We start from the raw sequence: 56,088 nt of genomic DNA on the forward strand, positions 1-56,088 counted from the left end.
CGCCCCGCCCTCGGCGATCGGCTTCGCGAGGGCATCCGCGACGGACGCGCCCCAGGGACGCGTCAGGACGTAGGCGGCCCAGAACGCCGGCACCGCGGGCCAACGGCCCCACCGGTGGCCCGCGGCGATCACCGCGATCGCGACCGTGAACAGGGCGATCGAGCCGACGTAGCCGATGCCGAGTCCCACGGCCGTGAAGTCTCCCACCGCGGTCCCGAGCGCGAAGGTGCCGACCACCGCGGCCCAGTAGAACAACTCGCGGCGGGTGGTCGTGATCTGATGCACCGACACGGTTCCTTCGACACGTCGCCACAGCACGAACACGATCGCGAGGGCGACGGCGTAGGCCGTCGCGGCGACGGGGTAGGGCACCCCCAGGGCCACGTGCATGACGTCGGCGGCCATCGTGCCGAAAACGCCGACCGCGGCGACGGCGAGCCAGTAGGCACGCGGACGGTACCGGTGGCGCGTGAGCTGGAAACCGACGGCGCCCACGAAGAACGCGAAGCCGAGGAGCACGGCGACCTCGGGCGGCATGATGCGGATGGAGTAGTCGGAGACCGCCTCCCCCAGCGCCGTCGATGCCGCTTTGGCGGCCCAGAAGGCGGCGGTCGGTACGGGAACCCGCGACCGCGGCGGAACGGGGTCAGACGTCTGATCGGTCTGGGCTTGCGTGGGGGGCACGACCCGAGTTTGACGACATCGCACCAAGACGGCACCAAGAAATCATCGGCGGAGCGCGACGGCGCCACGCCGGATCCCAAAGCGTCGTCTGTGATCGCGTGTGGTTACGGTGAGGAGGTGAACGGTCTGGGGACCATCACAATCGCAGCACCATCTCCCGAGATGGACTGCGCAAGGCGGGACGTCAGATGCAAACGTCCCGCCTTTTTCGTCTGCGGTGGGAGAGGCAACTCCCCGTCACTGCTTCTTGCGCTTGAGGGCCTTTGGGATCGCTCCTTGTGGGGCCGCCCTTATGGCCCCAGGTGTGCTCACTATCGGCGGGATCTCGCGCATACCGAGGTTGTCGCCCTTGTCGCACAGCAGCTTCGCGGCACGACGTTCCTACGGACTTGCGGGTACATTGCGACCCTCGACGAATCCACCTCAGCCGGACGCGACAACACGGCCCTCCTCGTCGCCCTCGCCGAGTAAGCGCAGGATGCCGCCGACGCGCAGTTTGCCCTCGACGGCAACACCGACGGTTACCGTGCGACGCTCGAGAACAGTTAGAACGCCCTCGTCTCGGCTACAACGCCGACGCCGCCCAAGCCCTCGCCGACCAGATCTCGGCATCCCCTCCGACATCCAGTAGAAGATGATCGCCGGAACCGCCGCCGCCCGCACCACCATCGACACGTTCATCCGCGCCTACGACGGCCGCACCATCACTCTCAAACTCACCACCGACCAGGTCGTCGTCGGCGACCGCGTCTACGGAGGGCTGCGAGACGGACGCGTAGCCGGCGGAATCATCCCCGGCGCACCCTCCAACGTCGACGACCGCATCTACCCCGTCGCAACCGGAGAGTTCATCACCCGCGCATCCGGAGGGGCCGGTGCGTGATCTTCTGCTTGAGATCGCCGGGCTGCAGGATGGAGGAGTGCTCGACGGGTTCGAGCTGTCCGTCATCTCGCGGGTTCATCAGCAGATGACAGATTCGATCCGGGAAGTGTATCGGCCGCGGTCGTCGCTAGAGGCTCAACTCGAGCACGAGAAGGCGCGTAAGGATCTCGAATCACAAGGCATCACGATCCCCGCGTGGACGGAGGATGACACCGCTTTCGTCGTAGAGCGATGGGAGCGATGGCGAGATCGCTGAATGGCCTTGCTTCATTAATCAGATCGAGTCGCGGACTGAGCGGGTGCGGTGCCTTAGGTCAGAGCGACGACACCGGCTGACGCTGTTCTAAGCCGTGATGCGGTCCCTGACGACCTTGAACGCCTCGTAGATCGCACTGTCCTCGACCAAAGGCGACTGCCGGGGATAGGCGGAGCCGCCGATCTGAATCCGCTGTCCGCCAAGCACGACACTGAACACGAAGCCCTTGTGGCGTGGATGCTCTTCGGTTCCGTCGTAGTACGAGTGCTTGGTTTCGATGACGATGGCAGATGCGCTCGCCACCGGGCACAACTTTGTGACGTGACTCGCGCTATCGGATTTAAGACGAAGCGCATCTACCATGACAAGAAAATTCGGGTAGACGACCAGGAGCGTTCCGGAGAAGCTGTCATCCAGGGAACCGGTCACGGCAACGGGAGATACCTCTTCACCGCTTGCAAGAAGGACGGAGGACACGACGGTCCCCACGTTCCGTCTGAAGCCGGGCATCATGCTGTTCTCAGCGCCCTGGAGGACTTCGTACCACCCGCGCAAGCTCTTGATGGCGAAGTAGAGGGTGCTGCTGGCATCCGTGTTCGGCATGTGGACAGTCTGCATGCCACTCCCGATACCGCCCTACGGTGCAGGCATGGAGGATTGTCTGACCTGAAGGACCGGCCCCCGGATGGGACGACCACAGGTGTTGTGCGACGCGGGACGGAGCGGACCAGACGACCGAGCCCCGATGGATTCACTGGGTGGACAGTCTCGATCAGTGGGCCACCGTGGCCGGCCTCGTAGCAACCGCGACGAGCCTCGCAGCTCTCGCGAACGTGCTCGCCGCGGCCGCGGCCGCGGTCGTGACTCTGGTGCGCCGGGAGCGTCGCGACGGGCCGGTGTTCCCGACGCCGTTCCTCAAGCGCAGGGATCGTCGCAACACGGCGAACGAGTGGCGGGCGGCGCGGGAGCGGCTCGAGCTGGGTGAGTATACCTTCCACTCGTTCCGCAAGACCGTCGCGACCGCGCTCGATCAGGCCGGTCTTTCGGCTCGCGCGATCGCTGAGTATCTCGGCCACGCGGACCCGTCGTTGACGATGAACGTCTACATGAGCAAGCCGGTGGGCGGCACGGCGGCGGCGAGAGCACTCGATGAGGTATTGCGCAAGATGGCGAATAAGTGACACCTACTCACGCTCGCGCGTGCTGAGGGAAGACTCGTTTCACTTGGTAATCAGAAGCGATAGCGGCGGGGACCCCGATCGCAGCAAGAACAGCGAGGCCGATCCACATGGCCGTTGTGTGATCAGGGGGCATCCCGTACGCGAGTAAGCCGAATGCTCCTAGAACGACGCCACCGAGTCCGAGAAGGCCTAAGCCGTACATCAGGACCACGCACGCCACGCCGGTGATCTTGATCGCCGTCGTATTGCGGCTCGCCATCGCGCCATCGAACGCGAGAGCCAAGCCGACTGACAACCAAAGAATCGTGAACGCCGCCTTCTGCGCTGCGGGGTCGCCGAGCACCTGGTCGACGAGTTCCTCGAAGGTCGGTCTCCCCGAAGTGGAGCGGGGGCCCATCGCCGTGAGCCAGGCGACAGCGCCGTAGATGCACGCTACGGCGGCGCTTTGCAGAGCGACCAAAATGCTGACACGGAAGGCGGCGCGCGCGTTGAGGGCGTCGAAGCCACGCCGCGTCGAAGACGCGACCATTGCCGCGCCGGATGTGACGCGGCGTGCTGTGTGAATCCAGTCGAGTATCCACAGCACGAGCATCGCGGGCACCAGTACCAAGAACGGTACTCCGGCCAACTGCAGGAACGACCACACGACGTCCTCGAAGGATGGGAACGGATTCTCCACGGGCTCGTTCATGCTCGCAGTGCCTTCATGGCGCGATCATAGCGATCCTGGCAGTCGAGCGAGATCCGCGGGATCGAAGGATAGACTCCGGGCTGGCTCCTCGAACGGTGGGAGAGTAGAGATAAATGTGCGGGGTGACATACCCTCGTATTCCGTAGACACCCCGATTTGGCCCGGATTTCCGGGCCTTTCCGGCTTGGCGCAATTGGTAGCGCACCGTACTTGTAATTGCGCACCGTGCATGATCAGGGGTATCTGCGGGGTTTCGGCTTGCGCGCAAGCGCCAGAGGAACGTGGCCGAGGGGTATCCGCCCTTTCCCGCCGATACCAGCATATGTGCGGGGTAAATGCGGGGTCGATGAGTGCACTTTCCGCCAGCCTGAGCCTCTGATGAGCCTGTGCACCACGCCCGGTAGCGGCGCGGATCACCCCTCCTTCTGCTCCGCGATCCACGCCTCCACGACCTCGGGCTTCCAGCGCAGGTATTTGCCGACCCTGAACGGCTGCGGTCCGTAGACGGGTCACATCGTCCGCCACGGGTAGGTCGTCTGGACCGCGACGCCGAGCTTGTCCGCGACGTCAGGAGCGCACCTGGCGCCCGCTGCGTGGGCGGTGGCGGCGTCGGTGCCGCCACGGGCTCGGATGGCGCCTTGGGGGGGCTTCTAGCGCGATCAGGAGGGCTTCAGCGATGTGGTGAGCGATCATCGCGACGGCGTGTTCGCGTGGTGTGGCAGGGCTTGGCATGGTCTTCACGATCGCATCGCGGCGCGCGTCTAGCTGACTGTCAGCGGTGGATGCTACATTGCGAGTACGACGAGCCGGATCCCGGAGCGTTGTTCGCCGAGAGCCCCACGCATGTGGGGCTTTCGTGCGTCAGGGGTCCCATCGGCGGTGCTTCGCGACGATAGGGCGGAGAGCCCACCACAACATGTCGACGAGCTTCACCGCGCGCGCGTCCTGGGTCTGGTGGGCGTCCCGCCGCCGGTAGAGGTAGACGGCCAGGTCGATGAACTGCAATCCGGGTGACGCAGATGAGTCGGCGAACATCATCTGCTCGATCCGGGCGAGCTTGCTGGGTCGGTAGCCCGGTGTGCCGATCTTCTGGTAGATGCCGAAGCGGCGCGAGTGTGCTTCCTGGTCGGTGACCTGGTCGCAGATCACGATGACCTCCTCGCCCTTGCTCGCGGCGTACGTGTTGACGTCTTCGAGCACATGTCTGAGGCAGACAAGGTGCGGCGGGTCGGGGTATGCGTATCGGGCATTGAGTCGTGCGACATCCACCCCTTGGATGTAGACGACCGCGGGGAGTGTGGCGAGCCTGGTGAGAGCGTGCCGGTAGATCTGGCCGGCGGCGCGGTGCTTGTTCCTGATGGGCTCCCAGCCATCGCGACCAGCCATGATGCGGTGCCCGTGGAACTCGGTGCCCTTCTCGATTCGGAAGCCTGCGGCGTACGCGGCGGCCTCCTTGAGGGCGTCGCCCATCTGCCCGATGTCGTCGACGCTGATGACGAGGGCGGCGACGTAGTAGCGGTCCTGAGTGTAGGACTCGTCTATGAAGGCGAAGAGCACGCGCCCACCCTAAACGATGCCTCCCCCCACCGACCTTTCACAGCGTGATGGCGCCCGCGCCAACTGCCACCGTGCCCGAGGATCGGAACAGCGCTCTCACGTGGCGGGTGCGATTAGTCGAGACCCATGTCTCGCTCCGCGATCCGGTCTTGCAGGATCTCGGTGAGCGTCGTACCGATCGTCATCACGGCCTTGTTGAGAGTGACGATCTGCATACGCGCGGACAGGATGGCCACAGCGTCTGGCGAGATGGGCGTCGGCCCACCGCCCGGGTTGACTTGCCGGTGCAGCTCCAGCTCCTCGGCAGCGATCTTCTCGAGCTGTGCGGTCATGTCCTTGAGAGATGTGATGAGCGCCTTGGCCTGCTCAGCTTCGAACACTGTGTTCCCTTCGGTTGGATGGCGGCGTGCTCAGGCTATGGGCTTTCGCCGACATTGGTCAGCGGAGGAACAGGATCGAGCCGGACACGCTCACAGACGGCACCGTGTAGGCCTCCGGGAACGACGCGAACGCGCTGACGTCGATCGAAGCGCCCGGGGTGGGCCCGAGAGCACCGCCGACGCTGCGGTCGCCACGGAGCCGTAGAGCCCCGCGGGGATACTGTTCCGCATCGTGTTCCGCGCGGTGCCGCTGACATGGGTGCTCGTAAGCGTCGACGAGGTCTCTCCGCTAGCGCGGCACGGGAACGGGTGCGATTCCGGACTGCGGAGAACCGATCTGGAGCTTGAGGAGGTTCTCTCCCCCGCGGTACGCGTTCCATGTGCGGAACAGGTAGAACAGCGCCTGCCCCGGCAGGATGCGTCGGGAAGCGCCGGCCTAAGTCGGACGCCACGCGGCGGGAAAGTGTCAGGAAGGGGTCTCCAGGGCCCGTCTGGATGCCGTCGCGGATGCGGTTGAAGAACTCTGCGGTGTCGTCCATGTCGATCGCGGAGAACTCGAGGAACGCGACCCCGAGTGCGCTGACGGGCAGGCGTATGTACCGGTAGACGTTGCGCGCGAACCGTGCGGCGAAGTCGATGTCCGGGATGCCCATGACCGCTTCGGCCATCTCCGTCTTCGTCAGCTGCGCGCTCCCACCGATGTGGGATGCCGCGTGCTTCACGTCGCCCTTCTTCCACGCGACATGCAAGCGAGCGATCGCACCGACGTCCTTCGCATCCGCACGCTCCGACAGGCCGGTGATGACGAGCATGTCCCCCGTGTTCCGAGCAGACCCAGAGTCCAACACGACAAGAGCCTCCTGGCTGATCCCCCGTACGACGAGTACCCATGCGCCGCAGCCGGCGGACACGATCGCGTGACATCGGTTCTGCCCGTCGATGAGCCGACCGTCGGTGTCGAACTTGATCGCCTCGCCCGTGAGCACCCAGTTTCCGGACTGGATGTCACGTACGTATCCGTTGATGCGGCTCTTCTTCACGTTGCGGTTGCGGTCGATGTTGCGTGCTAGCCACTGCGCCGCTAGCTCGGGCGTGACGAACACGTACTCAGCCGTCTCTCCCCCGGGCCCGAGGGCGATCGAGGAAGTTTCTGCGGAGCGTGCGAGATCCTGTGTTGTTTCGGCCGGGGCCGTGGACTTTTCCCTGGTCATACTGTGGTTCTAGTCACACAGCGGAGCAGTTGCACTATTGCCCGGGCTCGCCGATCGATGTTGCCCAGATGTTGCCCGGCCCGCATCCGGGCACAAAAAAACCCCGGCTGACCGGGGTTGTTCTTGTGCGCGATACTGGGATCGAACCAGTGACCTCTTCCGTGTCAGGGAAGCGCGCTACCGCTGCGCCAATCGCGCCTGTACAGGCATGTTCAGTTATGAGGCGAGGTGGCGACGGGATTCGAACCCGTGTAAACGGCTTTGCAGGCCGGTGCCTAGCCGCTCGGCCACGCCACCGTGTGGATTAACCGTGTGGTTTGACCCCACGTGCCGTGATCACTTCGAAAAGAGATCCCTGCACTCGAGCGGATGACGAGACTCGAACTCGCGACCCTCACCTTGGCAAGGTGATGCGCTACCAACTGCGCTACATCCGCGTGCTCCCTGGTTGCCCCGGGAACTTGATCGACTTTAGCCCACTAATCCGCCATCGCAAAACCGGGCGCAGCCCGCGCGTGTCTCGGCATCCGGGCGCTGACGGATTCGTGCCTGGGGCCCGCATCCGGTAACATCGGATCTCGGCCCGCACGGGCCATGGGCGATTGGCGCAGTTGGTAGCGCGCTTCCTTCACACGGAAGAGGTCATCAGTTCGAGTCTGGTATCGCCCACCATCCACCTCCCTCTCCCTCGGGTCATTTCACGGCCATGCGCGGATGCTCGGTCGCCGGTGTGCCGGTAGGGTCGCGCCCATGAGGGTTCCCCGCGCGATCCGGCTGTCCCTGCTCATCGTGGCCTGGTTCAACCTGGTGTCCGCCGTCATCGGGCTTCTTCTGCTCACGGTCGTGGGCGGCGACAGCGTCGGGATGCCGCCGGAGTGGCTCGAGCGCACCCCGTTCACCTCGTGGGTCTGGCCCGCCCTCATCCTCGGATTCGTCGTCGGCGGGGCGCAGGCGCTCGCCCTGGCCGCGCAGCGACGGCATCTCTCCGTCACGTGGGGACTGCACGCAGCATCCGGCCTCGTGATGATGATCTGGATCTTCGTGGAGATCGCGATGCTGCTCGTCTGGTCGCCCCTCCACGGCATCTATTTCACGACCGGCCTCGTCCAGACGGTGCTCGCGGTGCTCGCGCTCGGTGCCTGGCCACGGCCGTTCCTGGCACCGGAACCGCGACGAGTGGGCTCCGGCGGCGGGAAACACCCCCGACATCGGGCGCTGGCAGACTGACGCCATGACCACGGCGCGCATCATCGTCCTCTTCCTGCTCGCCGCGGTCGCGGAGATCGGCGGCGCCTGGCTCATCTGGCAGTCGGTGCGGGAGAACAAGGGCTGGCTTTTCGCGCTGCTCGGTGTGCTCGCGCTCGGGGCCTACGGTTTCGTCGCGGCCTTCCAACCCGACGCGCACTTCGGACGCGTGCTGGCGGCGTACGGCGGTGTGTTCGTGGCGGGCTCGCTCGCCTGGGGCATCGTCATCGACGGCTTCAAGCCGACCATCTGGGACTACGTCGGCTCGGGGGTGGCGCTGCTGGGGGCGGCCATCATCATCTTCGCGCCGGTCGTGCAGCGCACCGTCTCGGAGTGATCGCGGGCGATCGCCTCCGCTACAGGTCGCTGCTCCAGCCGTACCGCTGCTGCAGCGCCGCGGCCACCCCGGCGAAGCGGCGACGGTCGAGTGTCGCCGCTTCACGTCGCATGCCGCGCACGTGCACGCTGTACAGCTGCTCGATGTCGACCCACGAGGGTCGGCCCTGCGCGTCCCACGCGCCCGGCCCGATCGACAGGTAGTCGCGGTCGCCGTCGTGCGACTTGCTGGTGAGCCGCACGGCGTAGACGCGGTCGGCGCCGTGGCGACCGATCACGAGCACAGGGCGGTCCTTGCCCCGACCGTCGTTCTCCTCATAGGGCACCCAGGTCCAGACGACCTCCCCCGCATCCGGCGCACCGTCGCGCCGCGGGCTGTAGGTGATGCGCAGCCCGCCACGGGCGGGAGGGCGCACCTCGCGCGTCGCGGTCTCCCCCTCGCGTCCCGGCGAGGACGGCGGGGTGGGTGCTCCCGCCGACCGGGACGAGGGCGCCGCCCGCCGCGACCCATTGCGGCTGAAGAGGCCGACGACGCCGCGCAGCAGTGCCGTCAGGGATCCGTTCCGCTGGCGCTCCGTCATGGACACACGCTACCAACCACGCTCCCCTCCCCCACCCCGCTGATCTCCGAACCGCTATCCCGCGTGCGAGCCGCTACCCCGCGGGCGGTCCGTCCCGTGGCGGCTGGTACAACGCGTAGCGGCTGGCGCACCGCGAGTGTGCGTGCACGCCGAAGGGGCGCCGGACCGGGAGATCCGACGCCCCTTCGGGCTGGTGACGCGGGAGCGTCAGTCGACGAGCGCGTAGCCCTCTTCACCGTGGACGGCGGTGTCGATGCCGGCGACCTCGTCCTCGTTCTTGACGCGGAAGCCGATCGTCTTCTCGATGATGAAGCCGAGCACGTAGGCGACGACGAAGGAGAAGATCAGCACGGTGACCGCGGCGATCGCCTGCAGGATGAGCTGCTCGGCGTTGCCGCCGAGGAACAGGCCCGTGCCGGTCGCGAAGAAGCCGAGGAACAGGGTTCCGATCAGACCGCCGACCAGGTGGACGCCGACCACGTCGAGCGAGTCGTCGAACCCGAGGCGCCACTTGAGCTCGACGGCCAGGGCGCAGACGGCACCGGCGATGATACCGAGCAGCAGGGCCCAACCGGGAGCGAGGTTGGCGCAGGAGGGGGTGATCGCGACGAGACCCGCGACGGCACCGGAGGCGGCGCCGACAGCCGTGGGCTTGCCGTCCTTGAGCTTCTCGACGATCGCCCAGCCGAGGATGGCGGCAGCGGTCGCGCCGAGCGTGTTGAGGACGATGAGGCCCGCGGGCGAGCCGACACCGGCGATACCGCTCAGGATGTCACCCGTGGTGCCCTCGGGAGCGGCGTAGAAGGCGGCCGCGCCGGCGTTGAAGCCGAACCAGCCGAACCACAGGATCGCGGCTCCCAGCATCACGAGCGGCACGTTGTGGGGCTTGTGGATGCCCTTCTGGAAGCCGACGCGCTTGCCGAGGACCAGGGCGAGGGCGAGGGCGGCCGCGCCGGCGTTGATGTGGACAGCGGTGCCACCGGCGTAGTCGATCACCTCGGTCGAGAAGCCCAGCGTCGTGCCCAGGTTGAAGATCCAGCCGTTGGTGTTCCACACCCAGCCGGCGACGGCGAAGTAGTCGATGGTCGCGAAGAAGAACGCGAAGATCATCCACGAGCCGAAACGGGCGCGGTCGGCGATGGCGCCGGAGATAAGGGCCACGGTGATGATCGCGAAGGTGGCGCCATAGGCGACGGCCGTGAGGTTCACGGTCGCGTCCTCACCGGTCGCCATCGTGCCGAGGCCGAAGTCGGAGAAGGGGTTGCCCAGGATGCCGCCCCACCAGTCGGCGGTCTGCATGTTGAATCCGTAGAGGATCCAGAGCACGGCGACCAGTCCCATCGCGCCGAAGCTCATCATCATCATGCTGATGACGCTCTTGGCCTTGACGAGCCCGCCGTAGAACAAGGCCACTCCGGGCGTCATAAAGAGCACGAGCGCCGTTGCGGCGATATACCAAGCGAGATTTCCGCTGTCCATGAAGGTCCTCACTGATGTGTTGTGTAACTCGGACCGGGTCGTCGCGGTTTCGGGGTCGGGACGTCCCAGCGCAATCAGTGTCGCGGCGTGCCGTTTCCGACGGCATGCGTCTCGTGTTTCGCGTCGGTTACACGGGCGCCGCTCACGTAAACATCACGTTTCGTCCGGGCGGTCGGCGCCGGTGAATCCCCTCAGGAATGCGTGAGCGCGTTGAGGCGCGAGATCGCGCGGAGGTACTTCTTCCGGTATCCGCCGGCGAGCATGTCGTCGCCGAAGACCTCGTCGAGGGGGCGGCCGGTCGCGCGGACGGGGATCTGCGCGTCGTAAGCGCGGTCGACGAAGGCGACCAGGCGCAGGGCCGCGGACTGATCCTGCAGTGTGACCACATCGCGCAGACCGATGGCCGACAGCCCGTCGAGCAGGCGCACGTAGCGGGACGGGTGCACGGTGGCGAGGTGGGCGATCAGGTCGCCGAAACGGTCGTCGGAGACCACGCCGGATGCGGCGGCCTCGTCGATCGCGGCGCGATAGCCGTCGTCGTCCCACACCTCGGCGTGGCCGTCGATGGCACGCTGGCGGTAGTCGGTGCCGTCGATGCGGATCGTCTCGAAGCTCGCGGCCATCGCGTGGATCTCGCGGAGGAAGTCCTGGGCGGCGAAGCGGCCCTCCCCCAGTGCGTTCGGCGGGGTGTTGGAGGTGGCGGCCAGCCGCGTGCCGGTGGGCACCAGCTCTCCCAGCAGCCGCGTCATCACCATCGTGTCGCCGGGGTCGTCGAGCTCGAACTCGTCGATGCAGAGCAGATCGGCGCCGCGGAACAGCTCGACGGTCTTCTGGTAGCCGATCGCTCCGACGAGGGCGGTGTACTCGATGAACGAGCCGAAGTACTTCCGGCGTGCGGGCACCGCGTGGTAGATCGCCGCGAGCAGGTGGGTCTTGCCGACGCCGAAACCGCCGTCGAGATAGACGCCGGGCTTCATCTCGGGTGCCTTCTTCGCCCGACGGAACAGTCCGCCGCGCTCGGCCGGGCCGCTCCCCCGGCTGAACGCGATGAGGCGGTCCTTCGCCTCCTGCTGCGACGGGTAGGCGGGATCGGCGCGATAGGTCTCGAACGTCGCGTCGTCGAACTGCGGCGGCGGCACGAGTGCGGCCACCATCTCGGCGCCCGACACGGCGGGCTGGCGCTCCGCGAGCCGGACGATCCCGGTGGTCGTCGACGTCATCGTTCTCCCTCGTCGGTGGGGTGCGTCGCCGGCACCGGCAGCAGATCGCGGTCGCGGAGCCAGTCGCCGATCGCATCGGTCCACCGCTGCTGGTCGTAGTTCCACAGCTTGGTGTGGCGGGCCGTGCGGAACACCTGGAGGTCGACCAGATCGGGCCGCGCGGCGGCGAGTCGGTGGGAGGCGCTCGAGGGCACGAAGCCGTCGTCGTCGCTGTGCAGGATGAGCACGGGATGCCGCAGCTCGCCCGCCCGGGCCACGATGTCGAGCCGGTCGAACGGGATCGCCCCGTCCGCACCGGTGGCCGGCGCGGTCCAGTCGGAGCGCAGCGCGCCGATGGCCAGACCGGTGACCGGAGACGGAACGTGCAGGGCCTTCGCCTGGTAGGCGAGCACGGTGCGCCAGTCCACGACGGGTGAGTCGAGGATCACGCCCGAGATCTGTTCGCGATGCGCCGAGCCGAGCGAGGTCTGCAGGGCGATGGCCCCGCCCATCGACCACCCCATCAGGAGCACGCGGCGCGCTCCGTGTCGGAGGGCCCAGCCGACGGCGGCATCCACGTCGCGCCATTCGGTGGCGCCGAGCGCGTAGGCGCCCGCACGGCTGCGCGGGGCGTCGCCGTCGTTGCGGTACGACACGACGAGGGAGGTGATGCCGAGCGCGTGGAAGACGGGGACCGCGCGGAGGCATTCGGCCCGTGTGGTGCCGCGCCCGTGGATCTGGATGACCCAGGTCTCGTCGTCGAGGTCGCGGGTGGGCTCGGCGGGGAACAGCCAGGCCGGGCAGGGTCCGATCGCCGCGTGGACGTGCTCCGTCGTGAACGGAAGGTGCAGTTCCTCGGGCCGCTGGTAGTACCAGCCGCTGAACGCGGCCGCCGGGGCGAGCGTCGACTGCCCGCTCACCTGGGTGAGCAACTTGCGCTTGACGGTGGTCTCGTCGCTCGAGAGGACCGACCCGACCTTCAGGTAGTCGGCCGATCCTGTGGTGAACAGGCCGTAGCGGCCGGGCAGCACGGTATCGGCGGTGCGCGCCAGCGTGATCGTCTGCGCGGGGACGTCGATGTCGACGATGCGCGTGTCGGGCACACGTCCCGAGGGGGTCACGACGCGGCGGGCCATCCGGAGGGCGACTCCCGCGGCCATCGCCACCACCGCGAACAGGGCAGCGGCGAGAGCGAGAGCCAGCATCCGCAGAGTCGCCGCAGGGCCGATTCGTGAGGCGCCGAAGGCGGCGCGCCTGGGTGCCTTCATCGTGGGGCCATCCTAGTCTGTGAGCGTGGATGACACCCGTCCCGCCGCTGAGACGCCCGCCTTCGCGCGTGCCGCGCAGCAGCTGCGCGCCCTCACGTTCCGATCCGACTTCTCCGTGCGCGAGATCGCCGCGCCGACGAGTCTCGCCCCGGAGGCGATCGCGTTCGCCGGCGACGTGCGACCGGATGCCGAGGGCATCGACTCCGAGCACGGCACCGGGCGCTTCGTGCTCATGCACGACCCCTCCGAGCCGGACGCCTGGGGCGGCGCGTGGCGTATCGTGTGTTTTGCGCAAGCTCCGCTCGAACCTGAAATCGGCGTCGACCCGCTGCTCGCGGACGTCGCCTGGTCCTGGCTCGTCGACGCGCTCGACACGCGCGGCGCGGCCTTTCATGCGGAGTCCGGAACGGCGACGAAGACCCTGTCGAAGGGATTCGGATCGCTGGCCGACGAAGGTGACGGGGCGCAGATCGAGTTGAGGTCGTCCTGGACGCCCGACGGCGATCTGTCCGCTCATGTCGAGGCCTGGGCGGAGCTGGTGTGCATGCTGGCGGGACTTCCGCCGGGATCAGAGGGCATCGCCGTGTTCGGCTCGCAGCGGGGTGCAACGGGAAGGGGAACGCGTGGCTGAGTACGACGTCATCACGGATGCCGCCGGTCTCGCCACCGCCGTCGACGCGCTCGTCGCCGGCACGGGCCCGGTCGCGGTCGACGTCGAGCGGGCCTCCGGCTTCCGGTACTCGCAGCGGGCGTACCTCATCCAGGTCTTCCGGCGGGAGGCGGGTGTCTTCCTCATCGACCCCCCGGCCGTCGGCGACCTCAGCGCGCTTCAGGACGCGATCGGCGACATCCCCTGGATCCTGCACGCCGCGAGTCAGGACCTGCCGTCGCTGCGCGACGAGCGTCTCGAGCCGCCGTCCCTCTTCGACACCGAGCTGGCCGCCCGCCTGCTCGGGCACGAGCGCGTGGGGCTGGGCGCCGTCGTCGAGGACACGCTGGGCATCAGTCTCGCCAAGGCCCACTCCGCGGCCGACTGGTCGACCCGTCCGCTGCCGCAGCCGTGGCTGGAGTATGCGGCGCTCGACGTTCTCCATCTCGTGGACGTCCACGACGTGCTGGTGGCCGAGCTCGAGGAGCAGGGCAAGACGGAGATCGCGGCGCAGGAGTTCGAGACGGTGCGCACGCGACCGGTGAAACCCGCCCGCGAAGAGCCGTGGCGTCGCCTCAGCGGCCTGCACACCGTCCGCGGACGTCGCGCGCTGGCGGTCGCCCGTGCGCTGTGGCTCGCGCGCGAGGAGTTCGCGCGCGAGCAGGACACCTCCCCCGGCCGCCTGGTTCCCGATCGTGCGCTGGTCGCAGCGGTGCTGGCCGACCCGGCCAGCAAGCAGGACTTGGCACGCGTGAAGGACTTCACGGGGCGAGCCAGTCGTAGCCAGCTCGACCGCTGGTGGGCCGCGATCGAGGCGGGCCGCGCCGATCCCGTGCTGCCGGCGGAGCGCGCGACGGGCGACGGGATGCCGCCGCCTCGCGCCTGGGCGGATCGCAATCCCGCCGCCGACCTGCGCCTGAAGGCCGCGCGACCGCTGCTCGAGCAGCTCGCGGTCGAGCTGCGGATGCCCACCGAGAACCTCCTGACCCCCGACACTCTGCGTCGCATCGCCTGGACTCCCCCGGCTGAGATCGACGCGGCATCCATCGGCGACGCGCTCGCGTCGCACGGCGCGCGCCCGTGGCAGATCGCGCTCACCGCCCCCGTCATCGCCGGCGCTTTTGTCGAATCCGTCCAGACACCCGAGGCTGCGTCCGACCTGGCGTCGTAGAATCGTCCCAAGCGTTTCGGTGAGACTGAGTTTCACCGTACGCTGGACTGAATCTCAACCCTTGGAGGCAGTGTGGCCGAGCTCTCGGACGTCTACTTCGTCGATGGAATGCGCACCCCGTTCGGGCGCGCCGGCGAGAAGGGCATGTACTGGAACACCCGCGCGGACGACCTCGCGGTCAAGGCGACGATCGGTCTCATGGCGCGCAACGCCGCGGTGCCCGCCGAGCGCGTCGACGACGTCGCGATCGCCGCCACGAGCCAGACGGGCGAGCAGGGACTCACCCTCGGGCGCTCCGTCGCCATCCTCGCGGGCCTCCCGCAGACCGTGCCCGGATTCGCGATCGACCGCATGTGCGCCGGTGCCATGACGAGCGTGGCCATGATGGGCGCGTCGATCAGCGCCGGCATGTACGACGTCGCCCTCGCCGGCGGCGTCGAGCACATGGGGCACTACCCCATCGGCGGAAACGCCGACCCCAACCCGCGCTTCGTGGCCGAGAAGATGGTCGACCCGGGCGCGCTGAACATGGGTGTGACGGCCGAGCGCATCTTCGACCGCTTCCCGCAGCTGACCAAGGAGCGCTCCGACCGGTTCGGCATGCTCAGCCAGCACAAGGCGCAGGCCGCGTACGAGGCCGGCAGGTTCCAGCCCGACCTCGTGCCCGTCGCGATCAAGGATGCCGAGGGCACCTGGGGCCTGGCGACCGAGGACGAGGGCCGCCGCCCGCAGACCACGATGGAAGACCTCGCGGCGCTGAAGACGCCGTTCCGCCCCCACGGTCGGGTGACGGCCGGCACGTCGTCGCCCCTGACCGACGGCGCGACGATGTCGCTGCTGGCCGGCGGCGGCGCGGTCAAGGAGCTCGGGCTGACGCCGAAGATGCGCATGGTCTCGTTCGCCTTCGCCGGTGTGCAGCCGGAGATCATGGGCATCGGCCCCATCCCGTCGACGGAGAAGGCGCTGAAGAAGGCCGGGCTCACGATCGACGACATCGGCCTCTTCGAGCTGAACGAGGCCTTCGCGGTGCAGGTGCTGTCGCTGCTCGACCACTTCGGCATCGCCGACGACGACCCGCGCGTCAATCAGTGGGGCGGCGCGATCGCCCTGGGTCATCCGCTGGCCGCCTCCGGTGTGCGCCTGATGATCCAGCTCGCCGCGCAGTTCGCCGAGCGGCCCGACGTCCGCTACGGCCTGACCGCGATGTGCGTCGGGCTCGGGCAGGGCGGATCGGTGATCTGGGAGAACCCGCACTACAACGGCAAGAAGCGCTGAGAGGTACGGACATGACCAACTACGAAGAGATCGACTTCTCGCCCTTGACCGCTCTCGCCGACGGCGAGGTCGTCACGCACTCGCGCGTGCGCGACATCACCCTCCCGTCCGGGAAGGTGCTCGCCCTCATCACGCTCGACAACGGCCGCGACCACACCCGCCCCAACACCCTGGGTCCGGCGACGCTCACGGAGCTGGGCGAGACGCTCGCGACGCTGAAGGCGCGCGCCGCCGCCGGCGAGATCCAGGCCGTCGGCATCACCGGCAAGCAGTACATCCTCGCCGCCGGTGCGGACCTCTCCGACATCACCCGCGTGGGGTCGAAGGACAACGCCCGCCTGGTGGCGCAGCTCGGTCACAAGGTGATCGGCGCGCTCGGCGGCCTGGGTGTGCCGTCCTTCGCCTTCGTCAACGGCCTCGCCCTCGGCGGCGGCCTGGAGATCGCGCTCAACTCCACCTACCGCACGGTGGACGCCTCGGCGGCCGCGATCGCGCTGCCCGAGGTCTTCCTGGGGATCATCCCCGGGTGGGGCGGCGCCTACCTGCTGCCCAACCTCATCGGCATCGAGAACGCGCTCGAGGTCGTCATCAGCAACCCGCTGAAGCAGAACCGCATGCTGAAGCCCCAGCAGGCGTTCGAGTACGGCATCTTCGACGCGATCTTCCCCGCGGCGACCTACCTGGAGAGCTCCCTCGCCTGGGCCGACGGCGTCCTCACGGGTGCCGTGAAGGTCGACCGCAAGAACGAGCCGGGCAAGATCGAGCGTCTCACCAAGTGGCCGATCGCCATCAAGATGGCACGCGGCATGCTCGAATCGAAGATCGGCACCGTCCCCCGCTCCCCCTATGCCGCGCTCGAACTGCTCGACAAGGCGAAGAGCGGCACGAAGGCCGAGGGCTTCGCGCGGGAGGACGAGGCGCTGGCCGACCTCGTCACGGGCGATCAGTTCGCGGCATCCATGTATGCCTTCGACCTCGTGCAGAAGCGCGCGAAGCGTCCCGTCGGCGCGCCGGACAAGACCCTCGCCAAGAAGGTCACCAAGGTCGGCATCATCGGCGCCGGTCTCATGGCGAGCCAGTTCGCGCTGCTGTTCGTGCGCAAGCTCCAGGTGCCGGTGCTCATCACCGACCTCGACCAGGCGCGCGTCGACAAGGGCGTCGCGTACATCCACGACGAGATCGGCACGCTCGAGGCCAAGGGACGCCTCGACGCCGACTCGGCGAACAAGCTGCGCGCGCTGGTCACCGGGACGACCGACAAGAGCCTGTACGCCGACTGCGACTTCGTCATCGAGGCCGTCTTCGAGGAGGTCGGGGTCAAGCAGGCCGTTTTCGGCGAGATCGAGAAGATCGTCGCCGAAGACGCGATCCTCGCGACCAACACCTCGTCGCTGTCGGTCGAGGAGATCGGTTCGAAGCTCGCCCACCCCGAACGCCTCGTCGGCTTCCACTTCTTCAACCCCGTGGCGGTCATGCCGCTCATCGAGATCGTGAAGACGCCGCAGACGACGGATGCTGCGCTGTCGACCGCCTTCGTGGTCGCGCGGGGGCTGGGCAAGAACGCGGTGCTGACCGCCGACGCCCCCGGCTTCGTCGTCAACCGGCTGCTCGCGAAGGTCATGGGTGAGGCCGCTCGCGCCGTGTACGAGGGCACCCCGGTCGCCGACGTCGAGAAGGCGTTCGCCCCCCTCGGCCTGCCGATGGGGCCGTTCCAGCTCATCGACCTGGTCGGTTGGAAGGTGGCGGCGCACGTGCAGGACACGATGGTCCACGCGTTCCCCGACCGCTTCTACGCGAACGAGAACTTCCACCAGCTCGCCGAGCTCCCGGAGGTCGTGGAGAAGGACAAGGGTGGACGGGTGACCGGCTTCTCGAAGGCAGCGGAGAAGGCGCTGAAGGGCCATGTCGGCTCCGCCCCGGCATCCGCCGACACGATCCTGCGTCGCGTGCAGGACGGCCTCGCCACCGAGATCAAGCTGATGCTCGACGAGGGCGTCGTGCCCGAGGTCGAGGACATCGACCTGTGCCTCATCCTCGGTGCGGGCTGGCCGTTCATCGATGGCGGCGCCTCGCCCTACCTCGACCGCGAGGGTGCGTCCGAGCGGGCGTTCGGCGACACCTTCCACCACCCGCCCATCCGCGGCATCGGCGGCTGACGACCGCCGGATCCGCCGTCACGGATTCGGATGATCACAACGGAATCGGATGCCGCACCTCGCGGCATCCGATTTCGTTCTTCATGTCCGAATCCGGTGGCTGCGCCGTCGCCTGCTCAGCGCGAGGGCTGTGCCGCCCGCACCCGCAGATCGCGCGCGAGGCCGTCGCGCTGCTCGATCACGAGACGGCGGAGGGCCCCCGGCGCGTCCGGGTGATCCCGCAGCCACGCGTCGGCGGCGTCGAGCGAGGGGGATGCCGGGAAGAGGCCGATCACGAGGCGCCGGGCGATCTCGATCGAGCGCGACCGCCATGCCGGCAGGATGCGCGCGTAGTAGTCGTCGTCGAAGCCGGCGATGAGGTCGCGGCGTCCGCCGGCGCGCACGCCGGCGATCGTCGCGTCCAGATGGTCGTTGGTCAAGGTCGCGTCGTTCCAGGCGTCGTTCCAGGCGGCGGCGCGGACCGCGGCATCCGGACGCGCCGTCCGGGCGGTGCGTGCCGCGACGCGTCCCGACGCCGTGTCGTCGGCAGCCAGCTCGCCCGCGATGTCCGCGTCATCCGCGTGTCCGGTGGCCGACAGGGCGACGGTCCAGGCCCAGCGGAGGTCGGGGTCGAGCCTCAGCCCTTCCGGTGCCGGGGCGGCGCCGGCGAGGATCGCACGCAGGTCCGGCGCGCGCTCGGCGCTGACGGATGCCGCGGCGCCGACCGTGCGGGCCCAGATGAGCTGCGCGTCCGACCCGGGCCTCGCGTGCTGCAGCGCGTTCCACGCCGTCTCCAGCCACTGCGCCGCCAGGGCGGACCGGTCGCCGTCCGCCGCGAAGTGCGCGATCGTGAAGGCCGCGCGGGCGGCGGCCTCGGTCAGCAGCGCGGCATCGGTCTCCGACGGCGCGTGCCGCGCCACGATTCCGACGTACTGCTGAGCGGGCAGGATGCCGTCGCGCACCGCGTTCCAGAGGGCCGCCCAGACGACGGCCCGCGCGAGAGCGTCGTCGATCGTCGAGAGGCCGCGCGCGACGGCGTCCGTCGACGCGTCGTCCAGCCGGACCTTCGCGTACGTCCGGTCGTCGTCGTTGGGGACGATGAGAACCACGTCGTCCAGAGCCGCGCCGGTGAGCGCGGTGCGTTCGGCGGCGATGTCGGTCGCCAGGTCGCCGCGGCGGACGAGGCGGCCGTCGCGCTCGACGTAGAGCCCGACGGTCACGCGATCGGGGCGCACCGTGGACACCGTCAGCTCGAGCGCGTCGGCGGTGCGCTCGGCGCGCAGCTCGGTGACGCCGGTCGTCTGCAGCCACGCCGCGCTCCAGGAGCGCAGGTCGCGTCCGGACGCCTGTTCGAGGGCGCTGAGCAGGTCGGGCAGGGTGGTGCTGCCGTACGCGTGGTCGGCGAAGTAGCGCTGCGCGCCGCGGAAGAAGGCGTCTTCGCCGACGAAGCCGACGAGCTGCTTGAGCACGGAGGCGCCCTTGGCGTAGGTGATGCCGTCGAAGTTGAGCTTCGCGGCCTCGAGGTCGGGGATGTCCGCGACGATCGGGTGCGTCGTCGGCAGCTGGTCCTGCGTGTAGGCCCAGCCCTTGCGTCGCGTGGCGAAGCTGACCCAGGCATCCGGGAACCCGCCGACCGCGGCCGCGGCATGCGTGCCCATGTAGTCGGCGAACGACTCCTTCAGCCAGAGGTCGTCCCACCACCGCATCGTCGCGAGGTCGCCGAACCACATGTGGGCCATCTCGTGCAGGATCGTGTTCGCCCTGGCCTCGTGCTGCGCGGCGGTGGACGCGCCGCGGAACACGTAGGCCTCGGTGAAGGTCACCAGGCCCGGATTCTCCATGGCGCCCAGGTTGTACTCCGGCACGAAGATCTGGTCGTACGTGCCCCAGGGGTACGGGAAGTCGAATGCCTCCTCGAAGAACGTCAGCCCCCGCCGCGTGATGTCCAGGATCTCGTCGGCATCCAGATGAGGAGCGAGGGAGGCGCGGCACAGCACTCCGAGAGGGATCTCGCCGGCCGCGCCGTGGTGCGTGCCGTCGACGCGGTGATACGGACCCGCCGCGACCGCGGTGATGTAGCTCGACAGCGGCAGCGTCTCGGCGAACCGGGTGCGCACTCCCCCGTCGACGGGCTCGCGGCCGGTCTCGGCGCCGTTGGAGAGCACCTGCCAGCCGGCGCGAGCGGTGACCGTGAAGCGCCAGCGCGCCTTCATGTCGGGCTGCTCGAAGCAGGGGTACACGCGCCGGCAGTCGGCCGGCTCGTACTGGGTGTACAGGTAGGTCTCGCCGTCGACGGGGTCGCGGAAGCGGTGCAGGCCCTCGCCCGACGTGCTGTATCGCCCGGTGGCGACGATCGTGACGGTGTTCGTGGTGCCCGCTGCGGTGCGCAGCCCGGCGACGCTCACGCGTGCGCCGTCCCAGTCGACTCGCTGCTCGACGCCGTTGACGACGACCGCGTCCACCGCGGCGCCGATGAAGTCGATCCACGTGCTCTCCGCCTGGGTGGTGAAGGTGAGGGTCGCGCGTGTGCGGAAGGTGCTCTCGGCGGCATCCGGGGCCGAGCGGAGGTCGAGATCGATGTCGACCGTGTCGAGGTGGATGACCGCGGCGCGTGCCGCCGTCTCTTCGCGCGTGAGGTTGGCGGAGCTCATCCCTCCATGCTGTCACGGGGCGGGTTGTGCTATTTTTCGAACATGTTCACTTCTGAGGCACCCGCGATGTCGAAGAGCGACCGGACGCGGGCGCGGCTGCGCGAGATCGCGCTGAAGTCGTTCCGCGACCGGGGCTACGACGCCACCACGATGCGTCTGATCGCGCAGGAGGCCGGCGTATCGGTCGGCAACGCCTACTACCACTTCGCCACCAAGAACGACCTGGTGCAGGAGTTGTACCTCGATGTGCAGCGCGGACACCGCGAGGCCGCCGCGCCCCGTCTCGCCGACGCGGACGACCTCGTCGACCGCATCGCGATCGTCTATCGCACGGGGCTCGATCAGCTCACCGCCTACCACGGGCACGCGGCCGAGTTCCTCTCCGCCGCCGTCTCGCCGCGCTCGGAGATCAACCCGCTCGCGGAGGCCTCCCGTGAGGCCCGCGCCATCACCGAAGGCCTGTTCGCGGAGGCGGTGCAGGGCGCCCGCTCGGGCGCGGTGCCGACAGAGCTCGCCCGCTCGCTGCCGCCCGCGCTCTTCCTGGGGCATCTCCTCCTCGCGCTGTTCTGGGTCTACGACCGCTCCGAGGGGCAGGAGCGCACCCGGCGACTGCTCGATCGCGGACTCGCGCTGCTGCGGACCACCCTGCCCTTGGCGCGGCTGCCGCTGGTGCGCGGCGTCGTCCGCGATCTGCTCGAGCTCATCGCGGAGGCAGGGCGGTGAGCGCACCGGTGCTACCGGCAGCCTTCACGCGCGACCAGCTCTGGCGCGGTGCGCTGCACGCGTGGCTCGGTTTCGTCGCGCTGCTCGTGACCGCTGCTGGGGTGTGGACGCTGGTGGTCAGCGCCGCGCGGTTCGAACTGTCGACCGTCTCCGTGGCGGTCTACGCCGCCGGATGGTTCGGCGTCCTCGGCGCGCTCATCTCGCTGGTCGTGACGATCGTCGGACTTCCCGTCGCCGCGCTGATCGGCCACGCGCTTCGCGGCGTGCGTCGCCGCTGGGTCCACCTCGTTGCTTTCGCGGCTTTCGGCGTCGGCATCGGTGCGGCGGTGGTCGGTGTGTTCGTCGCGCTGTCGAAAGCGGTGGCGCTAGATCCGACGATCGTCACGGTACTGCTCGCGCTCTGCGCGGCCGCCACGGCCTACGGACGGTGGCAGGGAGCGCGGACACCGAAGCGTCGCGCCCCCGCGATCGAAGAGGAGGACCGCCTGCTCGGCGGGTGAGCGGCCTTAGCCGCGGCCGTCGCCGTGCTCGGCGTGCTCGGAGCTGCCCGCCCCGCCCTGCACGGTCCAGATGGCGCCCGTGTCGCTGGATGGGCGCGCCACCGGGATCCGCGTCCCCAGCACCTGGGCGACGACGTCCTGCGCGATCTTCGCCGCCGACAGTCCGGCATCCTCGAGGATCTGCTCCCGCGTCGCGTGATCGATGAAGGCGTCGGGCAGACCCAACTCGTCCACCGCGGTGTCCACGCCCGCTTCGCGCAGAACCTGCCGCACGCGCGTGCCGACCCCGCCGACGCGGATGCCGTCCTCGATCGTGATCACGAGACGGTGCGCGGCGGCGAGCTTCACGATCGACGGCTGAACGGGCACGACCCACCGCGGATCCACCACGGTCGCCCCGATCCCCTGCGCGCGAAGACGCGTCGCGACCTCGACGGCCAGCTGCGTCATCGGTCCGATGCCGACCAGCAGCACGTCCTCCGCGCCGTCGCGCCACAGCACGTCGACGCCGTCGGGCAGACGCTCGATCGCCGGCTGCTCCGTCGCCACGGCGCCCTTGGGGAAGCGGATGACGGTCGGTGCGTCCTCGACGGCGATCGCCTCGTCGAACTCCTCCCGCAGGCGGGCCTCGTCGCGGGGTGCGGCGATGCGGATGCCGGGCACGAGCTGCAGCATCGCGAGGTCCCACACGCCGTGATGGCTCGGACCGTCGGGGCCGGTCACTCCGGAGCGGTCGAGCACGAACGTGACACCGGCGCGGTGCAGCGCGACGTCCATCAGAACCTGGTCGAAGGCGCGATTCATGAAGGTCGCGTAGATCGCGACGACCGGGTGCAGGCCGCCGAACGCGAGCCCCGCGGCGGATGCCACGGCGTGCTGTTCCGCGATGCCCACGTCGTAGACGCGGTCGGGGAAGCGCTGCGCGAACGGCTGCAAGCCCGTCGGCCGCAGCATGGCCGCCGTGATCGCGATGACGTCGTCGCGTCGCTCCCCCGCGTCGAGGAGGGCGTCGGCGAAGACGTCGGTCCAGGCCACGGCGTCCGAGGAGCCCAGCGGCTCCCCCGTGGCGGGGTCGATCTTGCCGACCGCGTGGAACTGGTCCGCCTCGTCGTTGCGCGCGGGTTCGTACCCGCGCCCCTTCTCGGTGATGACGTGGACGATGACGGGTGCGCTGTAGTCCTTCGCGAGCTGCAGCGTCTCCTGCAGGGCGACGAGGTCGTGGCCGTCGATCGGACCCAGGTACTTGATGTCGAGGTTCGAGTACAGGGCTTCGTTGTTCGAGAATCGGGAGAGGAAGCCGTGCGTGCCTCCGCGCACCCCGCGATAGAGCGCGCGCCCCATGGGCCCGAGGCGACGGAAGAAGGATGCCGAGCTCTTGCGCAGGCTCTCGTAGCTCTCCAGCGTGCGCACGCGGTTGAGGTAGCGCGCCATGCCGCCGATGGTCGGCGCGTAGGAGCGGCCGTTGTCGTTGACGACGATGACGAGGTTGCGGTCGTTGTCGTCGGAGATGTTGTTGAGCGCCTCCCACGTCATACCGCCGGTCAGGGCGCCGTCGCCGACGACCGCCACGACGTGGTGGTCCTTGCGGCCGGTGCGGGTCAGCGCGCGCGAGATGCCGTCGGCCCAGCTGAGGGAGCTGGAGGCGTGCGAGGACTCGACGACGTCGTGGACGCTCTCCGCCCGCTGGGGGTAGCCGGCCAGTCCGCCGCGGGAGCGCAGCTCGCGGAAGTCCTGACGCCCCGTCAGGAGCTTGTGCACGTACGACTGGTGTCCGGTGTCGAAGACGAACGGGTCGTTCGGCGAGTCGAAGACGCGGTGCAGGGCGATCGTCAGCTCGACGACACCGAGGTTCGGGCCGAGGTGTCCGCCCGTGCGGGCGACGTTCTCGATCAGGAACTCGCGGACCTCCTGCGCGAGCTGCGCGAGCTGCTCCGCGGACAGGGAGTCCAGGTCCCGCGGACCGGTGATCGAGGCGAGCAGACTCATCCTCCGAGTCTACTTCGCGCGCACGCGAACGCCCCGGCATCCGCGTCCCCTTGCGGGGACCGATGCCGGGGCGTTATACGCGGCGATCAGACGAGCGAGCGCAGCACGTACTGGAGGATGCCGCCGTTGCGGTAGTAGTCCGCCTCACCGGGGGTGTCGATGCGCACCTTGGCGTCGAAGACGATCGTCTCCTTGCCTTCCGGCGAGAACTCGCTGGGGGCCGCGGTGACCTTCACGGTCTTCGGCGTGACGCCCTCGTTGAGCTGCTCGAGGCCCTCGATCGAGACGATCTCGGTGCCGTCGAGGCCGAGCGACTTCCAGCTCTGGCCGTCGGGGAACTGCAGCGGGACGACGCCCATGCCGATGAGGTTCGAGCGGTGGATGCGCTCGAAGCTCTCGGTGATGACGGCCTTCACGCCGAGGAGGGACGTGCCCTTGGCCGCCCAGTCGCGCGACGAGCCGGAGCCGTACTCCTTGCCGCCGAACACGACGAGCGGGGTGCCCTGGGCGCGGTAGTTCTCGCACGCGTCGAAGATGTACGACTGCGGGCCGCCCTCCTGCGTGAAGTCGCGGGTGAAGCCGCCCTCGATGATCTGACCGTCGTTGACGGCGGCGACCAGCTCGTTCTTGAGGCGGATGTTCGCGAAGGTGCCGCGGATCATGACCTCGTGGTTGCCGCGGCGCGAGCCGTAGGAGTTGAAGTCCTTCTGCGCGACGCCGTGCTCCGTGAGGTACTGCGCGGCGGGGGTGCCCGCCTTGATGTTGCCGGCCGGCGAGATGTGGTCCGTCGTGACCGAGTCGCCCAGCGCCGCCATGACGCGTGCGCCGTGGATGTCGCTCACCGGGGTGAGGTCCATCGACATGCCCTCGAAGTACGGGGCCTTGCGGACGTAGGTCGAGTCGGCATCCCACTCGAACACCGGGCCCTCAGGGGTGGGCAGGCTCGTCCAGCGCTCGTCGCCGTCGAACACGGTGGCGTACTGCTTGATGAACTGGTCGCGCGAGATCGACGAGTCGATGACCTCCTGGACCTCCTCGGGCGACGGCCAGATGTCCTTGAGGAACACGTCGTTGCCCTCGGCATCCTTCCCGAGCGGGTCGGTCTCGAAGTCGAAGTGCATCGACCCGGCCAGGGCGTACGCGACCACAAGGGGCGGCGAGGCGAGGTAGTTCATCTTCACGTCGGGGCTGATGCGCCCCTCGAAGTTGCGGTTGCCCGAGAGGACGGCCGTGACGGCGAGGTCGTTCTCGTTGATGGCCGCCGAGACCTCTTCGATGAGCGGTCCGGAGTTGCCGATGCAGATCGTGCAGCCGTAGCCGACGGTGTAGAAGCCGAGACCCTCGAGGTCCTTGTCGAGTCCGGACTTCTCGTAGTAGTCGGTGACGACCTTCGATCCCGGGCCCAGCGTCGTCTTGACCCACGGCTTCTGCTTGAGGCCCCGGTTGCGCGCCTTGCGGGCGAGCAGGCCCGCGGCGATCATGACCGACGGGTTCGAGGTGTTGGTGCACGACGTGATGGCGGCGAGGGTGACGGCGCCGTTGTCGAGGAGGTAGGAGTCGCCCGCGGGCGAGGTCACCGGCACCGGGTTGGATGCCGCGGCCGGAGCGCCGCTGGAGATGTGCACGTCGCGCGTCTCGGGCTCTTCGTCGCCCGGGGCGGAGCCGGGGTCGGAGGCCGGGAACGAGTGCTTCGACTCGAGGTCGACGATCGAGTTCGACACCGACGGCGTCGTGTAGTCGACGATGTCCTTCTCGAACTGGGTCTTGGCCTCGCTGAGCAGGATGCGGTCCTGCGGGCGCTTCGGGCCGGCGATCGACGGTACGACCGTCGAGAGGTCGAGCTCCATGTACTCGCTGAAGACGGGCTCGCTGGCGGCGTCGTGCCAGAGCTTCTGCTCCTTCGCGTACGCCTCGACGAGGGCGACGGTCTGCTCGTCGCGACCGGTGAGGCGCAGGTAGTCGAGCGTCACGTCGTCGATCGGGAAGATCGCCGCGGTGGAGCCGAACTCGGGGCTCATGTTGCCGATGGTGGCGCGGTTGGCGAGCGGCACCGACGCCACGCCGGCACCGTAGAACTCGACGAACTTGCCGACGACGCCGTGCTTTCGCAGCATGTCGGTGATGGTGAGCACGACGTCGGTGGCCGTCACGCCCGCCGGGATCTCCCCGGTCAGCTTGAAGCCGACGACGCGCGGGATGAGCATCGACACGGGCTGGCCGAGCATCGCGGCCTCGGCCTCGATGCCGCCGACGCCCCAGCCGAGCACGCCCAGGCCGTTGACCATGGTGGTGTGCGAGTCGGTGCCGACGCAGGTGTCGGGGTACGCGCGCAGCACGCCGTCACGACCGGTGCGGTCGTAGATGACCTTCGCCAGGTGCTCGATGTTGACCTGGTGGACGATGCCGGTGCCCGGCGGGACGACCTTGAAGTCGTCGAACGCCGTCTGGCCCCAGCGCAGGAACTGGTAACGCTCGCCGTTGCGCTCGTACTCGATCTCGACGTTGCGCTCGAGCGCGTTCTCGGTGCCGAACAGGTCGGCGATGACGGAGTGGTCGATGACCATCTCGGCGGGCGAGAGCGGGTTGATCTTCGCCGGGTCGCCGCCGAGGGCCGTGACGGCCTCGCGCATCGTGGCGAGGTCGACGATGCAGGGCACGCCGGTGAAGTCCTGCATCACGACGCGCGCGGGCGTGAACTGGATCTCCGTGTCGGGCTCCGCGTCGGCATCCCAGTTGCCGAGGGCCTCGATCTGGGACTTGGTGACGTTCGCGCCGTCCTCGGTGCGCAGAAGGTTCTCCAGCAGCACCTTGAGGCTGAACGGGAGCTTCTCGTAACCGGCGACGGTGTCGATCCGATAGATCTCGTAGTCGGTGCCACCGACCGTGAGGGTGCTCTTGGCTCCGAAGCTGTCAACAGTGGACACGTCTGCTCTCCTTCGTTGGGAGTTCCTGAGGCCGCGGGCTCAGTCGTCGGCGGATGCAGGGTTCGGCATGGAGGGCCGTTGCCTGATCCTCCATCTTCCCCGCCGCCGCGTCGCCGGGCTAGTGAGGCTGGCCTTACCCGCGGTGGGCGCCGGTGGCGTACCGCGAGGGGACGAATTTATCTTGATATCAAGATAAATCTATCACGCCGCGACGTCGCCGTCGTCCTCGACGCGGCGCGGGTAGACCGCCCGGACGGCGAGCCAGGTCACGGCGACGAGCGGAGCGAACAGCGGCAGACCCATCACGAGCTTGAGGGTCCCGAGGGTCGTGACGTCGCCGGAGAAGTAGAACGGGAGCTGCACGGCGAGACGGAGGTAGAAGAGGCCGGCCCAAGCGATCGCGAGCCAGAAGAAGACGCGACGTTTGCGGTTGTCGGCCCGCCAGGCGGTGCCCTCGTTCATGAGGAAGCCGACCGCCAGGCCGATGATCGACCATCCGATGAGGGCCGACACGAGGAACGCGGTGCCGTACACGGCGTTGGTGATGAGGCCGGGGACGAAGTTGTCCTGGCCGCGTCCGGTCCACAGCGCGAGCGCTGCGGCGGCTGCGGCGGCGATGAGACCGCCCAGCGCAGCGCTGACGGGCGAGCGCTGCACGAGTCTCACGACGGTGAACAGCGCCGCGGCTCCCACCGAGATCGCGAGCGAGAGCGCGAGGTCCTGCGTCACCGTGAAGAGGATGACGAACGCCAGCCCCGGCAGCACGCTCTCCAGCACGCCCCGCCAGCCGCCCATGGCGGCCCACACGACGTGACCGGTGTGCGACTGTCGCGACGGGTCCAGTCCGGCGCGCCGTGCGGCGCCGCCGAGCGCCTGTCCCAGGATGTCGGAGGCCGACGGCGGCGTGAGGGGGTCGGATGCCGACGCTCGCGCGTCGTCGTCGGGGATGCTCATGCCGTACCGGGAGCTGCCGGCATCTTCAGCGGGATCAGGTCGCGCGGGGGCATGGGGCTGCCGCCGCGGACGACCACGATCGAACGGAAGAGGTCTTCCACCCGTGCCGCGGCATCGACGTCGGTGGTGGCCGCGCCGCCGATGACGCCGCGCAGGAACCACCGCGGACCGTCGACGCCGACGAACCGCGCGAGGCGCTTGCCCGCGACGGCGTCGGGTCCGCTGACGACCGGCACCTCGGCCAGCAGCTCCGGTCCGAGCGGGCCCTCGCGCTCCTCCACCCGTCCGCCCTGCTGGCGGATCTGCTGGCGGATCTGCTCGCGGGTCTCGTCCCACAGGCCGCTCGAACGGGGGGCGGCGAAGGGCTGCACCTGCAGGGTCGATTCGGCGTAGTCGAGGCCGACGGCCACGATCCGCTTCGTCTGCTCTTCCACTTCGAGACGGAGGTTGAGACCCTCCCGTGGGAGCACCTTGATGCCGCCGAGGTCGATGTACGGCCGGACCGGGTTGGCCTCCGACTCGTCGAACGGGCCGGTCGAGGCGCGGTCGCCGGCGCCGGGGGTCTGCGGTTCGTCGCTCATGCGATGACTCCTGTCTGGTAGCCCGTCGAGCCGAAGCCGCCCTCGCCACGGGTGGACTCGGGCAACGTCTCGACGGGAAGGAAGCGGACGCGCGGCACGGGCATGACGATGATCTGCGCGATGCGATCGCCGGGGGCGATCTCGTACGCGACGCGGGGGTCGGCGTTCAACAGCGCCACCTTGATCTCTCCCCGGTAGCCGGCGTCGATCGTTCCGGGCGCGTTGACGATGGTGATGCCGTGCTTGGCGGCCAGCCCGCTGCGCGGGACGACGAACGCGACGTAGCCGTCGGGCAGTGCGATGCGCACGCCCGTTCCCACGAGCGCCCGCTCGCCGGGCTCGAGGCGGACGGCCTCGGTCGCGACCAGATCGGCGCCGGCATCGCCCGGGTGCGCGTAGACGGGAACCTGCGACGCGATAATGGGAACGTCCACGGATTCGATCACTCCACGAGGGTAATGCACATCGCCGCCACAGCCCCCTTCTCGCCCACCGACCTCGTCTACCGCGAGCGGCTCAGCCCGTCGCTGTGGACATTGCTGAGCGCCGCCGTGCTCGCGCCCATGGTGGCGCTGGTCTTCGTGCCGCTCGATCCGACGATCGCTCTCGGGGCCGGCATCGCCGTGGCGGCGGCCCTGATCGCACTGATGGTGTTCGCCTCCCCCGTCGTCGAGGTGCGAGGCGGCGAGCTGCGGGTCGGTCGCGCGCACATCGGCGTCGACGACCTCGGCGAGGCGGAGGCCCTCTGGGGCGAGGAGGCCCGGGCGGCGCGGGGGCCGGAGCTCTCGCGCGACGCGTGGCATCTGCTCAGGGGCGGCATCGACCCGGTGGTGCGGATCGCCGTCACCGATCCGGGCGACCCGGTGACGCAGTGGGTGTTCGCGACACGCACGCCTGACCGGGTCATCGCCGCGATCAGGCGTGCGCAGACGCGCTGACGTCAGATCAGGCGCACTCGACGCAGACGGCGCCGCCGGCGGTCTCGTGGTCGATCTGCGTGCGGTGCTTCACGAGGAAGCACTCGATGCAGGTGAACTCGTCCTCCTGCGGCGGGAGCACGACCACGTCGAGCTCGAGGTCGGAGAGATCGGCTCCGGGCAGTTCGAAGCCCGAGGGGTTGTCGGCATCCTCGACGTCGACGGCCCCGGACATCTTGTCGGGAACGCGCTCCTTCAGAGCCTCGATCGACTCGCTGTCGTCGTCGGTCTTGCGGGGGGCGTCGTAATCGGTCGCCATGCTCTCAACTTCCAGGTTGTTGCCAAATGCCGACCAGCGGCGGGCGGACCGACGTGGGGCGGCGATAGTTTGCACGACGGGTCGGGATTTCGCAAATGATCGTCGTGCGCGTGCCCGCTTCCGGCGGGTGCGTCGCATGGAACTCGCGGCACGCCCGCGATATTCCCAGGGGCGGCGATCTGCTGTGACAGCATGGGCGCGGCAACGGAATCGTGCCCGAGCAGGGAACGGGAGGGGTGTTTCGCATGGAACAGCTCAAAGTCATCGGAACCGAAGAGGGCATCCTCGTCCTCGCCACGGAGGCGGGCGAGCGCTATGCCCTGCCGGTCGATGAGACGCTGCGCAGTCAGCTGCGCCGCTCCCAGCGTGAGAGCGAACCGCGTTCCGCGCGACCGAGCCCGCGCGACATCCAGGCCCATATCCGCTCCGGCCTGTCGGCGCAGGAGGTCGCCGAGCTCCTCGGTGCGCGGATCGAGGACGTGCAGCGCTTCGAGCGCCCGGTGCTGGCCGAGCGCGAGCACATCGTCGGTCAGGCCCTCGCCGTTCCCGTGCTGATCGCCGGCGAGCTCGACGCGAACGCGCAGCCGACGTTCGGCGTGGCGGTGCGCGCCAAGCTCGCGGAAGCGGGCGCCACCGGCGAACGCTGGACCAGCTGGAAGGACGAGGACGGCTGGGTCGTGAAGCTCGAGTTCACGGCCAACGAGGTCGACCACGACGCGCGGTGGAGCTTCGACCCGCGCCGGAGCAGCCTCGCGCCCCTCAACGCCGACGCGACGCAGCTCTCGCGTCAGGGCTCGCTGCCGGAGGGGCTGATCCCCCGACTGCGCGCGCTCGACGCCTCGCCCCTGAAGGATGCGTCCCGATTCGACTCGGGGGCGTTCGGTCCCCGCCGCCTCGACCTCGACCCCTCCGCAACGGCACCCGAGGCGGACATCGTCCGGCCCGACGTGCGCACGCCGGTCGCGCCCGCCGTTCAGGATGCCGCGATCAAGCGGGCCCCCGATCATGCCGTGACCTCGGCGGAGACGGCGGACCTCCTGGAGGCGTTGCGCCGGCGCAGGGGTCAGCGCGAGCCGATGCCGGCCGAGGAGTCGGCACCCGAACGCGCCCACTCCCCCGTCGCACTCTTCGACGCGCTCGAACCGGGCTACGACGACGCCGACGCCGAGACCGACGACAGCGCCGCCGGCATCGAGGACACCGTCATCAGCGAGGCGTCGCGGCGCAAGGGCCGCACCTCCATGCCGTCGTGGGACGAGATCGTCTTCGGCGCGCGGACCGAGGACGGCTGAGCCGCCTCGAGTCGCGCCGCGCTACCGGGTGGTGAAGGCGCCGAGCGGGATCAGCGGGACGATGCGCTCCTGATCGGTGAGTGAGCCGTGCTGTCCGACCATCCGCTGCGGCTTCTTGTCCGAGAGACGGTCGTCGTAGTACGCCACGGCCCCGCGGGCCACGACGAGCACATCGCCGATGCGCGGCAGCACCTCGGCATCCACCACGGGACCGTAGAGGCCCGCGGCGATCGCCTCCGCGCGGGTCAGCACCCACGAGCGTGAGCCCTCGGCCTCCCGCCAGCGTGCGGCGACGCCGTCGGCGGCGCCCTCCTCGCTGTACAGCTGCAGCAGACGCGGCTCGCCCGCGACCAGCTCGACGCCGTCGAGGAGCGCGTCGCCCTCGCGCAGCAGCACGTGGCGGTGAGCGGGGACGTCGACCATGCCGTGATCCGCCGTGACGAGCGCGCCGGTGCCCGGATGCAGCGCGTTCTCGAAGCGGCGCAGCTCGGCGTCGAGGTCTTCGAGGCCGCGCAACCAGTTCTCGGACTCCCACCCGTGCGCATGCCCGAGGGTGTCGAGCTCGGGGAGGTAGACGTAGACGAGAGCGCCGGCGTGGGTCGCGGCGAGGTCGGCGGCCGTGGCGAGTCGCTCGGCGGGAGTCGCTGCACCGACGAACGTCGCCCCGCGCTGGATCGCGCGGGTGAAGCCGCTGTCGCGGTACACGCTCTTGCTCACGACGAAGCACGCCCGCCCGGCGTCCGACTCGCGCTGCAGCAGCGGCTCCGCCCGCTGCCACGTCAGGGGGTCGAGCCGGTCGGTCTCCCATCCCTTGAGCTGGTTGGGAGCGGAGGAGGTGCCCGGCACGCGGCCGCGGTAGCCGACGATGCCGTGGATGCCGGCATCCACTCCGGTCAGCAGGCTCGTGAGCGCCGTCGCCGTGGTCGACGGGAAGGTGCTGCGCGCGGTGTCCTTCTTCGTCAGGCGTTCCATGAGGAAGCGGGCGTGGCCGGCGCGGGCCGCGAGGTTGCCCCGACCGAGCCCGTCGACGAGCACGAGGACGGCCGAACGGGCGGGCGGGAACCAGTCCGCGGGGCCGTTCAGAGAGCGCAGCAATTGCGGCACGATACCGGTGAGGCTCCGGGCCGATGGCGGGTCCGCGGGTAGGCTGAGAGACATCGGGGCCAGTCTCGCACACGGCGCACGGGCCCCTCTTCCCGGCCCACCCGAGCACCGAGGGAACCGCACATCCATGGCAGCTTCGCGCACCGCGTCCATCCCCGAGGATCACGGCCGCATCGAGGACGTCGACGTCTCTGCGGAGATGCAGGACTCCTTCCTCGAGTATGCGTACTCGGTGATCTACTCCCGCGCCCTTCCCGACGCCCGGGACGGGCTCAAGCCCGTGCAGCGGCGCATCCTGTTCCAGATGGCCGACATGGGCCTGCGGCCCGACCGCGGACACGTCAAGAGTGCGCGCGTGGTCGGCGAGGTCATGGGCAAGCTCCACCCGCACGGCGACTCGGCGATCTACGACGCGCTCGTGCGCCTCGCTCAGCCGTTCGCGCTGCGCGTGCCCCTCGTCGACGGGCACGGCAACTTCGGGTCGCTCGACGACGGTCCCGCCGCGGCCCGCTACACCGAGGCGCGACTGGCCCCGGCCGCTCTCGCGCTGACGGAGAACCTCGACGAGGACGTCGTCGACTTCGTCCCCAACTACGACGGTCAGTTCCAGCAGCCGGCGGTGCTGCCCGCGGCGTTCCCGAACCTCTTGGTCAACGGCGCCTCGGGCATCGCGGTGGGCATGGCCACCAACATGGCGCCGCACAACCTCATCGAGGTCGTCGCGGCGGCGATCCACCTGCTGGACAACCCCGACGCGACGACCGCGGAGCTCATGGAGTTCGTTCCCGGGCCGGATCTGCCCGGCGGCGGCATCATCGTCGGCCTCGACGGCATCACCGAGGCGTACGAGACCGGGCGCGGCACGTTCCGCACCCGGGCCAAGACCTCCATCGAGTCGCTCGGACCGCGTCGCACCGGCATCGTCGTCACCGAGCTGCCCTACATGGTGGGCGCCGAGCGCGTGATCGAGAAGATCAAGGATGCCGTCAACGCGAAGAAGCTGACCGGCATCGCCGACGTCAACGATCTGACCGACCGCAACCACGGGCTGCGGCTCGTGATCGGCATCAAGACCGGCTTCGACGCCGCGGCCGTCCTGGAGCAGCTGTATCGCCTCACCCCGCTCGAGGACTCGTTCGGCATCAACAACGTGGCGCTCGTCGACGGCCAGCCGCAGACGCTCGGGCTCAAGCCGCTCCTGCGCGTCTACCTCGACCACCGCATCCAGGTGGTCACCCGGCGCAGCCGCTACCGCCTTGCCCGCAAGCAGGAGCGACTCCACCTCGTGGAGGGTCTGCTCATCGCGATCCTCGACATCGACGAGGTGATCCAGGTCATCCGCGCCTCCGATGACAGCGAGCAGGCGCGCTCCAAGCTGATGAGCGTCTTCGACCTGTCGCAGGTGCAGGCGGAGTACATCCTCGAACTGCGCCTGCGCCGTCTCACCCGGTTCTCCCGCATCGAGCTGGAGACCGAGCAGGATGCGCTGAAGAAGGAGATCGCCGAGCTGGAAGCCCTGCTGGCCAGCGACGTGCTGCTGCGTCGGCAGGTCGCGCACGAGCTGGATGCCGCGGCGGAGACGTTCGGCACACCGCGGCGCACGATGCTGCTCAACGGCGGGCCCGTCGCCGCGCGCTCGCGCAGCGCGGCGCCGGCCGACCTGCAGATCGCCGACGCGCCCTGTCGGGTCTTCCTGTCGGCCACCGGTCGCATGGTGCGCGCGGAGCTCGGCGAGTCGGGCGAGGTGGTCGCCCCCACGCGGCGTGCGAAGCACGACGGCATCCGCGCCGCCGTCGATGCCACGACGCGCGGCGATGTGGGCGCCGTGACCAGCCTCGGACGCCTCGTGCGCTTCTCCCCCGTCGACCTGCCCTCCGTGCCGGCCAATGCCGTCCAGCTGGCTGCGGGGACGCGCGCGGATCAGTACCTGGGCCTGGCGGCGGGCGAGCACGTCGTCGGCATCGTCCCGCTCGGAGAGGTCGTCGTCGCTCTCGGCACGGCGCAGGGCGTCGTCAAACGCGTCTCCACCGCGGAGCTGGCGCCGGGCAAGCACGACGTCGAGATCATCTCGTTGAAGGACGGCGACCGCGTCGTCGGCGCGGCGATCGCGCCCGACGGCGCAGAGCTCGTGTTCGTGGCATCCGATGCGCAGCTGCTGCGTTTCGATGCGTCGAGCGTGCGTCCCCAGGGGCGCTCGGCGGGCGGCATGGCGGGCATCCGGCTCTCGGACGGCGCGAGCGTGATCGCGTTCACGGCCGTCACGGACGCCGACGCCGCGGTGGTCGTCACGATCGCGGGCTCGTTGCTCGCGATCGCCGGCACCGATGCGGGAAGCGCGAAGGTCTCGTCCTTCTCGGAGTTCCCGCCGAAGGGCCGCGCCACGGGCGGCGTGCGCGCGCAGCGCCTGCTCAAGGGCGAGGACGCGCTCACCCTGGCGTGGGTCGGCGTCGAGCCGCGTGCGCTCGCGGCCGACGGTGCGGTGCGAACGCTCCCCGACGTCGGCGCCAAGCGCGACGCGTCCGGACAGGCCCTGGATGCCGTCGTCGCCGCGGTCGGCACCGCGATCGTCTGAGGGGCGTCAGCCGAGCGAGACGAGTCCGTACTGCGTGGCGCGGATCAGCACCTGGATGCGGTCGCGGACACCCCACTTGGCGGTGATGCGGCCCAGGTGCGACTTCACGGTCGCCTCCGAGACGAACATCGCGGCGGCGATCTCCGCGTTGGACATGCCCTGGGCGAGGAGGGTGACCACCTCGAGCTCGCGCTCGGTCAACTCCTCGTCCCGTCCGACCTGGCGCGGCGCCGGGGGCTCGTTCTGCTGGACCGAGCTCACGAGTTCCTTCGCCACCCGGGGTGAGAGCACGTATCCGCCCTCGTGAGCGAGACGAGCGGCGTCGAGGATGCGGTCGGGCGACGTGTCCTTCACGAGGAAGCCGGAGGCTCCCGCGCTGAGCATCGGCACGATCACGCGCTCGGACGAGAACGTGGTCAGGGCGACGATCTTGATGCCCGGGAACTCCCGCGTCAGCCGCTGCGTCGCCTCGATGCCGTCCATCTTCGGCATCTGCACGTCCATCAGCACGACATCGGGGTGGGTGCTGCGTACCAGCGCGATCGCGTCGATGCCGTTGTCCGCCTCACCGACCAGGTCGAAGCCGTCAGCCGAATCGAGGAAGACGCGCAGTGCTGCGCGCACCAGCGACTCGTCGTCGACGATGATCACCCGAATCGGTTCCGTCACATCCCCATCTTACGAACAGCGCTGTGGCGCCGATTCCACGCGATATCGACGAAAGTCGCAACTGATGTAGCTATACGTCGGTCGTGCGAGAGGACCTCTGTTTGAAGAATCGATTCGAGAGATTGCAGGAGGTGAAACACATGTGGTACTGGCTTGGACAGCTCATCGGTATCTTCAAGTGAGGGTGCACATTCGCGAGATAATCGCGAGGTGACCTCCGTTCGAGAGAACCTTCTTCGCTTCGTGCGAGCGCCCTTCTGGGCGTACCAGCCGCTGCGGCCCGCCGCTCGGCGCATCGTCATTATTCTCGCGGCAGTGGCCCTGATCCTCGACTCGCTCTTCCGGGCGACGTCCGGAGGTCCGGGCAACATCATCTCTGCCGCCATCACGACAAGCATCACCCTTTCGGTTGCCCTCTTCGCATGGCGTCCGCCGGTCGCGGCCATCGTCCTGGTGGTTGCGGCGCTGCTGGCCGGTGTCACGGGAATTGCCGACAGCCTCCTCGCGGGGGCGGCGATCCTCGGCCTGGTGGCGTTCAGCTGCAGTGGTCTGCTCACGGCCGTGTACTTCGTGGCATGGCTCGTCTGGCTTGTCGCGGTCGTCTGGAGGCCTGATTCCGTCTTCCAGCCACTGGGCGGGCTCATCGTCGCCATCCTCAGTGTCGTGAGTCTGATGATCGGTCTGGCGATCCGGCAACAGTACGAGAGGGCGCAGTCTTTGGCATTACAACTCGAAGTCAGCGAGCGCGAAGTCGCCGAGCAGCTCAAGCACGAGCGCGATCTCATCGCGGACGAGCTGCACGACATCGTCGCGCACGAGATCACCATCGTCGCCCTGCACGCGGCGGTCCTGGACCGCACCGAAGACGTGCAGACGCGGTCGCAGTCGCAGACGGCGATCCGCGAGGCGGCCGTTCAGGCCCTCACCGACATCCGCCGCGTTCTCGGCATGGTGCGCGGTGAAGAGAACCTCTCGCCCGACCGCGTCTCCTCTCCGGACGGCATCAACGGCACCATCGCCGCCGTGACGAAGGAACTCGGTCAGGCCGGCATCCAGGTGCACGCGGACATCCCCGCCGACCTCCGCCTGCCGAGCGCATCGCTGGTCGCTCTCACCCGCGTCATCCGCGAGAGTGCGACGAACGTGTTGAAGCACGCGACGGGTGCCCACAACGTCAAGATCGTCCTGCGGGTCGAACGCGGCTGGGTGCATCTCACCTTCGCCGACGACTCCCCGCCGGCGCGCACCGCGGGTCTTCCAGCGTCGGGCTACGGCATCATGCGGCTCCGCGAGCGCTTCCGCCTGTTCGGCGGAACCTTCGAGTCCGAACGCAAGTCCAACGGCTGGGTCGTGAGCGCTTCGCTCCCCCTGACCGGCTGATCCCGGCGGGATGTCCTCTCGCCACAGGTCTATACGAAAGTCGCAGGCGAATCCGCCTATCGTCGAGGTCGTGGCCATCTTCGCGCGCCTACTGTTTATCTAGCCGAAGAGCTGATCCCCAGTCGGTTCTTCACAGGGCACGGCGCGTGACGTCCGTGATTTCGGGGACGAGGAGACCGATCTGGTTTCGTCGTCATCCGGATGTCCCCCGTAGCCGCGGCGATGGCCCGAGACCGAATCCCCCCAGATCGGTTTCGGGCCCCGCGCGTTTTCAGGGGCGCTCAGGCGTCGATCGCCTCGCGGTCCAGCTTGTCGCTCGAGGTGACGATGAAGTCGCGCCGGGGTGCCACGTCGCTGCCCATGAGGAGCTCGAAGACGCCCGAGACGGCCTCGGCATCCTGGACCCGGACGCGCCGCAGCAGCCGCCCGGCACGATCCATGGTGGTCTCCGCCAGCTGGTCCGCATCCATCTCGCCGAGACCCTTGTAGCGCTGGACGGGCTCCTGCCACCGGCGCCCCGACTTCTGCACCTTCGCGAGCAAGACGTGCAGCTCCTGCTCGGAGTAGGTGTAGATCGTCTCGTTCGGCTTCGATCCCGGATTCACGACGATGACCCGGTGCAGCGGCGGCACGGCCGCGTACACCCGTCCCGCCTCGATGAGCGGGCGCATGTAGCGGAAGAACAGCGTCAGCAGGAGCGTGCGGATGTGCGCACCGTCGACGTCGGCGTCGCTCATGAGGATGATCTTGCCGTAGCGCGCCGCCTCGAGGTCGAAGCTGCGGCCGGAGCCGGCACCGATGGTCTGGATGATCGCGGCGCATTCGGCGTTCGAGAGCATGTCGCTGATCGACGCCTTCTGCACGTTGAGGATCTTGCCGCGGATCGGCAGGAGGGCCTGGTACTCGCTGTTGCGCGCGAGCTTGGCCGTGCCGAGGGCGGAGTCCCCCTCGACGATGAACAGCTCGGACTGCTCGACGTCGGAGGTGCGGCAATCCGCGAGCTTGGCGGGCAGCGACGACGACTCCAGCGCGTTCTTGCGGCGCTGGGTCTCCTTGTGGGTGCGCGCGGAGATGCGCGCCTTCATCTCCGAGACGACCTTGTCCAGCAGCAGGGCGGTCTGCGACTTGTCGTCGCGCTTGGTCGAGGCGAACCGCTCCCCGAGCTCCTTGGCGACGACGTTCGCCACGATCGTGCGCACCGCCGGGGTTCCCAGGATCTCCTTGGTCTGTCCTTCGAACTGCGGCTCGGGCAGACGCACGGTCAGGACCGTCGTCAGCCCGGCGAGGATGTCGTCCTTCTCGAGCTTCTCGCCCGCGCCCACCTTCAGACGCCGCGCGTTCTGCTCCACCTGCGTGCGGACGACCTTCATCAGGCCCTGCTCGAAGCCGGCCTGGTGGGTTCCGCCCTTCGGCGTCGCGATGATGTTGACGAAGGACCGCGTGACCGTGTCGTAGCCGGTGCCCCACCGCAACGCGATGTCGACCTCGCACTCGCGCTCGACCTCGGTCGGCACCATGGCGCCGCCGGCCTGGAGCACGGGGACGGTCTCCGTGAACGTGCCCGTGCCCGTCAGCCGCCACGTGTCGGTGATGGCCGCGTCGGGCGCGAGGAACTCGGCGAACTCCGAGATGCCGCCGTCGTAGCGGTGCGTCGTCTCGACGACCTCGGCTCCGCGCTGGTCGACGATCGCGATCTCGAGGCCGGGGATGAGGAAGGCCGTCTGTCGCGCGCGCTGCTCGAGCTCGTCGGCATGGAACGTCGCATCCTTCGTGAAGATCTGCCGATCGGCCCAGTAGCGGATACGCGTGCCCGTGACGCCCTTGGCCGCCTTGCCGATGACCCGCAGCTCGGACGCGCGCTCGAACGGCGTGAACGCGGAATCGAGGCTCGGGCCGTCGAAGCGACCGGGCTCTCCCCGGCGGAACGACATGGCGTACGTCTTGCCGCCGCGATCGACCTCGACGTCGAGACGCTCGGAGAGGGCGTTGACGACGGAGGCGCCCACGCCGTGCAGACCACCGGATGCCGCATACGAGCCTCCGCCGAACTTGCCGCCGGCGTGCAGCTTGGTGAAGACGACCTCGACGCCCGTGAGGCCGGTGCGGGGCTCGACGTCGACGGGGATGCCGCGGGCCCGGTCGCGCACCTCCACGCTGCCGTCGTCGTGGAGGACGACGTCGATACGCGATCCGTAGCCGGCGAGGGCCTCGTCGACGGAGTTGTCGATGATCTCCCAGACGCAGTGCATGAGTCCCCGGGAGTCGGTGGACCCGATGTACATGCCGGGGCGCTTGCGGACGGCCTCCAGGCCCTCGAGCACCTGCAGGTGGTGGGCGGAATACTCGGCTGTCACAATCCTCAAGCGTATCCAGCCCAGCCGACACTGCGGCCGCGACACACACTCCGTTCCCGAACCGCCGTATTCCCGCACCGCGGCGGGGTACGCGCACAGCGAAATGTGACCGGATCGCGGCATTCCTGCGGCCAGGGCGTGGTTGTATGTCATGACACCGCACCGCAACTCATGTACCGAGGAGGACCCGAAATGAGCATGTCGACCACCGCAGAGCCCGACGTCCTCGAGTACCGACTGAGCGCAACGGACCGTTGCGACTCGTGTGGTGCCCAGGCCTACATCGCCGCCGAGGTGAACGGCAGCGAGCTGCTGTTCTGCGCGCACCACGGACGCAAGTACGAGGAGAAGCTGCGGGCCGTCGCCACGTCGTGGCACGACGAGACCGCACGCCTCGCCGAGGCGCGCTGAGCCTCACGCAGGCCCCCACGTAGACTGAGGGGAACCCCGTTCCCGCTCGTCCCTGGGAGGACTCTGCCATGGCATCTCGAGGCCTTCCGCTGTTCCACCGCTTCGCGGTCCTCGTCGAACGCGCCCGCGGGCTCGACGTCGCCTCGCTGACGGAGCGGGCGCGGTTCACCGCGAACGTCCACGGCAAGAGCTATCCGCTCGTGCTGGTGGACATGCTCTGGTCGGCGGCGCGCCACCGCGTCGGGTTCAACGACTACATGGAGTTCGACTTCGCGATCCTCACGCGGGCCGAGCGCGCCACCTGGGTCACGAGTCCCCTCGCCCTCGAGCTGTCCAACCGCTACGACGATCCCGCCCAGGTCCACCGGTTCCACCACAAGGTCGACTTCAACCGCGACTTCGATCGTTTCCTCGGGCGTGAGTGGCTCGAGCTCGTACCGGACAACGCCGAGGAACTGCGTGCCTTCGCGCAGCGGCATCCGGTCTTCATCGCCAAGGTTCCCGTCAGCAAGTCCGGGCTCGGCGTGCGCCGCTACGACGCCGCCGAGGTGACCGACTGGGAGGCGTTCCACGCGGAGCTGAGGAACAAGGGCGAGGTGCTCATCGAGGAGCGCATCGTCCAGCATCCGGATCTCGAGGCGATCGCCCCCGGAACCGCCAACACGACGCGGGTGACCACGTTCGTCAAGGACGACGGCACGGTCGAGATCATCAACATGGCCCAGAAGTTCGGGCGGGGCCAGGTGAGCGACCAGGCGTCGTTCGGCGGCTTCTACACGGCGCTGCACGAGGACGGGCGCGCGATGGGCATGGGCTACTCCACGTCGGGCGAGCTGTTCGAGACCCACCCCGACACGGGGTTTCGCATCGCGGACTATCGACTGCCGATGATAGACGAGGTGCGCGCCCTCATCTCGGACGTCGCCCTGGTCATCCCCGAGGTGCGCTACGTCGGCTGGGACATCGTCGTGACGCCGACCGGTCCCGTGCTGGTCGAGGGCAACTGGGGCGCGGGCGTCTTCGAGAACAAGCCGTCGGCCACCGGCATCCGGCACGGACACCTGCCGCGCTATCGCGCCGCGATGGGGTTCTGAGCGCACGCGGCAAGACACTCCCTCGACGCGAGAGAACGCCGGCGCTCCCGAATCGGAGGCGCCGGCGTTCTCGCGTCGTGGGGCTCAGACGGTGCGGATGATTCCCAGCGGAGTCGACTCGTGGCCCTGCCCGAGCGGGTTGTCGGCCAGGATGCGCACGAGCCGGCGCTCCCCCGCCTTGTCGAGCGTCGAGCCGAGGATGTTGCCGCCGATGTCGTTGATGTCGACGACGGCGACCTCCACCTGCCCGCCGAGAAGCGTCCGCAGTCGCGTCGCGACCTCGGCCGGCTTGGTCGGTCCGAGCACGACCGCACGGTTGTAGGGCGGGATGGTGCCGTTCGTGGGCCCGTCGATCGCGCGCGCCTTGTCACCGGCGATGCGGTAGAAGTCGCCCCGTCGCCCGAACAGCTTCGTGACGGCGCTCACCGCGGCCGCGAACAGGATGCGCACGGTGCCGCACTCGCGCAGCGCCATCTCCATGGTCTCGGGCATGCCGAGGCCGATGCCGTACGAGGTCTTGGTGACGTACTTCGAGAGGAAGCGCGCGAGGGCACGCGGCTGGATCTCGTCGAGGGTGTAGGAGCGGCCCTGCGTGATCGCGACGATCTTCTCGGTCACGAAGAGGAGGTCCCCCTCCGTCACCTCGGCCGCGGCGTACTCCGTCACGAACGCGTCCAGGTCGTCGCCGGGCATGACGACGCGCGTGCGGATGGGGATCCGCGCGAACGTCGTTCCCTCGACGGTGACGGTGAGCACCTTGCCGTCGTTGGGAACGTCGGCGCTCATTCGAGATAGTCCCGCAGCGACTGCGACCGCGACGGGTGGCGGAGCTTGGCCATCGTCTTCGACTCGATCTGGCGGATGCGCTCGCGGGTGACCCCGAACGTGTCGCCGATCTGGTCGAGCGTCTTCGGCTGCCCGTCGCCGAGACCGAAGCGCATGCGGATCACGCCCGCCTCGCGCTCGCTCAGCGAGTCGAGCAGCGACTCGAGCTGACGCTGCAGCATCGTGAACCCGACGGCATCCGCGGGCACGACGGCCTCGGTGTCCTCGATCAGGTCGCCGAACTCGCTGTCGCCGTCCTCGCCGAGTGGTGTGTGCAGCGAGATCGGCTCGCGGCCGTACTTCTGCACCTCGATGACCTTCTCGGGGGTCATGTCGAGCTCGCGCGACAGCTCCTCGGGCGTGGGCTCACGTCCCAGATCCTGGAGCATCTGGCGCTGCACGCGGGCGAGCTTGTTGATGACCTCGACCATGTGCACGGGGATGCGGATGGTGCGCGCCTGGTCCGCCATGGCGCGGGTGATGGCCTGGCGGATCCACCATGTCGCGTACGTCGAGAACTTGAAGCCCTTGGTGTAGTCGAACTTCTCGACCGCGCGGATGAGACCGAGGTTGCCCTCCTGGATCAGATCCAGGAACTGCATGCCGCGGCCCGTGTAGCGCTTGGCCAGCGAGACGACGAGGCGCAGGTTGGCGCCGAGCAGGTGGCTCTTGGCGCGCTGTCCGTCGCGGGCGACCCACTGGAGGTCGAGGCCGAGCTGGCTCGACTTCTCGGCGGCCGACATGTGCGACAGCTTCTCCTCGGCGAACAGACCCGCCTCGATGCGCATCGCGAGCTCGACCTCTTCGGCCGCGTTCAGCAGCGGCACCTTGCCGATCTGCTTCAGGTAGTCCTTGACCGGGTCGGCGGTCGCGCCGGTGATCTGCGTCGAGTAGACCGGGACATCGTCCTCGTCGCTCGACGAGATGACGATCGCGCCGGTCGGCAGGGGCTCGGAGAAGGCCGGCTTGGTCGCGCCGTCCTCTTCCTCGTCGTCGTCCTCGCCGTCGCCCTTCTTGGCGGCCGCGGCCGCGGGAGCGTCTTCAGCGTCGTCGTCCGTCGCCTCGTCGGCGGTGTCGTCGATGTCGGCCTCATCGAGCTCGACGTCGTCGTCCAGCTCCTCGTCGTCGTCCGACGTGGCCTTCTTCGCAGCCGTCTTGGGGGCGGCCTTCGCCTTCGCCGGCGCCTTGGCAGGAGCCTTCTTGGCCGCCGGCTTCTTCGTGGCCTGTTCCGTGGTGGACTCCGTGGCTTCCTCCTCCTCGACCTTGCGGGAGCGGGTGGTCTTCGTGCCTGAGGTCACGTCTTGCCTTTCACCGACGGGAGCGCCGGGTTTTCGGACAGGAGTAAGACCCTTGTCAAGTCCGCAGCCGCTTCCAGGGGAAACGGCCTTCGGTCGACAACGGGTCAGGGATCCATTGTCGCATACATCATCGGATCCACCGTGCGCAACAGTCGATCAGGATCCCCACAGCATCCACAACGTCGTGGGACGGGCGGGCATTCCCCTCAGCGCCGGCCGCGCCGGTCGTCGCCGCGCCATTCGTCGCCCTTGCGGTCCTCGCCGCGGCGGTCGTCGTCGCGGCGGTGGTCATCGGTGCGACGATCGGCGAGGAAGCGCTCGAGCTCGGCGGCGAGCTCATCGGCGCTGGGCAGATCTCCGGTGTGGATGATCGGCTGGCCCAGGTTGGAGCCGGCCATGTAGGAGTCGTACCGCTCCTCGAGAGTGCGCAGCATCGCGGTCAGCTCGGGATTGCCCTCGACCTGGTCGTCGACCTTCGAGACGTACTCCCGGTTCTCCTCGCGCACGCCGTCCGCGTCGAAGACGAGGCCCGTCGCGACCGACAGGCTGTCGAGACCGGCCAACGCCGCGGCGGGATAGTCGGTGTCGGCGAGGTAGTGCGGCACGAGGAGAACGAACCCCGAGACGGAGGCGCCGCTCTGCGCGAAGCGGTGCTCGAGCAGATGTCCCACGGTCGCCGGCACCTGCGTGTGCGGCTGCCACACGGAGTGCGCCTGCGTCAGATCGCTGCGGGTGCCGCTGACGGTCGTTCCGATGGGGCGCGTGTGGGGCACCGGCATCGGGATGGCGTGGACCCAGGTCACCGAGGACACCTGAAGGCCCTCGGCGAGCCCGATGACCGTCTCCGCGAACGATTCCCAGGCGAAATCGGGCTCGTACCCGGCGAGGAGCACGAACGGCTGGCCGATCGCGTCGTGCGCGAGCGACAACTCCAGCCGCGGAGGGCGGTAGTCCGAGAGATGGTCGGCGTCGAAGGTGATCGTGGGGCGCCGCGCACGGTAGTCGAGGAGCACGTCGGCCGAGAAGGTCACCAGCGGCGCCGGATCCAGGTCCTCGCGGAAGATGTCGACCATCTGCGAGACCGCACCGCCGGCATCCGTGAATCCGGTCAGCACGATCACCATCGGGATGCCCGCGGGCACGGGTGGGGCCGACGCGACGCGCTCGTAGAGGGGACCGCTGAAGGGCATGGTTCCACTGTACGAGCCCCCGCCGCGTGCGGCGCCGCGTGCCGCTGACAGCGAACACGACCCGCGGGCGGCGCGCCGGTGGGGGGCGGGCGCACGCCACCGCGGCGAACGGCAAACCTAGGATGGAGGTCATGGCGTTTCCCGAGCTGTCGTACACCACCGACCCTCTGCGCGGGATCGAGGCGGATGCCCTCGTCCTGGCCCTGCCGCCTCTCGAGGAGGTCGCCGACGAGCTGGGGCACTGGCCCGGCCTGTCCGACGCTCTCGAGGCGGTCGGCTTCACGGGCGCTGCGGGCGGGGCGATCCGCGTCGCGGTGGCCGACTCCACCCGTCTCCCCCTGATCGTCGTCGGAACAGGTTCGCGCCCCGGGGCGTCGGCGCTGCGCGACGCGGTCGGCGCCGCGATCCGCACCACGGCGGGCTTTGACACCATCGCGATCGAGGCCGTGGGCGCGGATGCCGACGGCTGGCGCGGTGCGGCGGAGGGCGCCGTCCTCGGCGGTTACCGGTTCGACGGATACAAGACCACCGCGGCGCCGGCTCGTGCCCGTCGCGTCATCCTGCGGGCGGACCACGCGCCGTCGGAGTCGGAGCTCGAACGCGTCCGCGCCGTCGGTGCGGCGGCCGCGCTGGTCAAGGACCTCGTGCACACCCCCGCCGAATGGCTCGGCCCCCAGGATGTCGCGGATGCCGCCGTGGACGTCCTGCGCGACCTCCCCGTCGAGGTCGAGGTGCTCGACGAGACGCAGCTGGCCGAGGGCGGATACGGCGGAATCCTCGGCGTGGGCCAGGGGTCGGATCGCCCCCCGCGACTCGTGCGGGTGGACTACCACCCGGCCGACGCCCTTCGGCATGTCGCGCTCGTCGGCAAGGGCATCACCTTCGACACGGGCGGCCTGTCGTTGAAGCCCCCGGCCGGCATGGTCGGTATGAAGTACGACATGTGCGGTGCGGCGACGGTGCTCGCCGTCGTACGCGCGGCGGCGCAGCTGCGGCTGCCTGTGCGCGTGTCGGCATGGCTGTGTCTCGCCGACAACATGCCCTCCGGCCGCGCGATCCGCCCCGGGGACGTGCTGCGCATCCTCGGCGGGACGACCGTCGAGGTGCTGAACACCGACGCGGAGGGGCGACTGGTGCTGGCCGACGGTCTGGTGGCGGCGAGCCGCACCCGCCCCGACGTCCTCATCGACGTCGCGACGCTGACCGGCGCGATCTCGGTCGCGCTCGGATCGCGGCACACCGGGGTCATGGGAAGTGAGGACGCGGTCGCGGAGTATCTCGAGGCCGCCGCATCCGTCGACGAGCCCGCGTGGCCACTGCCGCTTCCCGCTCACATGGAGGAGGAGCTCGACTCCCCCATCGCCGACCTCGTCAACGCGAAGATCGGCGACCCCACCGGGGGTTCGCTGTTCGCGGGACTGTTCCTCCAGCGATTCGTCGGACGCACGTCCGATGCCGAGGACGCGCCCCGCATCCCCTGGGTGCACCTGGACATCGCCGGCAGCGGATCCACGAAATCCGCCACCGGTGCCACGGACAAAGGTCCGACCGCGGCGACCATCCGTTCGCTGCTCGCATTCGTCGAAGGAGACGCACGATGACCGAACACCGCGCCGACCTGGTGGTCCTCGGCGGAGGCTCCGCCGGCTACGCCGCCGCCCTGCGAGCGGCCGAGCTCGGCCGTTCGGTGGTGCTCGTGGAGAAGGACAAGCTCGGCGGGACCTGCCTGCACCGCGGCTGCATCCCGACGAAGGCGATCCTGCACGCGGCGGAAGTCGCCGACAGCGTGCGCGACGCCGCCCAGGTGGGCGTGCGCGCCTCGTTCGAGGGCATCGACGCGGCCGCCGTCACGGCGTTCCGCGAGGGCATCGTCGCCAAGAAGTACAAGGGTCTCGAGGGTCTCGTGAAGGCGCGCGGGATCAGGGTCGTCGCCGGAGCCGGACGGCTCGCGGTGGATGCCGACGGGCCGGCGGTCGCCGTCGGCGAGGACCTCTATCGCGGCACCGACGTGCTGCTCGCGACCGGTTCCTACACGCGCACGCTCCCGGGGATCCAGATCGGCGGGCGCATCCTCTCGAGCGAGGAGGCCCTCGCCCTGACAGAGGTGCCGGCATCCGTCATCGTCCTCGGAGGTGGCGTGATCGGCGTCGAGTTCGCGAGCGCCTGGCGGTCGATGGGGGCCGAGGTCACGATCGTCGAGGCCCTCGATCACCTGGTCCCCGCGGAGGACGTCTCCTCGAGCAAGGCGCTGGAACGTGCCTTCCGCAAGCGGGGCATCACGGCACGGCTCGGGTCGCGCTTCGCGTCGGTGACGCCCACGGATGCCGCGGTCACGCTCGTTCTCGAGGACGGCAGCGAGCTGTCGGCCGAGTACCTGCTGGTCGCCGTCGGGCGCGGCCCGGCGACGGCCGACCTGGGATTCGAGGAGGCCGGCGTCGGCATCGAGCGCGGCTTCGTCGTCGTCGATGACCGCCTGCGCACGAGCGTGGCCCACGTGTGGGCGGCGGGCGACATCGTCCCCGGCCTGCAGCTGGCCCACCGCGGGTTCCAGCAGGGGATCTTCGTCGCGGAGGAGATCGTCGGGCTCTCCCCCATCGCGGTGCCCGAGCACACGATCCCGCGCGTGACCTACTCCCACCCGGAGGTCGCGTCGGTGGGCATCACGGAAGCCGCAGCGCGCGCGGCCCACGGCGACGCCGTCGTCGCGTACGAGTACAACCTCGCCGGCAACGGACGCAGCGAGATCATCGGCACGGGCGGCATCGTCAAGGTCGTGCGGGTCGCCGACGGCCCTGTCGTCGGGGTCCACCTGGTCGGGGATCGGGTCGGCGAGCTCATCACCGAGGGTCAGCTGGCCGTCGGCTGGGAGGCCCATCCCGAGGACATCGCCCCCTACATCCACGCCCATCCCACGCAGAGCGAGGCCCTCGGAGAGGCCTTCCTCGCCCTGGCGGGCAAGCCGCTGCACGCCATCTGAGCCCCATCCGCCACCCCAACCCGCGTCCGACGCCCGGGCCGCTGTGCGGTCGCAAGGGTCACTAAGCTAGTTGTCGGACATCGAACTTCTGAAGGAGACACAGTCATGAGCACATCCGTGGTCCTCCCCGCGCTCGGAGAGAGCGTCACCGAGGGAACGGTCACCCGTTGGCTCAAGAAGGTCGGTGACACGATCCAGGCCGACGAAGGGCTGCTCGAGATCTCGACCGACAAGGTCGACACGGAGATCCCCTCCCCCGTCAGCGGTGTGATCGAGGAGATCCTCGTGGCCGAGGACGAGACCGTCGAGGTCGGCGCCGTCCTGGCGAAGATCGGCGACGGCTCCGCCGCCCCGGCCTCCGACGACGCGCCCGCCGCCGCGCAGAGCGCGCCCGAGGCCGAGCCCGCGCCCGCCGTGCCCGCACAGAGCGAAGCGCCTGCCGCGCCCGCGCCGGCCGAGGCGCCCGCCGCCTCCGGCGACGCGAAGGACGTGGTCCTGCCCGAGCTGGGCGAGAGCGTCACCGAGGGCACCGTCACGCGCTGGCTGAAGCAGGTCGGCGACGACGTGGCGGTCGACGAGCCGCTGCTGGAGATCTCGACCGACAAGGTCGACACCGAGATCCCCTCGCCCGTGGCGGGCACGCTGCAGGAGATCCTCGTCTCCGAGGACGAGACGGTCGCCGTCGGCGCCACGCTCGCCCGCATCGGCTCCGGGGCGCCCGCCCCGGCCGCCGCGGCGCCCGCTCCCGAGCCCGCTGCACCGGCTGCTGCTCCCGCCCCGGCTGCTGCGCCTGCTCCGGCTGCTGCTCCCGCTCCGGCTGCTGCTCCCGCCGCGCCGGCCGCTCCTGCACCGGCTGCCGCTCCGGCTCCCGCCGCCGCGGCGACGGACGACGACGTCGCGACCTATGTGACGCCGCTGGTCCGACGCCTCGCGCAGCAGCAGGGCGTCGACCTCGCCTCCGTCGTCGGCACCGGGGTCGGTGGCCGCATCCGCAAGGAGGACGTCCTCAAGGCCGCCGAGGCCGCCCAGAGCGCCCCGGCCGCGCCGGCTGCGGCTCCCGCCGCCGCGGCGCCCGCGCCTCTGGAGGTGTCGCCGCTGCGCGGCACCACGCAGCCGATGTCGCGCCTGCGCAAGGTCCTCGCCGAGCGCGCCGTCGCATCCATGCAGCAGACGGCTCAGCTGACGACCGTCGTCAAGGTCGACGTGACCAAGGTCGCGGCGTACCGGGCCGCGGTCCAGAAGGACTTCGTCGCCAAGACGGGCGGCAAGCTGTCGTTCCTGCCGTTCTTCGTGCTCGCCGCCGCCGAGGCGCTGCAGGCGTTCCCGGTCATCAACGCGACCGTCGACGGCACCGACATCGTGTACCCGGCGACCGAGAACATCTCGATCGCGGTGGACACCGAGCGCGGTCTGCTCACCCCGGTGGTGCGCGATGCGGGCGGCAAGACGCTCGCCGGCATCTCCTCGGAGATCGCCGACCTGGCGGCGCGGACGCGCGACAACAAGCTGAAGCCCGACGAGCTCGCCGGTGGCACGTTCACCGTGACGAACACGGGTTCGCGCGGCGCGCTGTTCGACACTCCGGTGGTGTTCCTTCCGCAGTCCGCGATCCTCGGTACGGGTGCGGTCGTCAAGGAGCCCGGCATCGTGAAGGTCGACGGCGTCGAGGCGATCGCGGTCCGCTCCTACGTGTACCTCGCGCTGTCCTACGACCACCGCATCATCGACGGCGCCGACGCGGCGCGCTTCCTGGGCGCGGTCAAGACGCGCCTCGAGGACGCGCAGTTCGAGAGCACGCTCGGCATCTGATTCGGGCGCCCCGCTCACCCGGGTCGTCCTCATGGCTGGTCCGCGACGTCGTACACGTCGCGGACCAGCCATTTTCCGTCGGTGCTGACGAGGACGACCACCTGCGGCGCACGCCCGTCGGCGCTGACGCGGTAGACCGCGACGCCGCCGTACTCGTCCAGCACCTCGATGCGACGCGCGGCAGCGGCGTCGGTCGCGACCCCGACCGGCATCGAGGCGGTCGGATCCTCCAGGACGCCGTCGCACACGCCGCCGGCGACGCACGCGGCGAGCTCCGACAGCAGGCCGTCGACCTGTGCGCGCTCGTCTGCGGCGTCCACGCCCGCTCCCGCGGTCGGCCCCGCGGTCGATGCGGCCTGCGGTGCCGTCGCCGTCGGGGAGGGCGTGCTCGCCGCCTCGGAGGCGGAGCCGCGCGCGCCCGTGGAAGCGGTGCCGATCGCCGCCGACGGGGCGTCGTCGACGGGCCATGCCACGCCGACGCCGACCACGACCAGGGCGATGGCCGCGGCCACGAGCGCCGGAGCGCGGTGACGGTGCGAGCGCCGCGCCGGCGACGCCGCGGCGCTCGGAACCGCCGGCTCACCGCCACGGGCGTGCCGACGCGGCGTCACCTGCGCGCGTCCGCGGATCTGGCGCAACCGCGAGATCGACGAGGCGGTCGCACGGATCGCCTCATGCGCACGCTCGACGAGGTGATGATCGAACAGCGCGCCGGCCCCTCCGGCGAAGCGTGCTGTGCCGGTCACGGGGCTGTCGTCCGCGATCCGCACCGTGGCCGCGCGCCGCGGGCGCGACGTCGCGTCCTCCCGTCGCTCGTCGCCGATCAGCGATGAGGGCTCCGCCGCCGAGAACAGGGCTTGCTCCACGCGCTCGTGCAGACGCGGAGTGATCTCGTCGGCGGACACGAGCTCGATCGCCTCCGCGAGCGCGGCACCGAGTGCGCCCTGAGAGCCGCGGGAGCCTCGAGAGGCGTCGGACAGCAGTTCCAGCATCCGCACCGTCTCCTGCCGCCACGGCGCGGAGCCGTCCGCGGCCAGGACAGGGCGACCATCGGCATCCACCCACCACGATCCCGTCGAGATGCCGCAGCGCAGAGCCTCCACCGCGCCGCGCAGCAGGCTGATCGCCGCGGTGACCGCGGCTCCCGGCGACAGCGGCGCACCGGCGGCGATGACCGTCGCCAGGCGCTGCGCGCAGTGCGGCAGCAGCGCCACATGGCCGTCGGCGGAGCGGGCGACGTCCACCGGCGCCAGCACGTGTTCGTCGCCGCGCGCCCGCCACACGGCGTCCGGAAGCTCATCGGCGGGCACCCACACCGTCGGCGGGTCTCCGGCCCGCAGGACGCCGGGGAACGGCGATTCGTCCGCGCGCAGCGTCCGCAGCATCGGCGGCGGGGCGAGCGGAGAGGCGTCGAACGTCATGCTCCGAGCGTCGTGGAGCGGCCTGGCGCGCTGACCCCGCCGCCCCCTCATCTGTGGACGATGCAGGAGATCCGACGGCTGGGGAGGAGGTGCGTGGGCAGGCGTACGCCCGCGCGTGCGGGCTGCCCCGCGACGGTAGGCTGTGTGCCATGGCATCCCGCAGTACCGCTCCCGAGAAGGGCCCCGGCTTCTTCTCCCAGCTCCGCTCCCTGTACACCTTCACGAAGGCCGAGTTCTCGTGGCTTCCGTGGGTTCTGGCGGCGGTCGTCGTCGTGGGCATCGGCATCGGCGTGCTCGTGGGCTTCCTGATCCCGCCCACCGCCATCTGGAGCATCATCCTCTGGGGCGTCACCGGTCTGCTGTTCGGTCTGCTCGGCGCCATGATCGTGCTCACGCGCCTGTCGACGCGTGCGATGTACATCAAGCTCGACGGGATGCCGGGCGCCGCCGGGCACGTGCTCTCCACCTCGCTCGGGCGCAGCTGGGTCGCCTCCGACATGCCCGTCGGCGTCAACCCCAAGACGCAGGACGCCGTCTACCGCGTCATCGGACGCGGCGGCGTGGTCATCGTCGGAGAAGGTGCCCGTGGGCGCCTGACGCGGCTCGTCAACGACGAGAAGATGAAGGTGCAGCGCGTGGCATCGGGAGTGCCGATCAACGTGCTCTACATCGGTCACGGCGAGGGTGACATCCCGATCTCCAAGCTCTCGGCCACGATCAAGTCGTTCCCGAAGAAGGTCGACCGCGCGACGATGGCGGCCGTCGTCAAGCGCGTGGACTCCGTCTCGCAGTCGGTGACGTCGTTGCCGATCCCCAAGGGCATCGACCCGATGCGCGCCCGCGCCCCGCGCCCGCGGTGACCGTCACCCTCTGACGAGAACGGTCCCTGCGGCCTTGTCGTGCAGTCCCCGCTGATCCGCATCCCAGATCACGGCGGGGATGACCAGCGCCAGCAGCAACGTCCGCACGAGCGGCCGCCACAGTCCCGTCCACCCGCCGCCGACGCGGATCACCCTCATGCCGAGCAGCCGGTGCCCCGGGCTGCCGCCCAGGGTGGGGATGAACAGGATCTGCACCGCGAGGAAGATGATGTTCGATGCCACCGGGTTGGCGTTGCGGAAGCCGGTGACCTCGTCGATCGTCGGGAAGAACGCGTACGCGATGAGGGTCGCCGTGGCCAGATCGATCGCCAGGGCGCCGATGCGGCGCCCGATCCGGGCGATGCTTCCCGCGCCGGTCTGCGGCAGCCCGAGCGGCTCGCCGGGATAGCTGTCGTCGGAATGTCCCGTATTCTCAGTCGTACCGGCTGTCACCGGCTCAGCTTATCCGCGCCGCCGTAACATCCCCGAAACACAGGGGATACTGCCGGGCAACCGGTCCTCGATAGCGTCGAGGAGAGCCTGATCCCGTTCAGGCGTGTTTCACACCCGATCTTGGAGACTCCATGTTCAAAGATTCATCCGAGGTTCTGAAGTTCATCAAGGACGAGGACGTCAAGTTCCTCGACATCCGTTTCACGGATCTGCCTGGTGTGCAGCAGCACTTCAACATCCCTGCCTCGACCGTCGACGAGGAGTTCTTCACGGTCGGTCAGCTCTTCGACGGCTCGTCGATCCGCGGTTTCGCGAACATCCACGAGTCCGACATGCAGCTCATCCCCGATGTCTCGACCGCCTACATCGACCCGTTCCGCGAGGCGAAGACGCTCATCATGCTCTTCGACATCTACAACCCGCGCAACGGCGAGATCTACAGCAAGGACCCGCGTCAGGTCGCCAAGAAGGCGGAGAAGTACCTCGCCTCCACCGGCATCGCCGACACGGCCTTCTTCGCCCCCGAGGCGGAGTTCTACATCTTCGACGACGTGCGCTACGAGGTGAAGCAGAACGCTTCCTTCTACAGCGTCGACTCCGAAGAGGGCGCCTGGAACACCGGTCGCGCCGAAGAGGGCGGCAACCTCGCCAACAAGACGGCGTACAAGGGCGGCTACTTCCCCGTCTCCCCCGTCGACAAGACGGCCGACCTCCGCGACGACATCAGCCTGCACCTCATCGACTCGGGCCTCATCCTCGAGCGCGCTCACCACGAGGTGGGCACCGGCGGCCAGCAGGAGATCAACTACCGCTTCGACACCATGGTGCACGCGGCCGATGACATCCTGAAGTTCAAGTACATCGTCAAGAACGTCGCCGAGCAGTGGGGCAAGGTCGCGACCTTCATGCCGAAGCCGCTCTTCGGCGACAACGGCTCGGGCATGCACACGCACCAGTCGCTGTGGCTCGAGGGCAAGCCGCTCTTCTACGACGAGAAGGGCTACGGCGGCCTGTCCGACCTCGCTCGCTGGTACATCGGCGGTCTGCTGGCGCACGCGCCGGCCGTGCTCGCCTTCACCAACCCGACGCTCAACTCCTACAAGCGTCTCGTCAAGGGCTACGAGGCCCCGGTCAACCTGGTCTACTCGGCGGGCAACCGCTCGGCCGCGATCCGCATCCCGATCACGGGCAGCAACCCCAAGGCCAAGCGCATCGAGTTCCGTGCGCCCGACGCCTCGGGTAACCCGTACCTCGCGTTCGCCGCGCAGATGATGGCGGGCCTCGACGGCATCAAGAACCGCATCGAGCCGCACGAGCCGGTCGACAAGGACCTCTACGAGCTGCCGCCCGAGGAGGCCAAGAACATCCCGCAGGTGCCGAACTCGCTGCTCGACTCGCTCGAGGCGCTCCGCGCAGACCACGAGTTCCTCCTCGCCGGCGGTGTGTTCACGCCCGAGCTCATCGAGACCTGGATCGAGTACAAGATCGAGAACGAGATCAAGCCGCTCGCCGCGCGCCCGCACCCGTTCGAGTACGAGCTGTACTTCGGCGTGTAGTCGGCCCGCGGCAGGGCCGGAGTGACCGGTGACGATCCGTCGTCGCCGTCTCGCCGGATCGAGTCGCCCAGAGCCCCAGTGGCACCGCTTCCTCCCCTGGAGGAACCCGGTCGCCGCTGGGGCTCTGTCGTTTCGGGTCTCTGCGCGTCGGAGGCCGGCGGTCACCTGCCACGGTCCCGAGCCGATGCCGCTGTGGTGCTCGATCTCGGGCCGCGGCATCCATAGGATCGACCCGGCACCATCCGTACGCCGCCTCGGCGACGGAGCATCGGGCCGATCACAGAGACGAGGTCACCATGTTCGCTGTCACCACGAACGACGTTCCGGGTTATCGCATCACCAAGGTCCTCGGCGAGGTCATGGGGCTCACGGTGCGGTCGGCCAACTTCGGCCAGAACTTCACCGCCGGCTTCCGCTCGCTCGCCGGCGGCGAGATGCCCGAGTACACGAAGGTCATCTACGAGTCGCGCTTCGAGGTGATGCAGCGGATGTGGGCCGAAGCGCAGCAGCGCGGCGGCAACGCCGTGGTGGCGATGCGGTTCGACTCGGGTGCGATCGGCAGCTTCACGGAGTTCTGCGCGTACGGCACGGCTGTGGTGGTGGAGCCGCTCGATCCGGCGCAGGCGTAGCGGCATCCGGGCACGGATGCGGGTCGTCGGCGCGTCGCGGCATCCGCATCTGGTGAGTCGCGCTCGCGGCCCGCTAGATTTGACGCACCCGATTGCGTCAGCGCGCCGAACCCGGAGGTGCCCGTGGGCGTGCTCTCCCGCCGCCAGTTCCTCGCCGTCGTCGGCGGTCTCGCCGCTGCCGGCGCACTCCCCCGCGACGAGCTCGCGCACGCTCTCGCCGCACCGCCGCGCGCGGTCGCCGACGCACCGAGCACGCTCCTGCAGACGATCCTGCAGGGGCCGGTTCAGAAGGGCTCCTACCGCACGCTCGTCGCCGGTGCGGGTGAGCCCCATATCGCACGCTTCGACGTGCTCGGGCGCTCCGCGGACGCCGGGCGCGCCGCATCGCGTCGGTCGCTCCTCTACCTCGCGCACCTCTCGGACATGCACGTCATCGACGCGCAGTCGCCCGGCCGCATCGAGCCGATGATCGTGCAGGACCACGCCGCGTGGGGATCGGCATTCCATCCGCAGGACCCGCTCAGCCCGCACGTGATCGCCGCGATGACCAGGTCGATCTCCGATCTTCGGTACAGCCCCGTCACCGGCGCTCCGATGGATGCCGCCGTCGTCACCGGAGACAGCGCGGACATGCACTCGTACCGCGAGCTGCGCTGGTACATCGACCTGCTCGACGGACTGACCGTCGACCCGCGCACGAGCGACACGTTCCAGGGCGTACAGGCGTGGGCCGAGGCCGTCTGGGCCTATCGGCCGGCCGATCCGACGGGCGGCGCGTTCGGCGCCTACGGCTTCCCCACCCTGCCGAGCCTGCTCGACGAGGCGATCGCCCGCCCCGTGTCGTCGGTGGGCCTGCCCGCCCCCTGGTACACGGTCTACGGAAACCACGAGACGCTCCTGCTCGGAACGTTCGACCTCGACACGCAACTGCGCGCCCTCGCGGTGGGCGGACGCAAGTCGTACACCCTGGAGGCGACGGCGGCGATGGCGCTCGGCGGCTACGCGGCGCGCACGAGCGCCGTGCAGCAGACCCTGGATGCGTGGGGGCTCGAGCTGGGGCTGCGTCCCGGATTCAAGGCGGTCCCCGCCGATCCGGGGCGTGCGCTGTTCACGCAGCAGGAGTTCATGACGGAGCATTTCCGCACGGCGGATCGTCCCGGCCCGGTGGGGCACGGCTTCACCGAGGAGAATCTGCGCTCCGGCCAGACGTGGTGGAAGGCCGATCTGTCGCCGCGGGTGCGGGTGTTCGGCCTGGACACCTGCAACCAGGTCGCGGGCCCCGACGGCGCCGTGCCGAAGAACCAGTTCGATTGGCTCGAGGCGGAGCTCGTCACGGCCACCAAGGAGAACCGGCTCGCGATCGTGCTCAGCCATCACAACAGCGACACCCTGGAGAACCGGGCACAGCGGCCCGGGCAGGAGGAGGTGCTGCTCGGAGCCGACGAGTTCGTGGCGATGCTCGTGAGATACCCCGTGGTGGTGGCGTGGCTGAACGGACACACGCACCTGAACCAGATCCTCGCGCACCGGGCGCCCGGCGGTGGCGGCTTCTGGGAGATCACGACCGCATCCTGCATCGACTTCCCACAGCAGCAGCAGACCGTGGAACTCGTCGACAACCGGGACGGCACGCTCTCGATCTTCACGACCGTCGTCGACCACGCCGCCGATCCGCGGCCGGGAAGCGGCGGCGACTATCTCGCGCTCGCTTCGCGCAGTCGCGAGCTCGCGTCCAACGACTGGGCCGAGACTCCACTGATGCGCCGCGGGTCGGCGCTCGACCGCAACACCGAGCTCCTCCTGCCCGCGCCGTTCGATCTCGCGACGATCAGCGACGCGGCGCTCGAAGCGCAGCATCTCGCCGCGCGCACGCGCATCCTCGCCCACGAGGGGAACCTCTGATGCGCGCCGCTCGGCTCGCCTGCGCTCTCGCGGCGTGCGCCGTCGCCGCGAGCCTGGCGGGCTGCTCGCAGGTCGCCGCCCTCGCACCGGTCGGAGGAAACGGCCTGGCCGAAGTGCGCTTCGGAGCGATCGACGTCCTGCAGCAGAAGGGCATCGATCTGCTCGAGGCGCCCGTCTGCGCGACCGTGGGGGCAGGGCCCGCGGTGACCTGCACCGGCCGCACGCTCGACGGCCGCGACGTCTCGGTCGCCTCCAGCGTCTCGTCGGACGCGCGACTGGACGTGCTCGTCGGCGGACAGACGCTCTTCTCCGGCCTCCTGTCGGATGTGCTCGACGCGGCGGCGCGCGGATGAGCGCCGCTCCGACGTCGCTGACGCGGGTGGCCCTCGCGGGGGTCGTCGTGGTGGCCAACGCCGCCGCACAGGCTGTGCTCGTCGCGGTCGCGCCGCGTCAACCGCTGGATGCCGCTGCCATCGCCCTCGCCGTCGTCTCCGGTGCGGTCCTCGGTGCGGCGGCGGCCGCGCTGTGGGTGATCGCCCAGGGGCGGTTTCGGGCG

The 56,088-nt window shown here is 69.5% G+C and carries 51 protein-coding genes and 4 tRNA genes (1 of these 55 only partly in view); 27 read left to right on the plus strand and 28 right to left on the minus strand.

The features are described 5' to 3' along the window. A partial coding sequence (locus tag AC1Q49_RS07180) for a COG4705 family protein (protein WP_492491317.1) occupies positions 1-684 on the minus strand: 684 nt, incomplete at its 3' end. Between the two features lie 634 nt (positions 685-1,318). Between AC1Q49_RS07180 and AC1Q49_RS07185 the strand changes: the two genes are divergently transcribed. Next, positions 1,319-1,567 (plus strand): hypothetical protein, encoded by a 249-nt coding sequence (locus AC1Q49_RS07185; protein ID WP_101306371.1) that lies wholly within the window; start codon positions 1,319-1,321, stop codon positions 1,565-1,567. Continuing rightward, positions 1,560-1,823 carry a hypothetical protein gene (locus AC1Q49_RS07190; RefSeq protein WP_101306370.1) on the plus strand — a complete coding sequence of 88 codons (264 nt, stop codon included), beginning with the start codon at positions 1,560-1,562 and terminating at the stop codon, positions 1,821-1,823. The genes AC1Q49_RS07185 and AC1Q49_RS07190 overlap by 8 nt, the downstream gene beginning before the upstream one ends. Positions 1,824-1,910: 87 nt before the next feature. Here AC1Q49_RS07190 and AC1Q49_RS07195 read toward each other — a convergent pair whose 3' ends face one another. Beyond that, positions 1,911-2,426: a hypothetical protein gene (locus tag AC1Q49_RS07195; RefSeq protein WP_492491319.1), complete on the minus strand. Its 516-nt coding sequence runs from the start codon at positions 2,424-2,426 to the stop codon at positions 1,911-1,913. A 155-nt stretch (positions 2,427-2,581) separates the two neighbouring features. Here AC1Q49_RS07195 and AC1Q49_RS07200 point away from each other — a divergent pair, with 155 nt between their 5' ends. Further along, a complete protein-coding gene (locus AC1Q49_RS07200) occupies positions 2,582-3,004 on the plus strand; it encodes a tyrosine-type recombinase/integrase (protein ID WP_198553617.1) in 423 nt (140 codons plus the stop codon). A gap of 7 nt (positions 3,005-3,011) precedes the next feature. Here AC1Q49_RS07200 and AC1Q49_RS07205 read toward each other — a convergent pair whose 3' ends face one another. The 7 genes from AC1Q49_RS07205 to AC1Q49_RS07235 all read right to left on the minus strand — a co-directional run bounded on the left by AC1Q49_RS07205 (position 3,012) and on the right by AC1Q49_RS07235 (position 7,280). Beyond that, the gene (locus tag AC1Q49_RS07205; protein ID WP_101306367.1) at positions 3,012-3,695 is read right to left on the minus strand and encodes a hypothetical protein; all 684 of its coding nucleotides are present in this window, start codon (positions 3,693-3,695) and stop codon (positions 3,012-3,014) included. An 861-nt stretch (positions 3,696-4,556) separates the two neighbouring features. Next, positions 4,557-5,252 carry a DUF3800 domain-containing protein gene (locus AC1Q49_RS07210; RefSeq protein WP_492491322.1) on the minus strand — a complete coding sequence of 232 codons (696 nt, stop codon included), beginning with the start codon at positions 5,250-5,252 and terminating at the stop codon, positions 4,557-4,559. Between the two features lie 113 nt (positions 5,253-5,365). Then, positions 5,366-5,632, minus strand: a complete 267-nt coding sequence (locus AC1Q49_RS07215) for a hypothetical protein (protein WP_101306366.1) — start codon at positions 5,630-5,632, stop codon at positions 5,366-5,368. A 35-nt stretch (positions 5,633-5,667) separates the two neighbouring features. Next, complete coding sequence (locus tag AC1Q49_RS07220; RefSeq protein WP_157831615.1) at positions 5,668-6,843, minus strand: hypothetical protein; 1,176 nt, start codon at positions 6,841-6,843, stop codon at positions 5,668-5,670. Between the two features lie 126 nt (positions 6,844-6,969). Further along, positions 6,970-7,041, minus strand: a tRNA-Val gene (locus AC1Q49_RS07225). 28 nt (positions 7,042-7,069) lie between these two features. Continuing rightward, positions 7,070-7,140, minus strand: a tRNA-Cys gene (locus tag AC1Q49_RS07230). 67 nt (positions 7,141-7,207) lie between these two features. Then, positions 7,208-7,280: transfer RNA gene (locus AC1Q49_RS07235), tRNA-Gly, on the minus strand. A gap of 159 nt (positions 7,281-7,439) precedes the next feature. Between AC1Q49_RS07235 and AC1Q49_RS07240 the strand changes: the two genes are divergently transcribed. The 3 genes from AC1Q49_RS07240 (at position 7,440) to AC1Q49_RS07250 (ending at position 8,425) form a co-directional block, all read left to right on the plus strand. Further along, positions 7,440-7,515, plus strand: a tRNA-Val gene (locus AC1Q49_RS07240). Positions 7,516-7,593: 78 nt separating this feature from the next. Further along, complete coding sequence (locus AC1Q49_RS07245) at positions 7,594-8,070, plus strand: hypothetical protein (protein ID WP_492491325.1); 477 nt, start codon at positions 7,594-7,596, stop codon at positions 8,068-8,070. Positions 8,071-8,074: 4 nt separating this feature from the next. Further along, the gene (locus AC1Q49_RS07250; protein WP_101306362.1) at positions 8,075-8,425 is read left to right on the plus strand and encodes a YnfA family protein; all 351 of its coding nucleotides are present in this window, start codon (positions 8,075-8,077) and stop codon (positions 8,423-8,425) included. A 19-nt stretch (positions 8,426-8,444) separates the two neighbouring features. Here AC1Q49_RS07250 and AC1Q49_RS07255 read toward each other — a convergent pair whose 3' ends face one another. From AC1Q49_RS07255 to AC1Q49_RS07270, 4 genes are all read right to left on the minus strand, one after another. Then, positions 8,445-9,005 (minus strand): type II toxin-antitoxin system PemK/MazF family toxin, encoded by a 561-nt coding sequence (locus AC1Q49_RS07255; RefSeq protein ID WP_101306361.1) that lies wholly within the window; start codon positions 9,003-9,005, stop codon positions 8,445-8,447. Between the two features lie 207 nt (positions 9,006-9,212). Continuing rightward, positions 9,213-10,484: an ammonium transporter gene (locus tag AC1Q49_RS07260; protein ID WP_060959568.1), complete on the minus strand. Its 1,272-nt coding sequence runs from the start codon at positions 10,482-10,484 to the stop codon at positions 9,213-9,215. A gap of 191 nt (positions 10,485-10,675) precedes the next feature. After that, on the minus strand, positions 10,676-11,704 hold the full coding sequence (zapE, locus tag AC1Q49_RS07265) for a cell division protein ZapE (protein ID WP_101306360.1): 1,029 nt from the start codon (positions 11,702-11,704) through the stop codon (positions 10,676-10,678). Further along, on the minus strand, positions 11,701-12,951 hold the full coding sequence (locus AC1Q49_RS07270; RefSeq protein ID WP_061781757.1) for an alpha/beta hydrolase family protein: 1,251 nt from the start codon (positions 12,949-12,951) through the stop codon (positions 11,701-11,703). Before AC1Q49_RS07270 ends, zapE begins: the two co-directional genes overlap by 4 nt. Before the next feature lie 25 nt (positions 12,952-12,976). On the opposite strand from AC1Q49_RS07270, the gene AC1Q49_RS07275 reads away from it, so the two are divergent. The 4 genes from AC1Q49_RS07275 to AC1Q49_RS07290 all read left to right on the plus strand — a co-directional run bounded on the left by AC1Q49_RS07275 (position 12,977) and on the right by AC1Q49_RS07290 (position 18,202). After that, positions 12,977-13,582 (plus strand): DUF3000 domain-containing protein, encoded by a 606-nt coding sequence (locus AC1Q49_RS07275; protein WP_492491329.1) that lies wholly within the window; start codon positions 12,977-12,979, stop codon positions 13,580-13,582. After that, complete coding sequence (locus AC1Q49_RS07280; protein ID WP_060959564.1) at positions 13,575-14,771, plus strand: ribonuclease D; 1,197 nt, start codon at positions 13,575-13,577, stop codon at positions 14,769-14,771. The genes AC1Q49_RS07275 and AC1Q49_RS07280 overlap by 8 nt, the downstream gene beginning before the upstream one ends. A 72-nt stretch (positions 14,772-14,843) precedes the next feature. Next, a complete protein-coding gene (locus AC1Q49_RS07285) occupies positions 14,844-16,046 on the plus strand; it encodes a thiolase family protein (RefSeq protein ID WP_061781758.1) in 1,203 nt (400 codons plus the stop codon). 11 nt (positions 16,047-16,057) lie between these two features. Further along, positions 16,058-18,202: a 3-hydroxyacyl-CoA dehydrogenase NAD-binding domain-containing protein gene (locus tag AC1Q49_RS07290; RefSeq protein ID WP_492491332.1), complete on the plus strand. Its 2,145-nt coding sequence runs from the start codon at positions 16,058-16,060 to the stop codon at positions 18,200-18,202. A gap of 116 nt (positions 18,203-18,318) precedes the next feature. On the opposite strand, the gene pepN is transcribed toward AC1Q49_RS07290, so the two are convergent. Beyond that, complete coding sequence (pepN, locus tag AC1Q49_RS07295) at positions 18,319-20,832, minus strand: aminopeptidase N (protein ID WP_492491334.1); 2,514 nt, start codon at positions 20,830-20,832, stop codon at positions 18,319-18,321. Positions 20,833-20,874: 42 nt separating this feature from the next. Between pepN and AC1Q49_RS07300 the strand changes: the two genes are divergently transcribed. Both AC1Q49_RS07300 and AC1Q49_RS07305 read left to right on the plus strand, forming a co-directional pair. Then, a complete protein-coding gene (locus tag AC1Q49_RS07300; RefSeq protein ID WP_492491336.1) occupies positions 20,875-21,555 on the plus strand; it encodes a TetR/AcrR family transcriptional regulator in 681 nt (226 codons plus the stop codon). Further along, positions 21,552-22,055, plus strand: a complete 504-nt coding sequence (locus AC1Q49_RS07305) for a hypothetical protein (RefSeq protein ID WP_492491338.1) — start codon at positions 21,552-21,554, stop codon at positions 22,053-22,055. Before AC1Q49_RS07300 ends, AC1Q49_RS07305 begins: the two co-directional genes overlap by 4 nt. 6 nt (positions 22,056-22,061) lie before the next feature. On the opposite strand, the gene dxs is transcribed toward AC1Q49_RS07305, so the two are convergent. The 5 genes from dxs to dut all read right to left on the minus strand — a co-directional run bounded on the left by dxs (position 22,062) and on the right by dut (position 28,946). Then, on the minus strand, positions 22,062-24,041 hold the full coding sequence (gene dxs, locus AC1Q49_RS07310; RefSeq protein WP_101306355.1) for a 1-deoxy-D-xylulose-5-phosphate synthase: 1,980 nt from the start codon (positions 24,039-24,041) through the stop codon (positions 22,062-22,064). Between the two features lie 86 nt (positions 24,042-24,127). Continuing rightward, positions 24,128-26,965 (minus strand): aconitate hydratase, encoded by a 2,838-nt coding sequence (locus AC1Q49_RS07315; RefSeq protein ID WP_060959557.1) that lies wholly within the window; start codon positions 26,963-26,965, stop codon positions 24,128-24,130. 201 nt (positions 26,966-27,166) lie between these two features. Continuing rightward, positions 27,167-27,919 carry a DUF3159 domain-containing protein gene (locus AC1Q49_RS07320; RefSeq protein ID WP_101306354.1) on the minus strand — a complete coding sequence of 251 codons (753 nt, stop codon included), beginning with the start codon at positions 27,917-27,919 and terminating at the stop codon, positions 27,167-27,169. Next, positions 27,916-28,500 carry a DUF3710 domain-containing protein gene (locus AC1Q49_RS07325; protein ID WP_060959555.1) on the minus strand — a complete coding sequence of 195 codons (585 nt, stop codon included), beginning with the start codon at positions 28,498-28,500 and terminating at the stop codon, positions 27,916-27,918. Before AC1Q49_RS07325 ends, AC1Q49_RS07320 begins: the two co-directional genes overlap by 4 nt. Next, entirely contained in the window at positions 28,497-28,946 is a 450-nt protein-coding gene (gene dut / locus AC1Q49_RS07330) for a dUTP diphosphatase (protein ID WP_492491341.1), read from the minus strand. Before dut ends, AC1Q49_RS07325 begins: the two co-directional genes overlap by 4 nt. A gap of 12 nt (positions 28,947-28,958) precedes the next feature. Between dut and AC1Q49_RS07335 the strand changes: the two genes are divergently transcribed. Then, positions 28,959-29,438: a DUF3093 domain-containing protein gene (locus tag AC1Q49_RS07335; protein WP_060959553.1), complete on the plus strand. Its 480-nt coding sequence runs from the start codon at positions 28,959-28,961 to the stop codon at positions 29,436-29,438. Between the two features lie 7 nt (positions 29,439-29,445). Here the strand turns inward: AC1Q49_RS07335 and AC1Q49_RS07340 are convergent, their stop codons facing one another. Next, complete coding sequence (locus AC1Q49_RS07340) at positions 29,446-29,736, minus strand: DUF4193 domain-containing protein (RefSeq protein ID WP_060959552.1); 291 nt, start codon at positions 29,734-29,736, stop codon at positions 29,446-29,448. 245 nt (positions 29,737-29,981) lie between these two features. Between AC1Q49_RS07340 and sepH the strand changes: the two genes are divergently transcribed. Continuing rightward, the gene (gene sepH / locus AC1Q49_RS07345) at positions 29,982-31,028 is read left to right on the plus strand and encodes a septation protein SepH (protein ID WP_060959551.1); all 1,047 of its coding nucleotides are present in this window, start codon (positions 29,982-29,984) and stop codon (positions 31,026-31,028) included. A gap of 21 nt (positions 31,029-31,049) precedes the next feature. Here the strand turns inward: sepH and AC1Q49_RS07350 are convergent, their stop codons facing one another. Next, positions 31,050-32,186, minus strand: coding sequence for an alkaline phosphatase family protein (locus AC1Q49_RS07350; protein ID WP_492491344.1), 1,137 nt, complete (start codon positions 32,184-32,186; stop codon positions 31,050-31,052). Positions 32,187-32,259: 73 nt separating this feature from the next. Between AC1Q49_RS07350 and AC1Q49_RS07355 the strand changes: the two genes are divergently transcribed. Further along, positions 32,260-34,704, plus strand: coding sequence for a DNA gyrase/topoisomerase IV subunit A (locus tag AC1Q49_RS07355; RefSeq protein WP_101306352.1), 2,445 nt, complete (start codon positions 32,260-32,262; stop codon positions 34,702-34,704). Positions 34,705-34,710: 6 nt separating this feature from the next. Here AC1Q49_RS07355 and AC1Q49_RS07360 read toward each other — a convergent pair whose 3' ends face one another. Then, positions 34,711-35,373 (minus strand): response regulator, encoded by a 663-nt coding sequence (locus AC1Q49_RS07360; protein ID WP_082734145.1) that lies wholly within the window; start codon positions 35,371-35,373, stop codon positions 34,711-34,713. Positions 35,374-35,583: 210 nt separating this feature from the next. On the opposite strand from AC1Q49_RS07360, the gene AC1Q49_RS07365 reads away from it, so the two are divergent. Beyond that, positions 35,584-36,753, plus strand: a complete 1,170-nt coding sequence (locus tag AC1Q49_RS07365; protein ID WP_223848929.1) for a sensor histidine kinase — start codon at positions 35,584-35,586, stop codon at positions 36,751-36,753. A 281-nt stretch (positions 36,754-37,034) separates the two neighbouring features. Here the strand turns inward: AC1Q49_RS07365 and AC1Q49_RS07370 are convergent, their stop codons facing one another. Next, positions 37,035-39,107 carry a DNA gyrase/topoisomerase IV subunit B gene (locus AC1Q49_RS07370; protein WP_492491348.1) on the minus strand — a complete coding sequence of 691 codons (2,073 nt, stop codon included), beginning with the start codon at positions 39,105-39,107 and terminating at the stop codon, positions 37,035-37,037. 192 nt (positions 39,108-39,299) lie between these two features. Here AC1Q49_RS07370 and AC1Q49_RS07375 point away from each other — a divergent pair, with 192 nt between their 5' ends. Then, positions 39,300-39,518, plus strand: a complete 219-nt coding sequence (locus AC1Q49_RS07375; RefSeq protein ID WP_060959546.1) for a DUF7455 domain-containing protein — start codon at positions 39,300-39,302, stop codon at positions 39,516-39,518. A gap of 68 nt (positions 39,519-39,586) precedes the next feature. After that, positions 39,587-40,612 (plus strand): sugar-transfer associated ATP-grasp domain-containing protein, encoded by a 1,026-nt coding sequence (locus AC1Q49_RS07380; RefSeq protein ID WP_492491350.1) that lies wholly within the window; start codon positions 39,587-39,589, stop codon positions 40,610-40,612. Between the two features lie 84 nt (positions 40,613-40,696). Here AC1Q49_RS07380 and AC1Q49_RS07385 read toward each other — a convergent pair whose 3' ends face one another. The 3 genes from AC1Q49_RS07385 to AC1Q49_RS07395 form a co-directional block, all read right to left on the minus strand. Continuing rightward, positions 40,697-41,398, minus strand: coding sequence for a coenzyme F420-0:L-glutamate ligase (locus tag AC1Q49_RS07385; protein WP_492491352.1), 702 nt, complete (start codon positions 41,396-41,398; stop codon positions 40,697-40,699). Next, the gene (locus AC1Q49_RS07390; protein WP_101306349.1) at positions 41,395-42,735 is read right to left on the minus strand and encodes an RNA polymerase sigma factor; all 1,341 of its coding nucleotides are present in this window, start codon (positions 42,733-42,735) and stop codon (positions 41,395-41,397) included. The genes AC1Q49_RS07385 and AC1Q49_RS07390 overlap by 4 nt, the downstream gene beginning before the upstream one ends. Positions 42,736-42,941: 206 nt before the next feature. Continuing rightward, on the minus strand, positions 42,942-43,925 hold the full coding sequence (locus AC1Q49_RS07395; protein ID WP_492491354.1) for a proteasome assembly chaperone family protein: 984 nt from the start codon (positions 43,923-43,925) through the stop codon (positions 42,942-42,944). Positions 43,926-44,056: 131 nt separating this feature from the next. On the opposite strand from AC1Q49_RS07395, the gene AC1Q49_RS07400 reads away from it, so the two are divergent. The 3 genes from AC1Q49_RS07400 to sucB all read left to right on the plus strand — a co-directional run bounded on the left by AC1Q49_RS07400 (position 44,057) and on the right by sucB (position 48,711). Further along, positions 44,057-45,526, plus strand: coding sequence for a leucyl aminopeptidase (locus AC1Q49_RS07400; protein WP_492491356.1), 1,470 nt, complete (start codon positions 44,057-44,059; stop codon positions 45,524-45,526). Continuing rightward, positions 45,523-46,902: a dihydrolipoyl dehydrogenase gene (gene lpdA / locus AC1Q49_RS07405; protein ID WP_492491359.1), complete on the plus strand. Its 1,380-nt coding sequence runs from the start codon at positions 45,523-45,525 to the stop codon at positions 46,900-46,902. The genes AC1Q49_RS07400 and lpdA overlap by 4 nt, the downstream gene beginning before the upstream one ends. 105 nt (positions 46,903-47,007) lie before the next feature. After that, positions 47,008-48,711, plus strand: coding sequence for a 2-oxoglutarate dehydrogenase, E2 component, dihydrolipoamide succinyltransferase (gene sucB / locus AC1Q49_RS07410; RefSeq protein ID WP_492491361.1), 1,704 nt, complete (start codon positions 47,008-47,010; stop codon positions 48,709-48,711). A gap of 29 nt (positions 48,712-48,740) precedes the next feature. Here the strand turns inward: sucB and AC1Q49_RS07415 are convergent, their stop codons facing one another. Next, positions 48,741-50,132 carry a hypothetical protein gene (locus tag AC1Q49_RS07415; protein ID WP_492491363.1) on the minus strand — a complete coding sequence of 464 codons (1,392 nt, stop codon included), beginning with the start codon at positions 50,130-50,132 and terminating at the stop codon, positions 48,741-48,743. 149 nt (positions 50,133-50,281) lie between these two features. On the opposite strand from AC1Q49_RS07415, the gene AC1Q49_RS07420 reads away from it, so the two are divergent. Next, positions 50,282-50,992 carry a DUF4191 domain-containing protein gene (locus AC1Q49_RS07420; RefSeq protein ID WP_060958907.1) on the plus strand — a complete coding sequence of 237 codons (711 nt, stop codon included), beginning with the start codon at positions 50,282-50,284 and terminating at the stop codon, positions 50,990-50,992. A 3-nt stretch (positions 50,993-50,995) separates the two neighbouring features. On the opposite strand, the gene AC1Q49_RS07425 is transcribed toward AC1Q49_RS07420, so the two are convergent. Beyond that, a complete protein-coding gene (locus AC1Q49_RS07425; RefSeq protein ID WP_492491365.1) occupies positions 50,996-51,445 on the minus strand; it encodes an RDD family protein in 450 nt (149 codons plus the stop codon). Positions 51,446-51,576: 131 nt separating this feature from the next. Here AC1Q49_RS07425 and glnA point away from each other — a divergent pair, with 131 nt between their 5' ends. The 5 genes from glnA to AC1Q49_RS07450 all read left to right on the plus strand — a co-directional run. Then, the gene (gene glnA / locus AC1Q49_RS07430; RefSeq protein ID WP_060958909.1) at positions 51,577-53,001 is read left to right on the plus strand and encodes a type I glutamate--ammonia ligase; all 1,425 of its coding nucleotides are present in this window, start codon (positions 51,577-51,579) and stop codon (positions 52,999-53,001) included. 296 nt (positions 53,002-53,297) lie between these two features. Further along, positions 53,298-53,630, plus strand: a complete 333-nt coding sequence (locus AC1Q49_RS07435) for a YbjQ family protein (protein WP_060958910.1) — start codon at positions 53,298-53,300, stop codon at positions 53,628-53,630. A gap of 123 nt (positions 53,631-53,753) precedes the next feature. Further along, complete coding sequence (locus AC1Q49_RS07440; RefSeq protein ID WP_492491368.1) at positions 53,754-55,532, plus strand: TIGR03767 family metallophosphoesterase; 1,779 nt, start codon at positions 53,754-53,756, stop codon at positions 55,530-55,532. After that, complete coding sequence (locus AC1Q49_RS07445) at positions 55,532-55,885, plus strand: hypothetical protein (RefSeq protein ID WP_492491370.1); 354 nt, start codon at positions 55,532-55,534, stop codon at positions 55,883-55,885. Before AC1Q49_RS07440 ends, AC1Q49_RS07445 begins: the two co-directional genes overlap by 1 nt. Then, positions 55,882-56,088: the 5' end (the start) of a hypothetical protein gene (locus tag AC1Q49_RS07450; protein WP_492491372.1), read on the plus strand. It continues 378 nt past the right edge of the window; only the first 207 of its 585 coding nucleotides appear in the window; its start codon is at positions 55,882-55,884; its stop codon lies beyond the right edge, outside the window. The genes AC1Q49_RS07445 and AC1Q49_RS07450 overlap by 4 nt, the downstream gene beginning before the upstream one ends.

Source organism: Microbacterium sp. MPR-TSA4 (assembly GCF_058792815.1).

Coding starts and splice junctions, on each gene's coding strand:
- AC1Q49_RS07445 (WP_492491370.1), top strand. CDS start 55,532: ATGCGCGCCGCTCGGCTCGCCTGCGCTCTCGCGGCGTGCGCCGTCGCC.
- AC1Q49_RS07260 (WP_060959568.1), bottom strand. CDS start 10,484: ATGGACAGCGGAAATCTCGCTTGGTATATCGCCGCAACGGCGCTCGTG.
- AC1Q49_RS07415 (WP_492491363.1), bottom strand. CDS start 50,132: ATGACGTTCGACGCCTCTCCGCTCGCCCCGCCGCCGATGCTGCGGACG.
- AC1Q49_RS07290 (WP_492491332.1), top strand. CDS start 16,058: ATGACCAACTACGAAGAGATCGACTTCTCGCCCTTGACCGCTCTCGCC.
- AC1Q49_RS07420 (WP_060958907.1), top strand. CDS start 50,282: ATGGCATCCCGCAGTACCGCTCCCGAGAAGGGCCCCGGCTTCTTCTCC.
- AC1Q49_RS07250 (WP_101306362.1), top strand. CDS start 8,075: ATGACCACGGCGCGCATCATCGTCCTCTTCCTGCTCGCCGCGGTCGCG.
- AC1Q49_RS07400 (WP_492491356.1), top strand. CDS start 44,057: ATGGCGTTTCCCGAGCTGTCGTACACCACCGACCCTCTGCGCGGGATC.
- AC1Q49_RS07245 (WP_492491325.1), top strand. CDS start 7,594: ATGAGGGTTCCCCGCGCGATCCGGCTGTCCCTGCTCATCGTGGCCTGG.
- AC1Q49_RS07395 (WP_492491354.1), bottom strand. CDS start 43,925: ATGCCCTTCAGCGGTCCCCTCTACGAGCGCGTCGCGTCGGCCCCACCC.
- sepH (WP_060959551.1), top strand. CDS start 29,982: ATGGAACAGCTCAAAGTCATCGGAACCGAAGAGGGCATCCTCGTCCTC.
- AC1Q49_RS07375 (WP_060959546.1), top strand. CDS start 39,300: ATGAGCATGTCGACCACCGCAGAGCCCGACGTCCTCGAGTACCGACTG.
- sucB (WP_492491361.1), top strand. CDS start 47,008: ATGAGCACATCCGTGGTCCTCCCCGCGCTCGGAGAGAGCGTCACCGAG.
- AC1Q49_RS07340 (WP_060959552.1), bottom strand. CDS start 29,736: ATGGCGACCGATTACGACGCCCCCCGCAAGACCGACGACGACAGCGAG.
- AC1Q49_RS07255 (WP_101306361.1), bottom strand. CDS start 9,005: ATGACGGAGCGCCAGCGGAACGGATCCCTGACGGCACTGCTGCGCGGC.
- AC1Q49_RS07195 (WP_492491319.1), bottom strand. CDS start 2,426: ATGCCGAACACGGATGCCAGCAGCACCCTCTACTTCGCCATCAAGAGC.
- AC1Q49_RS07185 (WP_101306371.1), top strand. CDS start 1,319: ATGATCGCCGGAACCGCCGCCGCCCGCACCACCATCGACACGTTCATC.
- AC1Q49_RS07320 (WP_101306354.1), bottom strand. CDS start 27,919: ATGAGCATCCCCGACGACGACGCGCGAGCGTCGGCATCCGACCCCCTC.
- AC1Q49_RS07325 (WP_060959555.1), bottom strand. CDS start 28,500: ATGAGCGACGAACCGCAGACCCCCGGCGCCGGCGACCGCGCCTCGACC.
- AC1Q49_RS07270 (WP_061781757.1), bottom strand. CDS start 12,951: ATGAAGGCACCCAGGCGCGCCGCCTTCGGCGCCTCACGAATCGGCCCT.
- pepN (WP_492491334.1), bottom strand. CDS start 20,832: ATGAGCTCCGCCAACCTCACGCGCGAAGAGACGGCGGCACGCGCCGCG.
- AC1Q49_RS07350 (WP_492491344.1), bottom strand. CDS start 32,186: ATGTCTCTCAGCCTACCCGCGGACCCGCCATCGGCCCGGAGCCTCACC.
- AC1Q49_RS07385 (WP_492491352.1), bottom strand. CDS start 41,398: ATGAGCGCCGACGTTCCCAACGACGGCAAGGTGCTCACCGTCACCGTC.
- AC1Q49_RS07300 (WP_492491336.1), top strand. CDS start 20,875: ATGTTCACTTCTGAGGCACCCGCGATGTCGAAGAGCGACCGGACGCGG.
- zapE (WP_101306360.1), bottom strand. CDS start 11,704: ATGACGTCGACGACCACCGGGATCGTCCGGCTCGCGGAGCGCCAGCCC.
- AC1Q49_RS07380 (WP_492491350.1), top strand. CDS start 39,587: ATGGCATCTCGAGGCCTTCCGCTGTTCCACCGCTTCGCGGTCCTCGTC.
- lpdA (WP_492491359.1), top strand. CDS start 45,523: ATGACCGAACACCGCGCCGACCTGGTGGTCCTCGGCGGAGGCTCCGCC.
- dxs (WP_101306355.1), bottom strand. CDS start 24,041: ATGAGTCTGCTCGCCTCGATCACCGGTCCGCGGGACCTGGACTCCCTG.
- AC1Q49_RS07205 (WP_101306367.1), bottom strand. CDS start 3,695: ATGAACGAGCCCGTGGAGAATCCGTTCCCATCCTTCGAGGACGTCGTG.
- AC1Q49_RS07220 (WP_157831615.1), bottom strand. CDS start 6,843: ATGACCAGGGAAAAGTCCACGGCCCCGGCCGAAACAACACAGGATCTC.
- AC1Q49_RS07435 (WP_060958910.1), top strand. CDS start 53,298: ATGTTCGCTGTCACCACGAACGACGTTCCGGGTTATCGCATCACCAAG.
- glnA (WP_060958909.1), top strand. CDS start 51,577: ATGTTCAAAGATTCATCCGAGGTTCTGAAGTTCATCAAGGACGAGGAC.
- AC1Q49_RS07335 (WP_060959553.1), top strand. CDS start 28,959: ATGCACATCGCCGCCACAGCCCCCTTCTCGCCCACCGACCTCGTCTAC.
- AC1Q49_RS07355 (WP_101306352.1), top strand. CDS start 32,260: ATGGCAGCTTCGCGCACCGCGTCCATCCCCGAGGATCACGGCCGCATC.